The 55,660-nt window shown below is 64.1% G+C and carries 53 protein-coding genes and 1 pseudogene (1 of these 54 running past the window's edge); 22 read left to right on the top strand and 32 right to left on the bottom strand.

Going from position 1 to position 55,660, the window contains the following annotated elements; all coding sequences use genetic code 11:
- Positions 1-25 precede the first annotated feature (25 nt).
- Both NKH06_RS07045 and NKH06_RS07040 read right to left on the bottom strand, forming a co-directional pair.
- Complete coding sequence (locus NKH06_RS07045) at positions 26-325, bottom strand: TFIIB-type zinc ribbon-containing protein (RefSeq protein WP_023808853.1); 300 nt, start codon at positions 323-325, stop codon at positions 26-28.
- A gap of 194 nt (positions 326-519) precedes the next feature.
- Positions 520-1,509 carry a zinc-dependent alcohol dehydrogenase family protein gene (locus NKH06_RS07040; protein WP_023808852.1) on the bottom strand — a complete coding sequence of 330 codons (990 nt, stop codon included), beginning with the start codon at positions 1,507-1,509 and terminating at the stop codon, positions 520-522.
- A gap of 102 nt (positions 1,510-1,611) precedes the next feature.
- On the opposite strand from NKH06_RS07040, the gene NKH06_RS07035 reads away from it, so the two are divergent.
- Positions 1,612-2,514 (top strand): LysR family transcriptional regulator, encoded by a 903-nt coding sequence (locus NKH06_RS07035; RefSeq protein ID WP_023808851.1) that lies wholly within the window; start codon positions 1,612-1,614, stop codon positions 2,512-2,514.
- A gap of 19 nt (positions 2,515-2,533) precedes the next feature.
- Here the strand turns inward: NKH06_RS07035 and NKH06_RS07030 are convergent, their stop codons facing one another.
- The 7 genes from NKH06_RS07030 to NKH06_RS07000 all read right to left on the bottom strand — a co-directional run bounded on the left by NKH06_RS07030 (position 2,534) and on the right by NKH06_RS07000 (position 11,295).
- Positions 2,534-4,561, bottom strand: a complete 2,028-nt coding sequence (locus NKH06_RS07030; protein ID WP_031212303.1) for a CocE/NonD family hydrolase — start codon at positions 4,559-4,561, stop codon at positions 2,534-2,536.
- A 49-nt stretch (positions 4,562-4,610) separates the two neighbouring features.
- Entirely contained in the window at positions 4,611-5,588 is a 978-nt protein-coding gene (locus tag NKH06_RS07025) for an ABC transporter ATP-binding protein (protein WP_023808849.1), read from the bottom strand.
- Positions 5,585-6,568, bottom strand: a complete 984-nt coding sequence (locus tag NKH06_RS07020; protein ID WP_352892599.1) for an ABC transporter ATP-binding protein — start codon at positions 6,566-6,568, stop codon at positions 5,585-5,587. Before NKH06_RS07020 ends, NKH06_RS07025 begins: the two co-directional genes overlap by 4 nt.
- Positions 6,565-7,404 (bottom strand): ABC transporter permease, encoded by an 840-nt coding sequence (locus NKH06_RS07015; protein ID WP_031212293.1) that lies wholly within the window; start codon positions 7,402-7,404, stop codon positions 6,565-6,567. Before NKH06_RS07015 ends, NKH06_RS07020 begins: the two co-directional genes overlap by 4 nt.
- 28 nt (positions 7,405-7,432) lie before the next feature.
- On the bottom strand, positions 7,433-8,380 hold the full coding sequence (locus NKH06_RS07010; RefSeq protein ID WP_023808846.1) for an ABC transporter permease: 948 nt from the start codon (positions 8,378-8,380) through the stop codon (positions 7,433-7,435).
- A gap of 52 nt (positions 8,381-8,432) precedes the next feature.
- A complete protein-coding gene (locus NKH06_RS07005) occupies positions 8,433-9,992 on the bottom strand; it encodes an ABC transporter substrate-binding protein (RefSeq protein ID WP_352440075.1) in 1,560 nt (519 codons plus the stop codon).
- Between the two features lie 310 nt (positions 9,993-10,302).
- Positions 10,303-11,295 carry a dipeptidase gene (locus tag NKH06_RS07000; protein WP_023808844.1) on the bottom strand — a complete coding sequence of 331 codons (993 nt, stop codon included), beginning with the start codon at positions 11,293-11,295 and terminating at the stop codon, positions 10,303-10,305.
- Positions 11,296-11,491: 196 nt separating this feature from the next.
- Between NKH06_RS07000 and NKH06_RS06995 the strand changes: the two genes are divergently transcribed.
- The gene (locus tag NKH06_RS06995) at positions 11,492-12,763 is read left to right on the top strand and encodes an NAD(P)/FAD-dependent oxidoreductase (RefSeq protein WP_352892597.1); all 1,272 of its coding nucleotides are present in this window, start codon (positions 11,492-11,494) and stop codon (positions 12,761-12,763) included.
- Between the two features lie 2 nt (positions 12,764-12,765).
- Here the strand turns inward: NKH06_RS06995 and NKH06_RS06990 are convergent, their stop codons facing one another.
- Complete coding sequence (locus tag NKH06_RS06990; RefSeq protein ID WP_352440074.1) at positions 12,766-13,659, bottom strand: LysR family transcriptional regulator; 894 nt, start codon at positions 13,657-13,659, stop codon at positions 12,766-12,768.
- Positions 13,660-13,787: 128 nt separating this feature from the next.
- Here NKH06_RS06990 and NKH06_RS06985 point away from each other — a divergent pair, with 128 nt between their 5' ends.
- Both NKH06_RS06985 and NKH06_RS06980 read left to right on the top strand, forming a co-directional pair.
- Positions 13,788-15,125, top strand: a complete 1,338-nt coding sequence (locus NKH06_RS06985) for an aromatic ring-hydroxylating oxygenase subunit alpha (protein ID WP_023808841.1) — start codon at positions 13,788-13,790, stop codon at positions 15,123-15,125.
- Between the two features lie 86 nt (positions 15,126-15,211).
- Positions 15,212-16,858, top strand: coding sequence for an acetolactate synthase large subunit (locus NKH06_RS06980; RefSeq protein ID WP_128302363.1), 1,647 nt, complete (start codon positions 15,212-15,214; stop codon positions 16,856-16,858).
- A gap of 44 nt (positions 16,859-16,902) precedes the next feature.
- Here NKH06_RS06980 and NKH06_RS06975 read toward each other — a convergent pair whose 3' ends face one another.
- The 8 genes from NKH06_RS06975 to NKH06_RS06940 all read right to left on the bottom strand — a co-directional run bounded on the left by NKH06_RS06975 (position 16,903) and on the right by NKH06_RS06940 (position 25,988).
- Positions 16,903-18,072: a substrate-binding protein gene (locus NKH06_RS06975; protein WP_023808839.1), complete on the bottom strand. Its 1,170-nt coding sequence runs from the start codon at positions 18,070-18,072 to the stop codon at positions 16,903-16,905.
- Positions 18,073-18,114: 42 nt separating this feature from the next.
- Entirely contained in the window at positions 18,115-18,816 is a 702-nt protein-coding gene (locus NKH06_RS06970; protein ID WP_352751155.1) for an ABC transporter ATP-binding protein, read from the bottom strand.
- Between the two features lie 2 nt (positions 18,817-18,818).
- The gene (locus tag NKH06_RS06965) at positions 18,819-19,523 is read right to left on the bottom strand and encodes an ATP-binding cassette domain-containing protein (RefSeq protein ID WP_023808837.1); all 705 of its coding nucleotides are present in this window, start codon (positions 19,521-19,523) and stop codon (positions 18,819-18,821) included.
- Entirely contained in the window at positions 19,520-20,506 is a 987-nt protein-coding gene (locus NKH06_RS06960) for a branched-chain amino acid ABC transporter permease (RefSeq protein ID WP_352751157.1), read from the bottom strand. The genes NKH06_RS06965 and NKH06_RS06960 overlap by 4 nt, the downstream gene beginning before the upstream one ends.
- The gene (gene urtB / locus NKH06_RS06955; protein WP_031212284.1) at positions 20,503-21,360 is read right to left on the bottom strand and encodes an urea ABC transporter permease subunit UrtB; all 858 of its coding nucleotides are present in this window, start codon (positions 21,358-21,360) and stop codon (positions 20,503-20,505) included. Before urtB ends, NKH06_RS06960 begins: the two co-directional genes overlap by 4 nt.
- 4 nt (positions 21,361-21,364) lie before the next feature.
- Entirely contained in the window at positions 21,365-22,486 is a 1,122-nt protein-coding gene (locus NKH06_RS06950; protein WP_023808834.1) for a histone deacetylase-like amidohydrolase, read from the bottom strand.
- An 82-nt stretch (positions 22,487-22,568) separates the two neighbouring features.
- The gene (locus NKH06_RS06945) at positions 22,569-25,295 is read right to left on the bottom strand and encodes a winged helix-turn-helix domain-containing protein (RefSeq protein WP_352554887.1); all 2,727 of its coding nucleotides are present in this window, start codon (positions 25,293-25,295) and stop codon (positions 22,569-22,571) included.
- Positions 25,296-25,988 carry a GNAT family N-acetyltransferase gene (locus NKH06_RS06940; protein ID WP_352892593.1) on the bottom strand — a complete coding sequence of 231 codons (693 nt, stop codon included), beginning with the start codon at positions 25,986-25,988 and terminating at the stop codon, positions 25,296-25,298. It lies immediately after the preceding gene.
- 183 nt (positions 25,989-26,171) lie between these two features.
- On the opposite strand from NKH06_RS06940, the gene NKH06_RS06935 reads away from it, so the two are divergent.
- The 4 genes from NKH06_RS06935 to NKH06_RS06920 are packed head-to-tail and all read left to right on the top strand — an operon-like array spanning position 26,172 to position 30,515.
- Positions 26,172-27,467 carry an ArgE/DapE family deacylase gene (locus NKH06_RS06935; RefSeq protein WP_352892592.1) on the top strand — a complete coding sequence of 432 codons (1,296 nt, stop codon included), beginning with the start codon at positions 26,172-26,174 and terminating at the stop codon, positions 27,465-27,467.
- Positions 27,464-28,522, top strand: a complete 1,059-nt coding sequence (locus tag NKH06_RS06930; protein ID WP_352892590.1) for a phosphotransferase — start codon at positions 27,464-27,466, stop codon at positions 28,520-28,522. The genes NKH06_RS06935 and NKH06_RS06930 overlap by 4 nt, the downstream gene beginning before the upstream one ends.
- Entirely contained in the window at positions 28,523-29,830 is a 1,308-nt protein-coding gene (locus NKH06_RS06925; RefSeq protein WP_352892588.1) for an aspartate aminotransferase family protein, read from the top strand.
- Positions 29,831-29,846: 16 nt separating this feature from the next.
- Entirely contained in the window at positions 29,847-30,515 is a 669-nt protein-coding gene (locus NKH06_RS06920) for a GntR family transcriptional regulator (protein WP_352554771.1), read from the top strand.
- On the opposite strand, the gene NKH06_RS06915 is transcribed toward NKH06_RS06920, so the two are convergent.
- The 5 genes from NKH06_RS06915 to NKH06_RS06895 are packed head-to-tail and all read right to left on the bottom strand — an operon-like array spanning position 30,512 to position 35,241.
- Complete coding sequence (locus NKH06_RS06915) at positions 30,512-31,816, bottom strand: NAD(P)/FAD-dependent oxidoreductase (protein ID WP_352892586.1); 1,305 nt, start codon at positions 31,814-31,816, stop codon at positions 30,512-30,514. The two genes, NKH06_RS06920 and NKH06_RS06915, sit on opposite strands and share 4 nt — an antisense overlap.
- Positions 31,813-32,796, bottom strand: coding sequence for a branched-chain amino acid ABC transporter permease (locus NKH06_RS06910; RefSeq protein ID WP_023808826.1), 984 nt, complete (start codon positions 32,794-32,796; stop codon positions 31,813-31,815). Before NKH06_RS06910 ends, NKH06_RS06915 begins: the two co-directional genes overlap by 4 nt.
- Complete coding sequence (locus tag NKH06_RS06905) at positions 32,793-33,701, bottom strand: branched-chain amino acid ABC transporter permease (RefSeq protein WP_128302370.1); 909 nt, start codon at positions 33,699-33,701, stop codon at positions 32,793-32,795. Before NKH06_RS06905 ends, NKH06_RS06910 begins: the two co-directional genes overlap by 4 nt.
- Positions 33,698-34,447, bottom strand: coding sequence for a branched-chain amino acid ABC transporter ATP-binding protein (locus tag NKH06_RS06900; protein ID WP_128302371.1), 750 nt, complete (start codon positions 34,445-34,447; stop codon positions 33,698-33,700). The genes NKH06_RS06905 and NKH06_RS06900 overlap by 4 nt, the downstream gene beginning before the upstream one ends.
- The gene (locus tag NKH06_RS06895) at positions 34,444-35,241 is read right to left on the bottom strand and encodes an ABC transporter ATP-binding protein (RefSeq protein ID WP_128302372.1); all 798 of its coding nucleotides are present in this window, start codon (positions 35,239-35,241) and stop codon (positions 34,444-34,446) included. The genes NKH06_RS06900 and NKH06_RS06895 overlap by 4 nt, the downstream gene beginning before the upstream one ends.
- Positions 35,242-35,368: 127 nt before the next feature.
- Between NKH06_RS06895 and NKH06_RS06890 the strand changes: the two genes are divergently transcribed.
- The 7 genes and pseudogenes from NKH06_RS06890 (at position 35,369) to NKH06_RS06860 (ending at position 41,269) form a co-directional block, all read left to right on the top strand.
- Entirely contained in the window at positions 35,369-36,103 is a 735-nt protein-coding gene (locus tag NKH06_RS06890) for a GntR family transcriptional regulator (RefSeq protein ID WP_352892584.1), read from the top strand.
- Positions 36,100-36,582, top strand: a complete 483-nt coding sequence (locus tag NKH06_RS06885; protein WP_128302373.1) for a DUF3830 family protein — start codon at positions 36,100-36,102, stop codon at positions 36,580-36,582. The genes NKH06_RS06890 and NKH06_RS06885 overlap by 4 nt, the downstream gene beginning before the upstream one ends.
- Position 36,583: 1 nt before the next feature.
- A complete protein-coding gene (locus NKH06_RS06880; RefSeq protein ID WP_128302374.1) occupies positions 36,584-36,937 on the top strand; it encodes a TIGR04076 family protein in 354 nt (117 codons plus the stop codon).
- On the top strand, positions 36,934-37,989 hold the full coding sequence (locus NKH06_RS06875) for an aldo/keto reductase (protein WP_128302375.1): 1,056 nt from the start codon (positions 36,934-36,936) through the stop codon (positions 37,987-37,989). The genes NKH06_RS06880 and NKH06_RS06875 overlap by 4 nt, the downstream gene beginning before the upstream one ends.
- The gene (locus tag NKH06_RS06870) at positions 37,986-38,414 is read left to right on the top strand and encodes a DUF4440 domain-containing protein (RefSeq protein ID WP_023808818.1); all 429 of its coding nucleotides are present in this window, start codon (positions 37,986-37,988) and stop codon (positions 38,412-38,414) included. The genes NKH06_RS06875 and NKH06_RS06870 overlap by 4 nt, the downstream gene beginning before the upstream one ends.
- A 48-nt stretch (positions 38,415-38,462) precedes the next feature.
- The gene (locus NKH06_RS06865; RefSeq protein WP_127327037.1) at positions 38,463-39,722 is read left to right on the top strand and encodes an ABC transporter substrate-binding protein; all 1,260 of its coding nucleotides are present in this window, start codon (positions 38,463-38,465) and stop codon (positions 39,720-39,722) included.
- A 145-nt stretch (positions 39,723-39,867) separates the two neighbouring features.
- A pseudogene (locus NKH06_RS06860) lies at positions 39,868-41,269 on the top strand (FAD-binding oxidoreductase).
- Between the two features lie 15 nt (positions 41,270-41,284).
- On the opposite strand, the gene NKH06_RS06855 reads toward NKH06_RS06860, so the two are convergent.
- The 8 genes from NKH06_RS06855 to NKH06_RS06820 form a co-directional block, all read right to left on the bottom strand.
- A complete protein-coding gene (locus NKH06_RS06855; RefSeq protein ID WP_128302376.1) occupies positions 41,285-42,085 on the bottom strand; it encodes an ABC transporter permease in 801 nt (266 codons plus the stop codon).
- Positions 42,082-42,954 carry an ABC transporter permease gene (locus tag NKH06_RS06850; protein ID WP_352609326.1) on the bottom strand — a complete coding sequence of 291 codons (873 nt, stop codon included), beginning with the start codon at positions 42,952-42,954 and terminating at the stop codon, positions 42,082-42,084. Before NKH06_RS06850 ends, NKH06_RS06855 begins: the two co-directional genes overlap by 4 nt.
- Entirely contained in the window at positions 42,951-44,054 is a 1,104-nt protein-coding gene (locus NKH06_RS06845; protein WP_352609327.1) for an ABC transporter ATP-binding protein, read from the bottom strand. The genes NKH06_RS06850 and NKH06_RS06845 overlap by 4 nt, the downstream gene beginning before the upstream one ends.
- Positions 44,055-44,130: 76 nt before the next feature.
- Positions 44,131-45,156 carry an ABC transporter substrate-binding protein gene (locus tag NKH06_RS06840; RefSeq protein WP_127255164.1) on the bottom strand — a complete coding sequence of 342 codons (1,026 nt, stop codon included), beginning with the start codon at positions 45,154-45,156 and terminating at the stop codon, positions 44,131-44,133.
- Positions 45,157-45,208: 52 nt separating this feature from the next.
- On the bottom strand, positions 45,209-46,207 hold the full coding sequence (araD1, locus tag NKH06_RS06835; protein WP_352772196.1) for an AraD1 family protein: 999 nt from the start codon (positions 46,205-46,207) through the stop codon (positions 45,209-45,211).
- A gap of 34 nt (positions 46,208-46,241) precedes the next feature.
- Entirely contained in the window at positions 46,242-47,018 is a 777-nt protein-coding gene (locus NKH06_RS06830) for an SDR family NAD(P)-dependent oxidoreductase (RefSeq protein WP_352440067.1), read from the bottom strand.
- Between the two features lie 11 nt (positions 47,019-47,029).
- Positions 47,030-48,757: an IlvD/Edd family dehydratase gene (locus NKH06_RS06825; RefSeq protein WP_352892580.1), complete on the bottom strand. Its 1,728-nt coding sequence runs from the start codon at positions 48,755-48,757 to the stop codon at positions 47,030-47,032.
- Complete coding sequence (locus NKH06_RS06820) at positions 48,754-49,545, bottom strand: FadR/GntR family transcriptional regulator (protein WP_031212276.1); 792 nt, start codon at positions 49,543-49,545, stop codon at positions 48,754-48,756. The genes NKH06_RS06825 and NKH06_RS06820 overlap by 4 nt, the downstream gene beginning before the upstream one ends.
- A gap of 60 nt (positions 49,546-49,605) precedes the next feature.
- On the opposite strand from NKH06_RS06820, the gene NKH06_RS06815 reads away from it, so the two are divergent.
- Complete coding sequence (locus NKH06_RS06815; RefSeq protein WP_352440066.1) at positions 49,606-50,535, top strand: aldose 1-epimerase; 930 nt, start codon at positions 49,606-49,608, stop codon at positions 50,533-50,535.
- 18 nt (positions 50,536-50,553) lie between these two features.
- Here the strand turns inward: NKH06_RS06815 and pcaQ are convergent, their stop codons facing one another.
- Entirely contained in the window at positions 50,554-51,471 is a 918-nt protein-coding gene (gene pcaQ / locus NKH06_RS06810; RefSeq protein ID WP_023808808.1) for a pca operon transcription factor PcaQ, read from the bottom strand.
- A gap of 92 nt (positions 51,472-51,563) precedes the next feature.
- Between pcaQ and pcaD the strand changes: the two genes are divergently transcribed.
- The 6 genes in view from pcaD to pobA are tightly spaced (at most 19 nt apart) and all read left to right on the top strand, a layout consistent with a single transcriptional unit that may run on beyond the window.
- Entirely contained in the window at positions 51,564-52,373 is an 810-nt protein-coding gene (gene pcaD, locus NKH06_RS06805) for a 3-oxoadipate enol-lactonase (protein ID WP_023808807.1), read from the top strand.
- A complete protein-coding gene (pcaC, locus tag NKH06_RS06800) occupies positions 52,366-52,773 on the top strand; it encodes a 4-carboxymuconolactone decarboxylase (RefSeq protein WP_023808806.1) in 408 nt (135 codons plus the stop codon). Before pcaD ends, pcaC begins: the two co-directional genes overlap by 8 nt.
- Complete coding sequence (gene pcaH, locus NKH06_RS06795; protein WP_023808805.1) at positions 52,763-53,515, top strand: protocatechuate 3,4-dioxygenase subunit beta; 753 nt, start codon at positions 52,763-52,765, stop codon at positions 53,513-53,515. Before pcaC ends, pcaH begins: the two co-directional genes overlap by 11 nt.
- Positions 53,515-54,129, top strand: coding sequence for a protocatechuate 3,4-dioxygenase subunit alpha (pcaG, locus tag NKH06_RS06790; RefSeq protein ID WP_023808804.1), 615 nt, complete (start codon positions 53,515-53,517; stop codon positions 54,127-54,129). Before pcaH ends, pcaG begins: the two co-directional genes overlap by 1 nt.
- Positions 54,130-54,148: 19 nt before the next feature.
- Positions 54,149-55,201, top strand: a complete 1,053-nt coding sequence (locus NKH06_RS06785; RefSeq protein WP_352628508.1) for a 3-carboxy-cis,cis-muconate cycloisomerase — start codon at positions 54,149-54,151, stop codon at positions 55,199-55,201.
- Positions 55,201-55,660, top strand: partial view of a 4-hydroxybenzoate 3-monooxygenase gene (gene pobA / locus NKH06_RS06780; protein ID WP_023808802.1) — the beginning only. The gene runs 713 nt beyond the window's last position; only the first 460 of its 1,173 coding nucleotides appear in the window; it begins with the start codon at positions 55,201-55,203; its stop codon lies off the right edge, out of view. The genes NKH06_RS06785 and pobA overlap by 1 nt, the downstream gene beginning before the upstream one ends.

Genomic DNA, 55,660 nt, shown 5'->3' with positions numbered 1-55,660 from the left:
GCCGCCGGGTGCCGGCGTCATGCGGTCAATCGAACAACTCTTCGAAAAATGATTTCTTCCGCTTCGGATAGCGGTGGCCGTGGGAGCGGGAATAATCGTCGTCGCGGCCCTGGCCGTGTTGCGGCTGGGAGAATGCTGCCGGCTGTGGCTGCGGCGCGGGCGCCGCTTCCCTGCCGGAACGCTCGATGATTTTGTCGAGTTCTCCCCGATCAAGCCAGACGCCGCGGCACTGCGGACAGTAGTCGATTTCGATACCCTGGCGTTCGCTCATCACGAGCGCAACGCGGCAGGAGGGGCAAGTCATGCCAAGAAGAGAAGATGTCATACGGGGCTCCAAACCGAAAAAGATTGAGCCCGCTTGACCGAAAACATGGAAACGGGCCCGTTAAAGCGGTCCGACATCACGATCGCCAAAAGCGATAGTCAGAGGGGCCCGGCCCGCGTGAGACAGTTAGGAATGCAACTCGGCGCCTTCAAGAGCGATATCGCCCCCAGGAACGATTTGTTTGTCAACTCCGCTCAAATCATCACCACGATTTTGCCGAACTGCTCGTTTGATTCCAGATACCGATGCGCTTCGACGATCTGGTCGAACGCAAAGGTCCGGTCGATGATCGGTCTTAGTGCCCCACTCTGCAGGCCTTCGACGATGAACGCCTTGGCGGCCTCCAGCTTTACCGGGTTACCGGTGATCTGGTGCACGAGGTAGCCGCGCAGTGTCAGCGTCTTGCTCAGCACCGCTGGCAGCGGGAATGGCGTCGGCGCGTGGCTCAGTCCGCCATATTCGATGAGGATGCCGCTATGCGACATGGCCGCCGTCAGCGGCTCGAAGATCGGGCCGCCGACCGCATCAAACACGACGCGCACGCCTCGCGGCCCGGCGATCTGGTTCAATCGCGCCGCCAGATCCTCCTCCGTCGAGGCCACGACGTCGGCCGCGCCGGCCTCGAGCAGCGCCCGCATCTTCGCCGATGTCCGCGTCACCGCGATCGCGGTCGCGCCGACCTTGTTGGCGATCTGGATCGCCGCAAGCCCGACACTGCTCGATGCTGCTGTGATGACGACGGCGTCTCCGCTGTGCAGCCCGGCGATGTCGATCAGCGCGCCATAAGCGGTGAGATATTGCATCCAGACCGCCGCTGCCGTTTGCCAGTCAAGCGACTGCGGATGCTTGACGACAAGTCGGGCGGGGTAGGTGGCAAGATCGCCATAGGCCGGCCAGCGGATCATCGATTGCGGCGGGATGACACTGACGCTGTCACCTGGCGCGAAATCCTTCACGCCGTCGCCAATAGTCTCGACGACACCCGCCGCTTCAAGACCAAGCCCCGAGGGGAGCGTCGGCGTCTCGATATAGGCGCCCGCGCGCAGCAGCGCTTCGGCGCGATTGAGGCCGAGTGCCTTGACCCGGATTTGAACTTCGCCCGGCCCCGGTGGGGAAAGCGCGACATCCTCGATGCGCAGAACCTCCGGGCCACCATGCTGGTGAAAGCGAACTACGCGTGTCATTCGGGATACTCCAAATCATCTGAACCGAATGAGCTATGCAGCTAGGCTTGCCGGGGATAAATGGCTGTAAGGGAAGAACAGTAGAAACCAGGAGTTTTGAATATGGATCGGCTTGAGAGCATGTCCGTGTTCGTCAGGGCCGTCGACCTCGGCTCGTTCGCAGCCGCCGCAGTCGCACTCGATCTGTCCGGACCAATGGTTGGCAAGCATGTGCGGTTCCTCGAGGAGCGGCTGGGCGTGCGGCTGCTCAACCGGACCACGCGGCGGCAGAGCCTGACCGACTTCGGGCGCGCCTACTATGAACGCTGCCGGGTGGTGCTGGCCGAGGCCGAAGCCGCCGATGCGCTCGCCGCCGACCAGTTCTCCGAACCACGTGGAAAACTGCGGGTCACCATGCCGGCGCATTTCGGCCGCCATTGCGTTGCACCCGTGCTGCTGCGGCTGGCGCGGCAATATCCGATGCTGGAGCTCGACCTGTCGCTCACCGACCGCTTCGCCGATCTTGCCGAAGACGGATACGATCTCGCCATTCGGACCGGTGCTCTGGGCGACAAGGCGGGGTTGATCGCACGCCGCGTCGCGCGCCAGGACATGGTCGTCTGCGCCGCACCCTCCTATCTCAGAATTCATGACGAGCCGCAGCGTATCGAGGATCTCGCTGATCATCAGGCGATTGTCTACCGCCGGCTCGGCCAGGTCGTTCAGCCGTGGCTGTTTGCGCGCGAGGGGCAATCCGTACAGGAGATTACGCCAACCGGGCGGCTGCGGCTCGACGATCTCGATGCCATCGCCGATGCGGCTGTTGAGAGCATGGGGCTTGCCTGGCTGCCCTGGTGGCTGGTGCGCGAGCGCATTGAAGCCGGTGCGCTGGTGGCGCTGTTGCCGGACCAGCCGCGATATCTCTACGACTGCTACGCCCTTTGGCTGCAGACACCGCATCTGCCGCTGAAGGTGCGGCTGGCCGTCGATGCGCTGGCTGCCGCCTTGCCGAGATCGATGGCCTGATTGCCAATCGCAGCCGCTTTCAGTTGAGGTCGCGCGGATACTCCTTGACCTCGCTGCGATCGACGACCACTTCATCTCCGTCATGGGCAGTGATGTGGGTCTCGATCCGCCAGACATCGCGCAGCGCGCGCACGGTCGCCTTCACCGAAAGGCGCGCCTGCCAGTCGCCGCGGCCATAGGACTTTTCCCAGGTGCAGGTGCCGACCGCCGAGTTCGGATCGTCGGGGTGGATGGTGAACCGGTCGACATGCCTCGCCGCAACGGTCATCTGCGTATGTGGATGCCGCACCGTGCCGCCATCATTGACGACCTGATAGACGGTCTCGCCGGTGACCTGGTCCGCCGACACCGAGCGCTGAAAGCCGTCGCCCTTGGCCAGAACCTCCTGCTCCATCGGCTTGGCGCTTTCAGGTCCCAGGAAGGCCCCTAGCGTGTCGTCCAGCTTCTGCGGTGGGCGTACCGGCAGGATCAGCCGGCTGTCGCCGCAATGGATCGACAGCGTCGCCTGTTCGGCGGTCGGGAAGACGATCGGCCAATGCGATGTCGCCAGTGCCAGCCGGATACGCTCGCCAACCTCGAAACGCTGCCCGCAGCAGCGCAGCTTGATGCGCACCGTTTCCGCCTGGCCCGGCACCATGGGTGCGATGTCCAGATCATCGTTGCGATGGCTCAGGTTGAGGATGCCGTAGCTGATGCGCGAGGCAGCACCTTCAGGGAACACTTGCGACAGCGTGGCGGACAGAAGGGCGACGGGCTTGTCAGAGGAGAGCCTGACCTCGAATTCGGGGAAACCAAGGATCTCGATGGCTTCGGTCAACGGCGCGGTCTCGAAGATCAGGGCATTGCCTTCCTCCGTGCGCTGGTCGACCGGCAAAGTCGGCATGACGCCATAACCGCACCAGGCGCCGGACGACAGGCCGGCCGTCTGCGGCGACGAAATCTCCAGGATCGTATCTTCGCCCCTGGCCTCGCTCAGCACATGCGGCGCAAGGTTCAGCACCTTTTCGCCAACGCCTGGTCCCGGCCACGCCGGCTCCGCCACCCAGCGGCCGGGCCGCTCGTCATAGATCGCCGCCGGCCGTGCGGGGTCCTGAATCCAGGCGCGCAGCATCGGCTCGTCGGCAATGCCGGTGTCGATGCCCTTGAGATATTGATCCCACCAGCGCAGGCACTCCTGCAGGAAGCCGATACGCGGGCCGGGCATGGCGAAGTGCGGATATTTGTGGCCCCAGGGTCCGATCAGGCCCTTGCGAGGACCGCTCAGTTTTTCCAGCATCCGGAAGATCGGATTGGGATAGCCGTCGGCCCAGCCGCCGACGGCATAGACCGGGATTTCGACATCGGAATAGTCCTCGCAGATCGAGCCGTGCTTGTAGAAATCGTCGCGGCGCTGGTGTTCGAACCAGTCCTGCATCCAGATGCCGTTGCCGTTCAGCCGTTGCTCCCAAAGATCGCGCCAGCGATCGCCGACAATGAACGGGTCGGGCGGGGTCATGGCGATGGCCCAGGCGGTGGTTCCCCACATCAGATTGTCGCACATCATGGCGCCGCCGAGATAATGCACGTCATCATTGTAGCGATCATCCGTGGAGCACAGCGAGACAACCGCTTTCAGTGCTGGCGGTCGCCGCGCGGCGACCTGAAGCCCGTTGAAGCCGCCCCAGCTGATGCCGATCATGCCGACACTACCCGAGCACCAGGATTGCCGGGCCAGCCATTCGATGACCGCCAGACAGTCATCCTGCTCCTGCTTCAGATACTCACCCTTGCACAATCCCTCGCTGTCGCCTGAGCCGCGCATGTCGACCCGCACGCCGGCATAGCCGTGACCGGCAAAATAGGGATGCGTCAGCGCATCGCGCTCCACCGTTCCGTCGCGCTTGCGGTAGGGCAAATATTCGAGGATCGCCGGCACCGGATCGGCCTCCGCGTCTTCCGGCAGCCAGACACGCGCCGCCAGCTTGACGCCGTCAGGCATCGGAATCCACAAATTCTCGATCTCGCGGATTTTGCGCGGGAAATCGGTGACGACGCGGATATCTTGCATGGCGGCTCCTCTCGACGCCCCGGCCGACAACTTGCGCCGGTGGCGATCCTTATGTGTTCAGCGGGAAATGGCAGGTCAGGCGGCCGTTTCCGACCGCGACCGGGATGGGGACATCCACCGCGCAGCAGCGCTGGGCCTGCGGACAGCGTGTGTGAAATTCGCAGCCTGAAGGGCGCGCCAGCAGGGAGGGAACGTCGGCCGGCAGCGTGATGCGCTGGTGCACCCGATCTGGGTCCGGCTCGGGATTGGCGGACAGAAGGGCCGCCGTATAGGGATGATGCGGCGCGCGGAAGATCGCTTCGGTTTCACCCTGCTCGACGAAGCGCCCGAGATACATCACCGCCATGCGGTCGGCGATCTGGCGCACGACATGCAGATTGTGGGTGATGATCAGCATCGACAGGCCCATTCGGTCGCGCAGGTCGTTGAGCAGGTTCAGCACCTCTCCCTGCACGGAGACGTCGAGGCCGGCGGTCGGCTCGTCGGCGACGACCAGCACCGGGTCCAGAGCGATCGCCCGCGCCACACCGACGCGGCGCGCTTGGCCGCCGGAAAGCTGGTGCGGGTAGCGGTCGGCGAAATCGCGCGGCAGCCCGACCAGCGCAAGAAGCCGTGTGACTTCGGCGTTGAGATCGCGATCGGACAAGCCGTGAATGACGAAAGGCTCAGACAGCAGCGAGCGCACGCTGAGCCGTGGTGACAGCGATCCCACAGGATCCTGGAACATCATCGGCATGCGCCGCCGCACCGGTTTCATGGCGGTGTTAGACAGGCCTTGCAGTTCCTGCCCTTCAAACAGGATCGTGCCCGCCTTCACCGGCTGAAGACCGTTGAGCGTGCGCGCCAGCGTCGTCTTGCCCGAGCCGGATTCGCCGACCAGCGCGAAGGTGCTGCCTCGTTGAAGCGTGAAGCTGACGCCGGAGACCGCTTCGATCTCGGTGGCCCGCCCCGCGAGCCTGGCGGACAGGCCGCCAGCGCGGAACGCGACGCGCAAATCATTGACGCTGAGCAGGTCTTCGGAGCTCATGCGTTCATCGCTCCCAAGGGAATGTCCGCATGCCAGCAATGGGCGATGTGAGACCCACCGAGGACTGCGCTGGGAGGCGTCGTCAGGCATTGGGCGTCGGCGCGATCGCAGCGCGGCTGGAAGACGCAGCCGCTCGGCCGGCGGCGCAAATCCGGCAAGGTCCCGGCAATGGTCGGCAGGCGAGCAACCCGCTGCGACAGCCGGGCGGGATCGCAAGCCAAAAGCTTCTGCGTGTAGGGATGACGCGCATCGTCGAATATCTCGCGGGTCGTGCCGCTCTCCACTACTTCGCCGGCATACATCACGATCATCTCGTCGCAGAGTTCGGCAATCACGCCCAGATGATGCGAGATGAACAGCACCGAGCAGCCGATGTCGCGCTGCAGATCCTTGAGCAGTTCGATGGTGGCCACCTCCAGCGTCGCATCGAGTGCCGTCGTCGGCTCGTCGGCGATCAGCAGCGCCGGCTCCATCATCAGCGCCATCGCAATGGCGATGCGCTGCTTCATGCCGCCGGAGAACTCGTGTGGAAACTGCGTCAGCCGGCTTCCCGGATCGGGAATGCGAACCTTGCGCAGCATGGCGACGGAGCGTGCATCCTTGTCCCGCTTCGACAGACCCGAGCGATACTGAATGTCGCGCATCTGCCGCCCCACCGACAGCACCGGGTTGAGCGCGCCCATCGGATCCTGGAACACAGTGGCGATCCTGAGGCCACGCAGGCCGCGCATCGCGGTCGGGTCGAGCCGGGCAAGGTCCTTGTCGCCCTCGAAGATGATCTCGCCCGATGTGATTTCACCATTGTCGGCGAGCAGGCCGAGAATGGCGTTGATGAGCGTCGATTTCCCGCAGCCGGATTCGCCGACCACGCCGACGCTGCGGTTGGCCGGCACGCAAAAACTCACCTGCTTCAGCGCCTCCAGTCGCCCGGCCTCGGTGTGGAAGGCGACGCTCAGATCCTTGACCTCGAGAACCGTCATGAGCGTCCCTTCAGCCTGGGATCGAAGAGGTCGCGTAGCGTCTCGCCGAAGAAGGTGAAGCCGAGCGTGGTCAGCACGATCGGCAGGCCGCCGGCAATCACGATCCAGTAGGAATCGCGGATGTTGGCGAAGCCGTCATTGAGGATCGCACCCCAGCTCGGCGTCGGCGGCCGCACGCCGAGCCCGAGGAAGCTCATGCCCGCCTCGATCGCCACCACCACGGGAATGTCCATCGAGATCAGGATCAGGATCGGGCCGATGATGTTGGGCAGGATATGGACACGCAGGATGCGGCCGGCGCTTGCCCCCATCGAGCGCGCCGCCATGACGTGTTCGGCCGATTTGAGCACCAGCGTCTGGGTTCGGATGATGCGCGCATAACCCGGCACATTGACCAGCATCACCACCAGCACCACCGCGTAGAGCGAGGGGCCGAACAGGGTGACCAGCGTCAGCGCCAGCATAACGGTGGGAAAGCTCTTCACGGCGTCGAAGATCAGCAGCAGCACATTGTCGAGCCAGCGCGGCCCATAGCCTGCGATCAGCCCTAGCACGACGCCGACAACCAGCGACACCGCTGTCGCGCCCAGCGCGATCAAAAGCGCGACGCGTCCGCCATAGAGCACCCGGGTGAGAAGATCGCGGCCGAGATGGTCGGTGCCGAGCAGATGCAGGAGGCTCGGCGAAGCGAAGCGTTCGGCCGGCGATATCTTGCTCGGCGCATAGCTGGTCAGGAGGCTGGCGAAGACCGCCGACAGCACCACGACCGTCACCAGCGTCAGGCCGATCGCGCCGAGCGGCTCGCGCATGATGCGGCGCAAGGTGCGCCATATCATGCCGAGACGGAAGCTGCGGGATGGCAGCTCAGTTGAAACTTGATCTGACACGGGGATCCAAGATACCGACGAGGATGTCGGCTGCTACGTTGACGAGAACGAAGAAGACCGTGGTGACCAGCACGGCTCCGGAGACGATGGGATAGTTGCGCACCGAGATCGCCTCATAGACCAGCTTGCCGATGCCGGGACGGGCAAAGACGATTTCGGCGAAGACGGAAGACGACAGCATGTGGCCGATGCCGACGCCGAGCAAGGTGATCGTCGGCAGCACGGCGATGCGGAGGGCGTAGGTGTAGACGATCCTGTGCTCGGTCAGGCCGAAGGCGCGCGCCGTGCGGATATGGCTGGCTTCCAGCGTCTCCAGCATCGAGGCGCGCACCATGCGCGAGATATAGCCGATCCAGCCAAGGCCAACCGCCAGCGACGGCAAGATGAGGTGCTGGAGCCGGCTGGCGAGGTCGCCCGGTTCGCCGGCGCCGATCGCCGGCAGCCATTGCAGGGCGACCGCAAACACCAGCAGCGAATAGATGGCGACGACGAAGGACGGCACGGCGATCATCGCCACCGACAGCACCCCGATCACCTGATCGACAAAGCCGCCGCGCCGCACCGCCGCGATGCAGCCAAGCGGAATGCCGAGCGCCACCGACCACGTGATGCCGCCGACCACCAGCGCCAGCGTGAACGGAAGCTGTTCCATCACCACGTCCAGAACTGGCCGATCTGACAGCACCTCTGTGCCGAGATCGCCGCGCAGGACCGATCCGTAGAAATGTAGGAACTGCCGCCACACCGGCTGATCGAGGCCCATGCGTACGCGCAGCGCCTCCATCATCTCCGGCGTCGCGCGCGGCCCCAGCGCAACGGAGGCCGGGTCGCCGGGAATGAGGTAAACCATGGCGAACATCATCATCATGGCCACGCTGATGATGATGGCGCCAAGCCACAGACGCTTGAGGGCGTAGCGGATCATTTCCAGTACCTGTCGGACGGTCTTTGGCGGGGACGAGCCCCGCCCGCCGATATCATGCGGGTTTGAAGTCGGTGAACACGGGTTCGCCGTTCGGCTTCAGGCCGGCCACAAGCGTATATCGATTCATGATGCCGGTGACCTCATGCGTCAGGAAAACGTAGTTGCCGTTCTCCTCCATCAGGTCCTGCAGCTTCTTGTAGATGACATCGCGTTTTGCCGGGTCGAGCTCGACCATGCCTTCGGCATTGAGCTTGTCGAATTCCTCGCTGGAAAACCGCTCCCAGTTCCAGACACCGATCTGGTCGCGGGTAAACCAGGCAGTGGCCCAGCTCGGATCCGGCTGCATGGAGAAGCGGCTGATGATCATCTGCAGCTTTTTGTAGTAGTCGCCTTCCTTGGCGCCCAGCGTCCAGAAGGTGCCGCTGTCGTTCTGCTTGATCTCCACAGTGAGGCCGACATCCTGCAGGTTCGACTGCACGACCTGCGCCGCGGTCAGGCGCTCGGTCTTGTTGAGGATGTCGAGCGTGATCGTCGCGCCGGCCAGTCCTTCCTTGGCGATCATGTCGCGGGCGCGGTCCGGATCGAAATCGAACAGGTTCTTCTCGCGATGGCCGGGCAGGCCGGGCGCGATGATGCCGGTGGCGGTGGCGGCGGCGCCGAAATAGGCGGCATCGACCACCGCCTTGCGGTCCACGGCGTACTGAACCGCGCGGCGCATGTTCGGATTGTTGAAAGGCGCGACATCCTGGTTCATGCCAAGCCAGACAAAGGCCAGCGACGGCTTCTCGACCACGGTCGTCTTTGGCGGCGGTGTCTGCTTCAGGCGCGAGATCGAGGAGACCGCGGTCCAGGTGTAATCCAGGTCGCCGGCCTCATAGCCGAGTTCGGCGGTCTTCTCATCCTCGATCGGATGGATGTGGATCTCCGCGAAGGCACCTTGCTCGTACTTCCAGTCGGGATTGCGCACCAGCACCGTGCGCTGCTTGGGCAGCCATTCCTTCAGGATGTAGGGCCCCGACTGGGCCACCGGCTTGACACCCATCTTGCCACCGAGCTCGGTGATGGCGCGCTTCGACAGGATGGTGCCGGAAGGCGTCGGCAAGGTCGACGTCCACAGCGGCGCGAAGGCCTGCTTCAGGTGGATCAGCCCCGACAGCTTGTCCTTGACTTCGACCTCTTTGAGCGTCGCCCAGTCGCCGGAGTAGGGGCTCTTGTTGGCGGGATCGGCGATGCGTTCGATCGAAAACTTGACGTCTTCGGCCGTCATCTGGCCGTAGCCATCGGTGAAGCCGATATTGTCGCGCAGCTGGAAGGCGACGGTCAGCGGATCGAGCTGCTTGATCGTCTCCGCCGCCATCGGCCGCCAGCCCCAGCTGTCGCCCGGCGTGGTGACGACGAGGCCGGCGAAGATGACGCTGGTGATGTCGCCTTCGGGTGCCGCCAGCCGGAAGCAAGGGTCGAGCGTCTGGATGTCGGCGTAGGAGCGCACCTTGAGGATCGGCCCGTCGCTCGACCAGGAAACTTTTGGATTGACCATTGAGGCGAGGCCGAAAGCGCCGGCTCCGGCGAGCAGGCTGCGGCGCGAAACCCTGGTGTCGGCTAGAATGGACATGCTCTACCCCTCTGCTGTTTTCGTTGTCTTGTTTCCGGCCGTTGGCCATTCTCCAAGCCGGGCCGAATGTGTCTGTCAGCTAAAACTGCTAATAATAGACATGTATGTCTAGCGAAAATTTTGCCGGCATGTCCGAATCTTGAATACGGACGATCTTGCGGGAAATATCGACATCTGTTCCGACCGCGCCAGCGCGTCGGCTTGGGCCCTACGCGGGCTAAATGTGATCGCCCACACGGCGCGGCTTGGCCCGCCATTCGGTGGGGCCTGGATCAAGAGCTGTAGCGGACATGCGCCTCTCCGCGGCCGATCACTTCCAGATTTCGGCCGCCAGGCGCACGAAATTGCCGCCCAGGACGTTGCGCACGGTCTGCTCGGACTGGCCGCGGCGCAGAAGCACATCGGTCAGTTCGCTCATCTGGCCGGGAGCCGCGTAGGTCGTCGCCCCTTCCGGATACTCGCTCCTGGGCCAGAATTGCGGGTTGTCGGAAATGATACGGTCGATGCCTTTGATGTCGACGGGGAAGGCGTAGTCCAGCCCGATGCCGACATGATCTGGGCCAGCCAGATCGACAAGATATTCGATGTGGTCGGCCAACCTGTCCGAGTCCGTGCGTCCCTCTCCCAGGAAACGATTGAGCCCGACGATCGCGACGATGCCGCCGGTGCGCGCGCAGGCCTTTATCTGCTCGTCGGTGATGTTGCGGCCATGGCCGCACAAGGCCTTGGCGTTGGAGTGCGAGAAGATCACCGGCCGGTTGGAATATTCCATCACCTCCATCGAGGTGCGATAGCCGGTGTGGGTGACGTCGACGAACATGCCGAGACGGTTCATCTCGTCGATGACCTGGCGGCCGAACGCCGTCAGGCTGGTCTCGACATCGTGGCAACCGCCGCCGGCGAGGTTGTTCCTGTTGTAGGCAAACAAGATCTGGCGCACACCCAGATGGTGATAGAACTCCACCATTTCGATGCGGCCGTCGAGCGCGTTCATGCCCTCGACGTCGAAGGTGATTGCCAGTTTGCCCTCAAGCTTTGCCTTGCGGATTTCCTCTACCGAGGAGACCAGCGTGTAGTGCTCGGGATTGGCAAGGATCCAGTGGCGGAAATTTGCGAGCGTCCGCACTGTCTGCTCCCAGGGCAACAGGTCGAAGCCGACATCAATCGACAGATAGTCGATGCCGGCGTCGCGCCAGATCTGCAGATTGTTCAGGTCCGCAGCCGGGTCCGGCATGAAGCCGGAATGCGCGTCCCATATGATTTCACTGTCGAAAATGGCCTTGGCGGCAGTCGAAACGCTCACTTTTTTCTCACTCTCTTGGCAACGCCAACACGACGGAAGGCCGGATCAAGCGGCGTTCCGGACGTGTGATCCAGATGCAGTACGCATCAAGTATCAGGCCACAGACACATGTGTCTATACAGCTCCGAACGGGCCTGTATGGTCGCCGTCGCTGCATGTCGCTCCGATCGGACCATCGGCAAAAGGGAGAACAAAGATGAGTTCAAACGGAAGCCATGGCGGGAGCGATAGCAGGCACATCGCGGTAATCGGCGGCGGCATCATCGGCTGCAGCGCGGCTTTCCATCTGCTGCGGTCCGGCGTGCGCCGGGTGACGGTCATCGATGCGGGTCAGCCGGGTGCCGCGACCACCAGCGCCGGCGCGGGATTTGTCTCGCATTGGTCCGCCGGCATGATTCCGCTTGGCGAAGAGGGTCTTCAGCTGCAGCAATATGGCCTCGATTTCTATCGCCGGCTGCACGAGGTCGGCGTCGAGATCGGCTATCGGCCGAACGGCACCTTGATCATGGCGCTGACCGAGGACGGGCGCGAGCGTTTTGTCCGCCCGGTGCTGGACTCTTCCTATGCCCCGGCGGAAATGCAGGATCTGAACGCCGCGCAGATCGGCCAGAAGATGCAAGGTCTCATCGATCCGGCGCGGGTCCATTCGGCGGCCTACAATCCGCATGGCATCCAGCTCGACACCAAGCTGGCAATGGGTGTGCTGACCGGCCAGATCAGCGAGCTGGGCGGCGTATTCCGCAGCAACACACGCGTGACGGCCGTCCATGATGCCGACGACCGGGTGGCGATCGAGACCGATCAGGGCAGCCTTGAGGCTGACGGCGTGATCGTTGCCGCTGGCGCATGGGACAACCAGATCATATCGGGCCTCGGCTGGAAGTTGCCGCTGCTGCGGGTCGTCGCGACACGCATCGTCACCGATGATCGCGGGCTGCCGTCGACCATCCCCACCGTCCAGTGCCGCGAATTGCGGCTGTGGCTGCGCGAGACATTCGGGGCCGTCATGTGGGGAACCGGCCGGCACTACAAACCCCTGTACAAAACAAATGACAGCGAAATCGAACCCGGCCAACCGCACAATCTCGAACTGATGCAGGAGACATTCGAGCAGGAGCTTGCCGAGCTGCAGACGGTGTTCCCGCCGCTGCGCGGTTCGACGATCGCGAGTTGGGCGCAAGGTGTGCCGTGCTACACGCCCGACAACGGTCTTATCGTCGGCAAGGTCCCCGGCAGCGACAATATCGTGGTCGTCGGCGGCGATAATGAGAGCGGCGTCACCCATGGGCCGGGTCTTGGCCGGCTCTCCTGCGAACTGGTCCTCGGGCAGACCCCATTCGTTTCCGCGGAGCGGTTCCGTGTCGATCGCTACGCCTCCGATGCCTTCAAGTCGGAAGCAGAGATCGAGGCCGCCATGCCGGCCTGGGGCGCGCGTCATGAGGCGTCGCGATTTGGCCGCGAGGCTTGATGTCAGCAGTCGTCGACGCTGCCGAGCAGCGCCTGCGCCACCGCCCTGACCACCGGGCCGGCATTCTTCCTCGTGACGATGTGGAAGGAGCCGGCGTGACGACGCGAGGTCTTCGTCAGCCGGACGAGCTGGCCGCGGCGCAGATGCTCGTCGGCAAACCCGGCCCAGGCGAGCGCGGCGCCGCGCCCGGCGATGGTTTCGTGGATCATCGACATGTAGCCCGTGAACCGAGGTCCATCGAGTTTCCGGTCGGTTCCGATCCACGATTGCCAGCTGTCGATCGCGCCCGGCGGCGTCACCTGATGCAGCAGCGGCACTGCTATGAAAGCCTCTGGGTCTTCCGAGGCGAGCGCCGGATAACGCGCCAGGAACGCCGGTGCGCAGACCGGGAACCATTCACCGTCGAGCAGTTTTTCGGTCACGAATTCGGACCATTGCCCGGCTTCGCCGAAGCGGATCGACAGCGCCACTTCAGGCTGGTCGAAATCCCTGTAGTCGGTGGATGTCTGCAGCAGCACCCGGCCATCGGCAACCTGCGATGTGATGAGGCCGAAGCGCGGCATCAGCCATGCCTGCGCGAAGTCGTGGCTGCAGCCGACCACGAATGTATCGCTGTCGTGCGCGGTCAAATCCTCGACCGCTTGCCTGATGGTGCCGAGACCCTCGCGGATCGCTTCGGCTAGCGTGTTGCCGGCCCCGGTGACGGCGACGCGGTTGCCTTTGCGCGCGAACAGCTCGACCGACAGCTGGCGCTCGAGATTGGCGACGTGCCTGCTGACCGCCGATTGGGCGATGTTCAGCTCCTGAGCGGCCAACGTCAGCCCGCCATGCCTGGCGGCAGCCTCGAAGACGACCATGGCGTTCAGCAGGGGAAGCGATGTCTTGAGGGTTTTCACAATCCAAACCTGCCTTCATGCCTTTTCGATATGAAGGTCTATCATTTCTGTGTTTGCCGCAAGCCTTTCCGCATCGCACATTCCTATCGAAACGTCATCCTAACGCCAGCGAGCAGAAAGGTGTTGCAGTGCAGGCCTATACACCGAACAGCCAGCCTATCGACAGAAGCGAGACCGTCAGGCTGATCGACCGGCAACGTCCGGACTGGTCGCTGGAACAGGCCTTTTATGCCGACCCTACGATCTTCGCGCTGGAACGTGACTTGTGGTTTCCGCGCCAATGGATGCTTGTCGCCCATGCCAGCGAGGTCCCTGAAAAGGGCCGCTACATCGTGCGCCAGCTGTTCGACGAAGAGATCATCGTCGTGCGCTTCGGCGATGGCGAGGAGGACATCGCGGCCTACTACAATGTCTGCACCCATCGCGGCTCGCGGCTCTGCGCCAAGGATGGTCGCGGCAAGCTTCTGGTCTGCCCATATCATGCCTGGTCGTTCAGGCTGACCGGCAAATTGCAGTCGCGGCAGGACCTTCCTACAAGCGCCGATCCGGAAACGCTCGGCCTGCACCGGGTGCCCTGCAAGAGTTTCGGCGGCCTGGTATTCTGCGGCCTCGATGCCAAGTCGTTGCCCGACATCCAGCCTGTCGCGGACGGGCTGACCGGTGGCTTGCGCGAGAACGGCCTCGACCGCGCACGCATCGTTGCGCGCAGGAATTACCTGACCAAGGCGAACTGGAAGCTGGTGCTCGAGAACTTCCTTGAATGCTATCACTGCCGTCCGGCTCACCCCGAATATTACCGCGTCAACGGTCATGTCAAAGTGACCGCGACCCGCGATGCCGACAAGGCGGTCGAGTGGCAGAACGAAATCGAGGCCTGGCACAGCGTCATCGGCGATGCCGAGTTCCACAAGGGCGCGTGGCAGGCTGGCGACCTGGACACGATGCCGTTCGCCATGCACCGCAAGCCGATCGGCTCCGGCCGTAACACGCTGTCCAATACGGGCGAGGGGGTCTCGTGCCTGATGGGTGGTCGTCGTGCCTATGATGGCGGCGAAAGCGGCTTTCGCCTCGGACGCCTGTCGTTTGCAAGTGCTGCCAATGACTATGTCACGCTGTTCCAGATGATACCGCGCAACGCCATGGAAACAGACGTCATCCTGACTTGGCTCGTCGACAAGGATGCCGATAACGACGTCGACGCCGATGCGATCAGCTGGATGTGGGACATCACCACGGTGCAGGACAAGAAGATCACCGAAGACAATGCCGACGGCATCATGTCGCGCGCCTACCGGCCGGGGCCCTATACGCCGCTGGAAAGCCAGACCTCGTTCTTCGTGCAGACCTATCTGTCGGAACTGCGCTCGCTGATCACCGGCACGCGCGGCGCGACCGTCAGCCAATGGTCTGCGCCGAAGGAACTTTTCGCTTCGCCGAAAGCGGCGAGTTGCAACACGCGCCTCTGACCCGCGGCCGAAGATGCCTCTTTGAGGCGTCGCATTCCGATGCCATATGAAGGGGGGCCGACGGAATGTTGCGGGAGAGACAGTTTATGACCAAAGGTTCGGATCTGTTCGTCGCGGCCCTCGAGAACGAAGGGGTCGAACGGATTTTCGGCATTCCGGGCGAAGAAAATCTCGATATCGTCGAATCCATCCGCCGCTCCTCGATCCAGTTGATCCTGACCCGTCACGAGCAGGCAGCCGCTTTCATGGCCGCCACCTATGGCAGGCTTACCGGCAAGCCGGGTGTGTGTATCACCACGCTTGGCCCAGGCGCGCTCAACCTTTCGACCGGTTCGGCCTATGCGCTGCTCGGCGCGATGCCGATGATCATGATCACCGGCCAGAAGGGCATCCTGTCATCCCGGCAGGCGCGCTTTCAGATCGTCGACATCGTCGCGGCGATGAAGCCGCTGACCAAGCTGTCGCGCCAGATCGTCTCGCCGAAGATGATCCCCTCGCTGGTGCGCGAAGCTTTCCGTGTCGCCCAGGAAGAGCGTCCCGGTCCCGTACATCTGGAACTGCCGGAAGACATTGCGGCGGCCGAGTGCGAACCGATCGCGCTGGTGCCGACGCACCCGGTCGAACTGCCGCTGGCCAGTCCAGGCGCGCTTGATCGCGCCGCCCGTATGATCCTGGAAGCCAGGCGCCCGCTGCTGATGTTCGGCGCGGCGGCGTCGCGACCGCGCGTGACCCCCGACGTCGCGCAGTTCGTGCTGCGGACGCAAATTCCCTATTTCACCACGCAGATGGGCAAGGGCACCGTGCCCGGCGGCACGGAGCTCTATATGGGAACGGCAGCCCTTTCGGAGCGCGACTACGTGCACGAGGCCATCGAGCAGGCCGATCTGATCATCACCATCGGTCACGACACCGTGGAGAAGCCGCCCTTCATCATGGGGGCGAAGGGGCCGAAGGTCATTCATGTCGGCTACCAATCAGCCGATGTCGAGCAGGTCTATTTCCCGCAAGCCGAAATCGTCGGCGACCTCGGCCCTTCGCTGGCGCTGCTGGCCGACCGCATCGAGGGCAAGATCCCCAACGCGCAGGTCCTGCTGCCGCTGCGGGAAGGCATTCTGAGCCGGATCGCCGCGCGGGCCACCGAAGATCGCTTCACGCCGCAGCGCATCGTGCACGACGTGCGCGCCGTGATGCCGGCCGACGGGATCCTCGCCCTCGACAACGGCATGTACAAGATCTGGTTCGCGCGCAACTACCGGACGCGCATGGCAAACACGATCCTGCTCGACAATGCGCTGGCCACCATGGGCGCGGGCTTGCCGTCGGCGATGATGGCGGCACTGCTCTATCCGCAGCGCCGTGTCATGGCCATCTGCGGCGATGGCGGCTTCATGATGAACAGCCAGGAATTGGAGACCGCCGTCAGGCTCAAGCTCAACCTCGTCGTCCTGCTGCTCGAGGACCATGCCTATGGCATGATCCGCTGGAAGCAGGCGGTTGACGAATTTCCGGATTTCGGCATGACCTTCGGAAATCCCGATTTCGTCAAGTATGCCGAGGCTTATGGCGCCAAGGGAACCAGGGTTGCAGAGATCGCCGACTTGCGGCCGGCGCTGGAACAGGCCTTCACCGGCGGCGGCGTGCATCTCGTCGTTGTGCCTATCGACTATTCCGAAAACACCAGGGTGCTCGTCGACGAATTGCGCGAGCGTCTGCCTGCGCCGCAGACGCCCTGACGGCAGCGACAAAGCCGCCGTCAGGATTGCTTGGGCGGAAGACCCTACACCTTGCAGTAAGGCGTTACCGGCGCGATGGTGCCGAAATCCTTAGCGATCTCGTAGCCGATGCCGTCGGCCGCCGCCTTGCCTACATAGGAATGGCAGAGTGTGTGGTTGTTGGTGGCGTCGACGCGGATCTTGCCTTGCGGTGCGTCGAACTCGATCGACGGCAGCGCGGCCAATACATCGTCGTCCTTCAGCGATCCCGCCTTCTCCGCGGCCAGCGCGTAGAGATGCAGGCCGTTGTAGCCGGCCTCCCCGATGCCGTTGACCATCTTCTCCTGGCCGAATTTCTCACGGAAGCTGGAGATGAACTTTTTGTTGACCGGATTGTCCAGCGCCATCCAGTAGGGCTGCGGCGCATAGGTGCCGGCCGCAACGCCGGGCGGCAGCGCGTCCTTGTTGAAGACCTCGTCGAGCGGGGCGATCAGCGGCTGCTTGATGTCGAAGCTGCGATACTGCTTGAGCTGGGTGACGGCGTCGTTGCCGACCACCATCGACCAGACGACATCGGGCTTCAGCGACTTGATCTTCTGGAAGGCCGGGCCGAAATCTGTGGTCCCGAACGGATAGTAATCGGCGCCGATGATCTTGCCGCCGGCCTTCTCATAGGCCGCCGTGATCGCCTCGGTCATCTTCTGCGGCCAGGCATAGTCCGAAGCCATGACATAGATCGTCTTGCCGAGGTTCTCTGCCACCCATGGCATCATCGGGTCGACCTGCTGCATCGGGATCGGGCCGGTGGCGACGAAGTAGCGGTTGCATTCGCCGCCTTCGAAATTGGTCGGGTAGAAGAACAGCTTCTTGGCCTTCGAGGTGACCGACAGCGTGGCGCTGCGCTCAGGCGAAATGATCGTGCCCATGATCACGTCGACCTTGTCTTCGTTGATGAGCTTGCGCGCCTTGTCGATGGAGCCCTTGGTCGTGGTCTGGTTGTCCTCGATGATGAGTTCGACCTGGCGCCCGCCAATGCCGTTGGCGGCGTTGAGTTCGGCGGCGGCGAGCTTGTAGCAATTGAGCAACGTCTCGCCGAGGATCGCCTGCAGTCCGGTGATCGGGATCGACAGGCCGACCTTGACGGTGTCGGCGGCGCGCAGGATCGACGGCGCGCCGACTATGGCGAAGGCGGCGGCAGCGCCGCCCGATTTCAAGACAGTTCTTCTGCTTATCATTGTTGTGTTCCCTTCCAGTCCCAGGCGCGCCCCATGCACGCCTTACAAAGCCAACAGGTCCTTCAGCAGGGTCTCGTCGGCGAAGGTCTCAGGCGCACCTTCGTGGACGATCCTGCCCTTCTCCATCACCAGGCAGCGGTCCGATGCCTTGAGAACGAGATCGAGATTCTGCTCGACAAGAATGATCGCGATGCCGCGCTCGCGGGCGATGCGCGGCACCAGTTCGGCGATCGACTGCACGATGTTCGGCTGGATGCCTTCCGAGGGCTCGTCGAGCAGCAGCACCGAGGGCAGGCCGCAGAGCGCGCGGCCGATCGCCAGCATTTGCTGCTGGCCGCCCGAAAGCGTGCCGGCGACCTGCGCTTCGCGTTCGCGCAGGATTGGAAAATAGCCGAAGATGTCGGCCGGAATGCCGCCGTCGCCACGGTCCTTGGCAGCGCGGGTGCCGACCTCCAGGTTTTGCCGCACCGTCAGCTGGTTAAAGATCCCGCGCCCCTGCGGCACATGCGCGATGCCTGCGCGCGCACGGCGGAAAGCCGGCGCGTTGGTGAGATCCTTGTCTCCGAGAACCACCACCCCGCCGCTTGCCCGCAAGCCGCCGGAGATGACGCGCAGCAGCGTTGTCTTGCCTGCGCCGTTACGGCCGAGCAAGCCCACGACTTCGCCCAGCGCGACGCTGAGGTCGATGCCGTTCAGCACGGGGAGCAGACCGTAGCCGGCCGACACCGCCATTGTTCGCAGCATGATCAGCGCCTCCCCAGATAGACATCGCGGACCATCTCGTCGGTCTCGATGTCATGGAAAGGACCGCTGCGCAGCCGGCGTCCCTGATGCAGCACCAACGTCTCGCAGTTCAGCGCCCGCACGAAGCGGATGTCGTGCTCGACGGCAACGATCGAGAATTCACCTTTGAGTCGCAGCAGCATCTGCGCCGTCGCCAGCGTCTCCTGCGGCGTCATGCCGGCAGTGGGTTCATCGAGCAACAGCAGGCGCGGCTCTATCGCCAACGCCATGCCGATCTCCAGCCATTGCTTCTGGCCATGCGCGAGTTCGCCGGCCAACGTGGCGGCGCGGTTGGTCAGCGCGACCAGCTCCAAGAGTTCGCCAACCGGGCGCGCAGGCGAAGGCGCCCCCCAGCGCGCGACCTTGAGATTATCCTCCACCGAGAGGCTCGGGAAGACAGAGGGGATCTGGAACTTGCGGGCAATGCCGAGCCGGGCGATGCGATGCAGCGGCAAGCCGGCTATGTCGTGGCCGAGGAAGCGCACGCTGCCGCTGGTCGGACGCAGCGTGCCGGTCAGCACGTTGAGGAAGGTGCTCTTGCCAGCGCCGTTCGGCCCGATGATGCAGCAGAGTTCCTTGTCGCGCACCGTGAGGTTCAGAGCCTCCAGCGCCTGCAGCCCGCCAAAGCGGATACCGACGTTCTCGGCCTGCAGCAGGATGTCGCTCATTGCGCGCGCCTCCCGCCCTTGAACAGGCCTTTCAGCCGCGCGTAGATCGACAGGATGCCATCCGGCAGGACGAAGACGATGATGACGAAGACACAGCCGAGCAGAAGGGGCCACAGGCTCGGGTTGAAGCTGCTGATCGTCTGCTGCGCGCGCTGAATGAAGATGGCGCCCAGTACTGGCCCAAGCAGCGTGCCGCGCCCGCCGACCGCCACCCAGACGATCACCTCCGTCGACAGGAGCAGTCCGGACAGGTCGGGCGCCACCAGTCCTGCCATGCAGACATAGAGCGCGCCGGCAAGTCCGGCGATCGCCGCCGACAAGACGAAAGTAACGAGCAGCCGCAACGGCGCATTGTGGCCGAGCGCGGCCGCCCGGACTTCATTGTCCTGGATTGCGGTCAGCACCGTGCCCCAGCGGCCGCGGCTGATCGACCACAGCGCCACCACCGTCACGGCGACGATAGCCGAGACGAAGATATAGGAGGGCAGATCCTGGCTCAGATCGACATGCAGGCCGCCAAGATCGAACTCGATCGGCGGAATGCCGATCAGGCCGCTGTCGCCGCCGGTGACCGAACTCCAGGAAACCGCGGCCTGCTGGCAGATGACGCCCATGGCCAGCGTGACGATGGTGAAATAGCTGCCACGAATGCCGCCGAAGAACAGGAAGTAGCCGATGATGGCGGCGACGAAGGCCGCACCCGCCACCGCACCGATGATGCCAAGCAGGCTTCCGAAGGGGATGGCATCATTGAGCGTAACCAGCGCCATGATGTAGCCGCCGATGCCGAAGAAGGCGGCGTGGCCGAAACACAGGATTCCGGTGCGGCCCCAGAAGAAGTCGAGGCTCGCCGCGAACAGGCCGAAGATCAGCGCGTCGCGGATCACCGTCAACTGATAGCCGCCGGCAAAGAACGGATAGATGATCGCGAGCGCCACGCAGACGGCAAAGATCATCAGCCAGTTGCGGTCGCGGGCGATCATCGCGACGCTCCGTTGAACAGGCCGTTGGGCCGCAGACGGACAGCGACGATGGCAGCCAGCAGCACGATCGCCTGCGCCAGCGACGGCGAAATCTGATAGTTGAGGATGCTGGTCAGTCCGCCGACGAAGACGCTGCCGGCGACAAGGCCGCCGATCGAGCCGACACCACCGACGATGACGACGAAGAAGGCGTTGGCGAGATAGTTCACCCCCATCTGCGGCAGCACGATTGCCAGCGGTGCGACCAGTCCGCCGGCAAGGCCGGCGATTGCCGCGCCGAAGGTGAAGGCGATGGCGTAGGTGCGCCGGGTATTGATGCCGACGCCTTCGGCCATCTCGCGGTTCTGGATGACGGTGCGGATGTCGAGACCGAAGGGCGTCCGGCTGATCAACAGGATGACGCCGAGCAAGGTCAGCATGGCAATGCCGATCAGGATCAGCCGGTAGGCCGGATAGACGGTAAAGAAAAGATCGAGCGTGCCCTCGATCGGCGGCGTCACCGGCTTGGCGCCGAGCCCGAAGATCAGTTCCAGCCCTTGCTGCAGGATCAGGCTGACGCCCCAGGTGGCAAGCACGGTCGAGACCGGCCTGGAATAGAGATGGCGGATGATGGCGAACTCGAGGATACAGCCGACCACCGCGCCGGCAACGGGCGCCGCCGCCAGGCCCAGCCAGAACGAGCCGCCCACGCTCTGGACGAAATAAACCGCGAAAGCGCCGACGGTGACGAACTCGCCATGCGCCAAATTGGTCACGTTCATCAGCCCGAAGCTGATCGCCAGCCCGAGCCCGACCAGCATCAGGATACTGATCAGCGTCAGCGCATTGAGCAGCGTGGTGATGAGAAAATCCATCGCGTCAGGCCGCACTGGCGAGACGTTGGCGCAGGCCGGCGAGCAGGCCTTCGGCGGCATCGATCGCCGCGGCCTGATGCGACTGCAGATCCTGCCCCGCCCATTCGTCGATATGCTCCGACAACGGGTCGACCACTTCGGTGCGATGGTTGGCCAGAGTCTCGATGACGGCATGGCCGCAGAACGGCACATAGCCCTCGGAGTAGCCGCCCTCATGGGTCATCATCAGGCGCCCTTGCGAAGTTTCGGCGGCCAGCGCCACCATGCGCGCGGCGAGCCGCCTGAAGCATTCGCTGTTGAGCATCATGCGGCCGAGCGGATCAAAGCCGGACGCATCGAAGCCGGACGCGACGATGACGAGGTCCGGTCTGTAGGCACGCAGCGCCGGCGCGACGACACGGTCGAAAGTCGCTTCATAGGCGCCGGTGCCGCTGCCCGCCGGCAGCGGTATGTTTATGTTGTAGCCTTCGCCGGCATCTTTGCCGTTGTCGGCCAGCGCACCGCGCCCGGTCGGGTAGAGATTGTCCTGATGCAAGGAAATGGTCAGCACCGACGGGTCGGAATAGAACACCGTCTCGGTGCCGTTGCCGTGGTGCACATCCCAGTCGACCACTGCGGCGCGGCCAAGCAGGCCTTCATGCTGCAGCCGGCGGACAGCGACGCCGATGTTGGAGAACAGGCAGTTGCCCATCGCCTGATCAGGCTCGGCATGGTGCCCCGGCGGCCGCGCCAGCGCATAGGCATTGTCGACGCGTCCGGTCAGCACGGCGCGCATCGCGGCATAGGTGGTGCCGGCAGACAGCAGCGCGATGTCGAAGCTGTTGAGGCCGATTGGCGCCTGCGGCCCGGCGAAACCGGAGCCGCGCTCGCTGAGCATCCTGATGTCGTCAACGTGACGTTGCGTGTGGACGCGCAACAGGTCCTCGACCGAGACCGGCTCGGGGATAATCGGGACGAGATGGCGCGACAGGCCGCTGACCTGGATGAGGTTGTTCAGCCGCCGCTTCGAGCCAGGGGATTCCAGATGGCGGCCGGGTTCCACGAAACGGCCGGGAGGCATCATGTCGGCGCTGGAGCCGGTGTCATGCCACATCAGCTGTTCGTGAAAAACGTAGCCTGTCGCCATTCGCAGCGTCCTCTAAAAACCAGGTGACGCTAGCAGGCTAACGATCATGTGGCCCGACCCGAAAGAGGGGCTGCGCCTGTATCTATGCCCCTCCTTTCGGAGGGGTATAGGCGCCTGCTGACCCTTGCGCGGCGCGCACCGCCTGCACCCGGTTGGATACCGCAAGCTTGCCGAAAATGTTCTTCAGGTGCCATTTCACCGTGGTTTCGCTCACCGACAGCGCCAAGGCGATATCGCGATTGGACATGCCCTCAGTGAGATAGCGCAGCAGTTCGGCCTCGCGCTGGGTGAGCTGTTCCTTCTCAGCGGCTGGTGCGGCCAGCTTGCGCGCCGCCACGGGCATCGCCTGCGCTGCATCGATGATGCGCGTGGCATAGGCTGACAGCGCGGGGTCGGTCTTCGCCTGGGCAGCACGCAGCCGCATCAACCCTTCGACGACAGACCTTCCCTCGTCGACGAAGGAACGGATGAAGCCGGAAGGTTGGGCGAGACGCAACGCATCGAGGAGATTGCGGTCTGCCTCGCGTTGGTCGTGGGCAGCGCTGGCCGCTTTGGCTCGCAGGATCAGCGCCAATATATGGCGACGCATGCGCCCGCTAGTTCTCGTGCGCTCCAGAAGCGCGTCGAAAACCCCCGCTGCATCGGCATAGGATTTTTCCGCCGTCAGCAAACGGCCCTCGGCAAAGAACTCGAACTCGTTTGCGGTGGTGATGACCGTCGAAGTCTCGGTCTCTTCGCCGCGATGCTCGGCCAGCAGCGCGCGCGCCTCGGCATTGCGGTTCTGGTCGAGCAGCACACGTACGCGGTCATGCATGATCATCGATGCCAGGCGGCGATACACCGTGCCGCGCACGCGTTGATAGACGCGCTCCAGCATGTCCAGTGCGGCTTCGGTGCGACCGGTCAGCTGCAGCACACGGGCATAGGTCGGCACGCTGGCAAGGGGATAGACGATGACCGCCGCGCCCTCGATCTGCGGGCCGAGATTCTCGACCAGGGTCAGCGCTTCGCCCGACGCATTGGTCTCGTAGGCGAGCTCGGCTAGCAGCGTTCCGGCCAAGGCCTCGGCATAGGAATTAGCACCGATCCGCGCCCTGGCCTCGATGATGGCGTTGCGCAGCAGCCGCTCGGCGGCGGGCAAGCGGCCCGCCGAACGCTCGACAACGGCCATGTAGCAATTGGCAATGGTGACGCCGAGCAGGCTGCCGCTTCGCTCATGCGCCCGTCGCGCCGCATCGATCGCGGCGCGGGCACCTTCGAGGTCACCCAGCGCATAGAGGTTGTAGCCGATGACATTGGCGGTCGCGCCTTCCATGAACCAGGCATCGGGTGAGATGACGCGCAGGGCCGCAAGTGCTGTGTCGCGCGCCTGATCGAACTGCTCCAGCGTGCTGTGGACGGCAGCGGCGAGAACCACCAGTTCGGCCTCGATCGTTGTGCCGGTCATGGTGCCTGGGTCATTGCTGTCAGTCGGTCCGGTCTCGACCAGCTTGCGCGCATTGCTCAGCGTCTGCTGGGCAATCTCGGGTTGGCTGCTGTGCACCGCCAGCCAAAGCACCACCAGTTGCAGCCGGATGCGCTGGTCGATCAGTTTCCTAGGCAGCAGCGCGAGCAGCTGGCGCACGTAGAGAAGCTGGCACTGGGCGATGAGGTCGAGCGCGTTGTTTTCGACGAATACCGCCGCGCGTGCCTGGTCGCCGGCGGCCAGCGCGTACCCGATCGCCTCGGTCAGCATCTTGCGTTCGCCGAACCATTCGGCGGCCGCCAGATGCAGCGGCGCGATCATCTCCGGTTCGCGCCGTTCCATTTCGCGGCTGAGGAAATCGCGGAACAGATGATGGTAGCGGAACCAGCGTCGCTCTTCATCGAGCGGCACCAGGAACAGGTTGCGCGTCTCGATCTCGGTAATCGCCGCCTCGGCATCCGCCGCGCGCATCACCGCCCGGCAGGCTTCGGCGCTGAAGCGTTCGAAGATCGAACTGTAGAGCAGGAATTTTGCGATTGCCGGCGGCAGCTCCAGAAACACTTCGCCCATCAGGAAGTCGGCGACGTTGCGGTTGGCGCCTGTAAAATTGCCGATGACGGTTTCGGGTGCGTGTGCGGCACTCAGCGAGAGCGAGGCGAGCTGCAGGCCGGCGGCCCATCCTTCGGTACGCGAGCACAAGGTCTCCACTGTGCCGCTGCTGACGCTCAGGCCCAGCTTCTCGTTGAAGAAAGCCTCGGCCTCGGACGAGGCGAAACGCAGATCGTCGGGGCCGATTTCGAAGATGTCGCCCAGCACCCTGAGCTTGCCGAGTTGCAGATCGGGCAGGCTGCGCGAGCCGATGACGAAGGCGACGTTTGCCGGCGCCTGCCGGGTCAGGCGCTCCATGAACCGCTTCACCGCCGTCGCCTCGACAGCGTGGTAGTCGTCGAAGAACAGCGTGATGTCAGCTTCGCGCGCTGCAAGGCCCGTGACCAGTGCCGCGAGCATGACATCGAGCTGGGGGATCGGGCTGGACTGGAAGGCAAGGTCGAGTTCCGCTGGGCTCTGGACGAGATGGCGGAGCGCGCCCACCAGATGCGACAGGAAGGCGCCCTCGTCATTGTCGGTTGCCTCGCAGGATAGCCATGCGGTCAGCCGGCCGTGGCGCGCGACCTCCGTGGCCCATTGCGCCATTGTCGTCGATTTGCCGAAGCCGGCGGGCGCGGCGAACAGCACGATCCGCGTGTCGATGTGGCGCTCCAGCGTCGACAGGATGGTCTCGCGGCGCACCCATCGGCGATGGTGCGGCGACGCTTGGCTGACGGATTGCGGAGCTGTTCTCATCTAGGTCCGTGCAACCTGCCGGTTCTCCGGGGAGGACGGGACTCCCTTGCTACTGCTGCAGTCGCTCCACTCCGCTTCGATCAGCGGAATCTGCGGTGCGGCATCGCGCGGCAAGGTTCCCTTGATCCGGGGATCGTCGACAATCTCAAACCCGGTCGCGAAGGGCACGAACCCGCAGGCACTGTAGAACCCGATGACGCTGTGATGATCGAAGCTGCTTGTGTGCAGCCAGATGCGGCTCGGATCGAGACGCCATGCGAGATCCAGCGCACCGGCCATCAGCCGCTTACCGAAACCTCTGCCGGTCAGGGACGGGAATAGGCCGAAATAGGTGATCTCGATTTCTCTGCTGTCGGCGACGAAGAATTCGACCATGCCGAGATGAGCGCCGCTTTCATCGTAGCCGTAGTAGAGATGCTGGCGCGGGTCGGCGAAATGCTCGGTGATTTCGGCATCGGACATTTCGGAAACACGGTCCCAAAGCCAGGGCGCGCCGATCTCTAGGAAAATCGCCCGGTAGGAAGCGCAGTCGGGGGGCGTGATCCGTGTCATGGCCAAGGGGTGCGCGAGATCGGGCTGCGGCGAGCGCGCCTCCATCCACGTCACCGCATTGGCAAGCTTGCCCGCCGGCAGGCGATGGTAGCCAATGGCGAGATCGGTGATTTCGGCCGGCATCGTGTCTTCGGTGATCAACGCATTCCTCGTCATGTCTTCCAGAGATAGCAGTATCGGCTTGCTGCATCCGATGCCAACTCCCCAGACCATGGCAGCATTGAACGGCAAGTCCTGGACTGAAAGTTTGGCGCGTATGCCTCTTGCATTTCACAGAAATGGCATATGAGATATGATACACCATTCAGATGAAAGTGAAACATAATGCCTGAGCGGATTGCGGACGAGGCCATTCTCAGCGCGGTCGATGGCGGCTTCGCGCGGCAGGTAGCGTTTCTGCAAGACCTCGTGCGTTTTCCTTCGCAGCGTGGTGAGGAACATGCCGCACAATCGTTCATGGCGGCTGCCTACGAGGCTGACGGCTATGCCGTCGACATGTGGCGCGTCGATGTCGATGCGATTCGCGACCTGCCGGGTTTTTCACCCGTGGCAGTTTCTTATGACGACGCCTTCAATGTCGTTGCCACGCATACGCCGCGAAACGCGACCGGCCGCTCGCTGATCCTCAACGGCCATATAGATGTCGTTCCGACCGGACCGCTCGACCGCTGGGTGCGCGATCCCTACGATCCGGTGGTCCAGGACGGCTGGATGCATGGCCGCGGCGCCGGCGACATGAAGGCCGGCCTGTCCGCCTGCCTCCATGCGCTGGCCGCATTGCGCAGCCTTGGCTATCAGCCTGCCGCGAACGTGTATCTCCAGTCGGTGGTCGAGGAAGAATGCACCGGCAATGGCGCGCTCGCCTGCCTGCAGCGTGGCTACCGCGCCGACGCCGCTTTCATTCCCGAACCGCTGGAGCCGAGACTGATGCGGGCGCAGGTCGGGCCGATCTGGTTCCGGGTCGAGGTTGACGGCGATCCGCAGCATGCGTCGGGTGCATTCTCGGCCGGGGCCAATGCCATCGAAAAGGCGTTCGTCATCATCCAGGCGCTGAAGCAGCTCGAAATCGTCTGGAACGCGCGCAAGGTCGACGACAGGCATTTTCACGATCACCCGCACCCGATCCGCTTCAATCTCGGCAAGATCGAAGGCGGCGAATGGACATCGAGCGTTCCGGCGCGATGTGTCTTCGAGATGCGGGTCGCTACCTATCCCGGCCAGAAGCTCGAGGACGCCAGGGCCGAGCTTGAGGCCTGTATCGCCGAAGCGGCGCGTGCCGATCCGTTCCTGGCCAATCGCCCACCGATGATGACCTACAACGGCTTCATGGCCGAGGGCTATGTGCTGGAAGGCGCCGACGAGATGGAAGCGGTGCTGCGTCGCAGCCACACCGCCGTGTGGGGCGAGCCGCTGACGGAGCACGTCACCTCGGCGACCACTGATGCGCGCTTCTTCGGCCTCTATGCTGACACGCCGGCGATCGTCTACGGCCCGATCTGCCGCATGCCGCATGGCTATGACGAGGCCGTCGATCTCGACTCGGTGCGCAAGGTCACCCAGACGATCGCGCTGTTCATCGCCGACTGGTGCGGCCTCGAACCTATCGAGGCCAAGCCATGAATGCAGCCGTCCCCGATGCTTTCGGCGAAACGCTCGCCGAGGACGCGCCCCATGTCTCGACGACCGACGCGCTTGCCATCCTGCGCCGGCACTACGGGCTGACCGGCACCGCGCGTCCGCTGCCTGGCGAACGCGACCACAATTTCCACATCCAGGCCGACGGCGAGCGTGAGTTCGTTCTAAAGATCTCCCATCCGGCGGAAGAGGCCGGCTTCACCGATTTCCAGAACAAGGCGCTCGACCACATCCTTGCAGTCGACCCCACCTTGCCGGTTCCCTCGGTGCGCAAAAGCCTTGAGGGCGAAGCGCAATTTACGGCCAGTGTTGGTGGATCGGCACCGCGCATCGTCCGGCTGGTGACTTATCTGCCCGGTCAGCTGCTGTCGCGCTCGCCGACTTCCGATGCGCAGGATCGCAATCTCGGCGTCTTCCTCGCCCGCCTTGGCCGGGCGCTGCGCGGTTTCTTCCACCCGGCCGCCGGCAGCGACCTGCTCTGGGATATCCGCAAGGTCGCCAAGACGCGGCCGATGCTGGCGCACATCACTGATCCGGACCGGAGGGCGATGGTCGAGCGCGCGATCGACTCCTTCGAGCAGCATGCGGCGCCGGTCATCCCGACCCTGCGCGCGCAGATCGTCCATAACGACATGAACTCCTACAATGTGATGATGGACGCGTCGCGGCCGGAGGTCGTCAGCGGCATCCTCGATTTCGGCGACATGATCCATTCGCCGCTGATCTGCGACCTCGCCATCGGCGCCGTCTACCGCTGGCCGGCGGAAGGCCATCCGCTGGCGCCGGCAGCACGTTTTGTCGCCGGCTATCAATCGGTCCAGCCACTGGAGGAGGAAGAGATCGGCATTCTCTTCGATCTGATCCGTGCCCGCCTTGCGCTCATCGTCAACATCGCCAGCTGGCAGGCCGAGCGCTTCCCGGCCAAGCGCGACTATGTGCTGCGCCTCGCCACCGAAGTCTGGGCCTCACTCGAACGGCTGGACGGCCTGTCGTCCGCTGATGCCCGCCGCTATTTTCTCGACCATTCCAATCCGGAGTAGATGCTCGTGTCCCAATCCTCGCTATACCCTGCAAATGCCGACGCGGCATCGGAGCGCGCGCTGCTCGAACGCCGCGCCAGGCTGCTCGGGCCGACCTACCGCGCCTTCTATCGCAACCCCATCCATCTTGTGCATGGCAGCGGTGTGTGGCTCTACGATGCGCAGGGCCGCAAGTTCCTCGACGCCTACAACAACGTCGCCTCGGTCGGCCACTGCCATCCGCGTGTCGTCGAGGCGCTGTCGGGGCAGGCCGCCACGCTCAACACCCACACACGCTATCTCAGCGAAATCATCCTCGATTACGCGGAAAAACTCCTCGGCACCGTCCCGGCCCATCTCGGTCACGCCATGTTCACCTGTACCGGCAGCGAGGCCAACGACCTCGCCATCCGCATCGCCCAGCATTCCAGCGGCGGCACCGGGGTGATCATCACCGACTTCGCCTATCACGGCGCCACGATCGCAACGGCGCAGCTGTCGCCGGCGGCGGTCGGGGCAAAGGGCGTGCCCGCGCAGCACCGCACCGTGACAGCGCCGGACACGTTCCGCGACCATGGCCGGGCCGCGAATGATTTTGCGAAAAATGTCGCAGCAGCCATTGAGGACATGGGCGCAAGAAATGTCCGGCCGGCGGCGCTGCTCCTCGATTCGGCCTTTTCCAGCGACGGCATCTTCTTTCCGGATGCGGCGGTAATGCGCGAGGCGGCCGACAATGTAAAAAAGGCCGGCGGCATCGTCATTGCCGATGAGGTCCAGTCTGGCTTCGGCCGGCTCGGCCAGGGCATGTGGGGCTTCGCCAATTATGGCATCGAGCCGGACATCGTCACGATGGGCAAGCCGATCGGCGACGGGCATCCGATGGGTGCGGTGCTGGTGCGGCCGCAGCTTGTCGCCTCGTTCGGCTCGAACACCGGTTATTTCAACACTTTCGGCGGCAATCCCGTCGCGGCCGCCGTCGGCCTCGCCGTGCTTGAGGTGATCGAGGGCGAAGGTTTGATCGAGAATGCACGCAACGTCGGCGCCTATACGAGTGAACTGCTGCGCGCCCTGCAGAGCCGGCATGGCGCGGTCGCCGATATCAGGCACAACGGCCTCTATTTCGGCGTCGAGCTGACGGCGGACGGTGACGAGGCGCTGGCCGCCACCAAGACATCGGCGGTCGTCGAAACCATGCGCGAGGACGGCGTGCTGATCTCGTCCTGCGGCCCGCGCGGCAATGTGCTGAAGATCAGGCCACCACTGCCCTTTGCCAGGGACAATGCCGAGCAACTGGCCGAGACGCTCGATCGCGCCCTGTCGAACTGGTGATCGGGGCGGGCCGCGCATGCTGAAGCTCGAACATCAAACCCTGAATGACCGCGCCTATGGCTCGCTCAAGCAGGAATTGATTTCCGGTGGCTTCAGCCCCGGGCAGACGCTGGTCATCCGCAAACTCGCCGAGACCTTCGGCATCTCGACGACACCGATCCGCGAGGCGCTGCAGAGGCTTGTCGCCGAGCGGCTGCTCGAGATGCAGAACAACCGCTCGGTCATCGTGCCGTTGCTGTCCGCGCCTGCCTTCGAGGAGCTGACGCGCATCCGCATCGCCGTCGAGGGACTGGCGGGCGAGATGGCAGCGACCAGGATGACGGAGAGCGCGCTCGCTGACATCCAGGCCACGCTCGCCGGCATGCAGCGTGCCATCGAGGCCGGTGACGCTCGGGCCTATCTGACGCTGAACGAAGCGTTCCACTTTGCCATCTACCAGCAGGCCGGCGCGCCGATCCTGTTGAACATGATCCGCGACCTCTGGGGGCGGGTTGGACCCTATCTCAAGCTGCTGATGCAGGCCGATCGCTACATCCCGCACTCCAACGACGCGCATCGCAAGATCGTCGCCGCACTGGAGCAACGCAGCGGCCCCACTGTGCGGGTCTTCATAGAAGAGGACATCGCGATGGCGGCCGCCGTGCTGTCGGCAAACCTTGACGCTGCCAAGCTACTGTCGGCCTAGCTCGTCCTGTCCAGCCGATCGCGCAGCATGCTCCAGCCGAGCAGCATGTTGGGCGCGTGCCGCAGCAAGGCATGGAACGGGATTGGCGCCGGCGGCGCAAAGGGCAGCGACAGGTCGCGGGCCTCGGTTCCAGCGGCCCAGTCCGCCAGAACCTTGCCCATCGCCGTGGTCATGGCGATGCCGCGGCCGTTGCAGGCGCGCCCGGCGATCAGGCCTGGGCCGAGGTCGATTAGGTGCGGCAGGAAATCCGGTTCGACCGCGGCCATTCCCGACCAGCTATAGGCGAGTGGCGGCAGGTCGGGCAGATTGAGATGTCGGCCAAGCCTTCGCCAGATCGTCTGCGGTACGCGCGTGTCGGCACCGGTGCCAAGGATGTGCATGCCGCCGCTGATCAGCCGGTTATCGGCGTCGAAGCGGAAGGTGAAGAGATTGCGCCTGGTGTCGCCGACACCTTGCCCACCGGGCAAGAGGCGCGCGCGGATTTCGGGCGGCAGCGGCGCCGTGGCGATCTGGAAAACCTTGAGCGGGAAATAGGTTCGCTGCAATGACGGATTGAGGGACCAGCCATAGGCGTTGGTGGCGATCAACACCTTTGCGGCGCGTACCGATCCCGCCGGCGTTTTCAGCACCCAGCCATCGGCTATGCGATCAACCGAGGTGACGCGCGTCAGCTCGAAGATGCGCGCGCCGGCCTTCTCCGCCGCATCGGCGAGCCCGCGTGCATAGGCGACCGGATTGAGCACGCCGCCAGAACGATCCATCCAGCCACCGACATAGCCTGGCACACCCGTCAGTGCTTCGACTTCCTGCCGATCCAGTGTGACTGCCGGCCGGCCAAGCTGTGCCCATTGCCCGGCACGTGACTTGACCTTCTCGAAGGCGGCTGGCGAATGCGCCGGCTGGATCCACCCGTTCTGCACCGCGTCGCAGTCGATGCCGTGCTGCCGGATCAGGCGGAAGACCAGGTCGGCGCTGCCGGCGGCGAAATCGATCAGTCTTTCGCCGCGCGAAGGTCCGAGATGGGCCAGTATGTCGACCGGGTCCATCTTGGCGAAGTTTGGTACGACGAAGCCCGCATTCCTGCCGGTCGCGCCCCAGGCGATGAATTCGGCTTCGAGAACGGCGACGGAAAGGCCTTTCCCGGCGGCGTGCAGCGCGGTTGAAAGGCCGGAAAAGCCGCCGCCGACAATGGCCAGGTCGACATTGAGCCCACCTTGCAGCGCCGGCCGCTCGCGGCGGCTACCGCTGACGGCATGCCAGAGCGAAGCGCCTTGTGCCTCCTGCCGGATCACGGCATTCATGAGCCGGAACTGCTCTCGCCCGCAGCGATCTTCGCCCGCTTGCTGAAGCGGCGCCGCCGCGGCCTGTCGCCGAACAGGCCGTTCGGCCGGATCAGCAGGATGACGCAGAGCATGACGCCGATGGCGGCGATCTGCAGCGCGGCGGCGCGAGCCTGCTGTTCCGGCGGGAACAGGATGCTGGTCAGCGTGCCCGATCCGGCCCATATCGCCCACACCAGGATGCTGCCGATGACGGCGCCAAGATTACTGCCCGAGCCGCCGACGATCAGCATCACCCAGACCTGGAAGGTCAGGATCGGCAAATAATTGTCCGGCGCGATGAAGCCGGTGAAGTGCGCCTGCAGCGCGCCGGCCAGCGCCATGATGGCGCCGCCGACGGCAAAGGCCTGGACGCGGTAGAAACGCGCGCTCTTGCCAAGCGAGATCGCCGCCCGCTCATCCTCGCGCAACGCCTTCAAAACCCGCCCCCATGGGCTGCGCGACAGGTGCTCCAAAGCGAGATAGGCGATCAGCGTCACCACCGATACGACCGCGAGGTTGGACAGGTTGAACAGCAGCGGCGTCTCGGCAAGGCTGCCGAAGGGGCGCGGGATGAAACCGATGCCGAACGGGCCGCCGGTCAGCTTCTGCGCGTTGAGCGCGACCAGTTGCACCACCACGGCGACGCCGAAGGTGGTGATCGCAAGATAGTCGGATCTCAGCCGCAGCGTCGCCATGCCGGTAAGCGCCGCGGCGATGCCGCCGACAACCATGGCGCCGAGCCAGCCGACAAGGATCGGCAGGCCGAAGCCGCCCAGCCGCGCGGCATCGTCCGGTGTGGTCAGCAGCGCCGATGTATAGGCGCCGATGGCGACGAAGCCGGCGAGGCCGACATTGAACAGGCCGGTCAGCCCCCATTGCAGATTGAGCCCCAGCGTGACCAGCGAAAAGATCAGCGCGGTGGTCAGGAAGAAGGCGCCGTAGCCGAGCAGGTCCATCAGCGTTCCCTCACACCAAACAGGCCGATAGGCCGCACGAACAGCACCGCCATCAGGATGATGAAGGAGACGGCGGCGCGCCACTCGGCTCCGATCAGCTGTACTGCACCGGCTTCGGCGAACCCGATGATCAAGCCACCGAGCACCGCGCCAGGAATGCTGCCGATGCCGCCGAGAATGGCGGCAGCGAACATCGGCAGCAGCATGTCGAAACCCATGAACGGGCGGATCTGCACCAGAATGCCGATCATCACGCCGGCCACGCAGGCCAGCGCCCCGCCGATGACCCAGGTGACGCGCACCACGCTGGCGACATCGATGCCGACGATGCGGGCCAGTGCCGCGTTCTGGCTCAGGGCCTGCATCGAGCGGCCGGTTTGCGTGCGCGTCATCAACAGATGCACGCCGAGCACCAGCACCGCGGTCAGTAGCAGCAGGGCGATCTGGTCGGGCGTGATGCGGATGCCGAAGCCGACCGGCATGGCGATCTGGATTGCCCGGCTGAAATAGGTCGGCCGCGAGGTGAAAGTGAATTCGAGCAAGCTTCTCAGCGCCATCGAGGCGCCGAAGCTCGCCATCACCACGATGATCGCCTGGCCTTGCGAGCGAAGCCGCGAAAACAGCACCTTGTCGAGCAGCAGCGCCAAGAGCGCGGTGAAGGCCATGCCGATAGCGAGCGCAACAATGAGCGGCCAGCCGAAGGACAACGGTGCGATCGGCGCCACCTTGCCGACTGTCGCGCCGATGGCGCTGACGACGGCCAGCGTCGCATAGGTTCCCCAGGCCATGAAGTCGCCATGGGCAAAGTTCGAGAAGCGCAGGATCGAATAGGTGAGCGTCACGCCGATGGCGCCGAGGCCGATCATCGAACCCGTCAGCAATCCGTCGACGACAAATTGCAGGCTCATGCCGCACCTCCCGTGTCGGCCTTACGGGGGCGCTGGCCAAGATAGAGTTCGGCGACCACCGGATCGTTCCATAGTTCGGAGGCGATGCCCTCGTGCCGGTCCTTGCCTTCGACCAGCACATAGGCGCGGTCGCCGATGGCGAGTGCCGCCTTGGCATTCTGCTCGACCAAAAGGATGGTGACGCCGGACTTGCGGATGCCGGCCAGCATCTCGAACACCATCGAGACGAATTTCGGCGACAGGCCGGCCGACGGCTCGTCCAGAACCAGCACTTTGGGGTGGACGATCAGCGCGCGCGCGACGGCCAGCATCTGCCGCTGCCCGCCCGACAAATTGCCGGCGGCGGTGCGACGCTGGCGCACGAGATCGGGGAAGGCCGAATACATCTCCTCGATGCGGCCAGGGATCTCGCGCCGTTCGAGGATGCCGCAGGCGACTTTGAGATTGTCCTCGACCGACATCAGCGGAAAGATGTTTTCGGTCTGCGGCACGAAGGCAAGCCCGAGCCGAACCATGGTGTGGGCAGGCGCGGCCGTGATGTCCTTGCCGTCCAGAAACACCGTGCCGCCGGTGATCGGGACGAGGCCGGCGATTGCCTTGATGAAGCTCGACTTGCCGGCGCCGTTGGGGCCCAGCACGACGACGATCTCACCCTTGGCGACGATGATCGAGGCGCCGCGCACGATCGGCACGCCGGGCTCGTAGCCGGCCTCGAGGTCGCGGACATCGAGGACGATCTCGCTCATGCCGCGCCTCCGAGATAGGCCTCGATGACACGTGGGTCGCGGGCGACTTCCTCTGCCGTGCCTTCGCTGAGCAGCTGGCCGCTCGCCATGACGAGGACGCGATGGCAAAGCCGCGTCACCATGTCGATATTGTGCTCGATGAGCAGGAAGGTGATGCCGCGCGCGTTGATATCGCGGATGCGGTCTATGATGACTTCGAGCAGCGTCGCGTTGACTCCGGCGGCCGGTTCGTCGAGCAGGATGATCGCCGGGTCGGCCATCATGACGCGGGCGAGTTCGAGGAGCTTGCGCTGGCCGCCGGAAAGCACGCGCGCCGGCTCGTGTGCGAGGCGGGTGAGGGTGACCAGTTCCAGCAGTTCGAGCGCCTTTGTCCTGGCGGCTCTTTCCTGCGCGGCGACGCGCCATGGCGTGACGAAATTGGCGAGCAGCTTTTCGCCGGCCTGACGTTGTGCCGCCAGCATGATGTTTTCGATCAGCGTCAGATTGGGCAGCGGGCGCGGTATCTGGAAGGTGCGGCCGAGACCGCGTCCGATGCGCAGATGTGCGGCTTCGCCCGAGACTGGCGTACCGTTGAGAAGGATTTCACCGCTGGTCGGCAGGATGCTTCCGGCAAGCAGGTCGAACATCGTCGTCTTGCCGGCGCCGTTGGGGCCGATCAGGCCGAGGATTTCTCCCGCTTTGACTTCAAACGAGACATCGTTGACCGCGACAAGGCCGCCGAACCGCCTGACGACATTTCTTGCCGTCAGAACCGGCGCGCGGGTTTCCCCTTGCCGTTTGGTTGCCTCGCTCATCAAACCCTCTGGCCGAAGACGATCGTTGCCGCCTTCTGATTATTGATTTGTGATCACACTTGCTTTGATCACGCTATTCGGCTTTAATTTGATCCGCAAGCCGAAAACCGGCCAAGAACGGAATTCCATGCAAAAGGCTGCCATCGAAAAGAACAACGAGGCGATCGCGGCCCAACTTGCGCCGGTCGGCCGCGGAACGGTACAGGACCGCGTCTACTCCGAACTGCGCCGTGCCCTGATCGGCGGGCTGTTCGAACCAAGCCAGGTGCTGACCATCCGTGGCTTGGCCGATGCGCTGGTCACCTCGACTATGCCGGTGCGCGAGGCGCTGGGCCGGCTGATCACCGAAAAGGCGCTGGAGGCGTTGCCCAACCGTTCGGTGCGCGTGCCGCCGATCACGCTGGAACGCCTCGACGATCTCTTGCGGGCCCGCATCCTGATCGAGGGCGAGGCGATCGCGCTTGCCGCCGCCCGCATGGGTCCGCGCCAGATCGCCACCATAGAGACCATTCTCGGCGAATGGGACGAGATGCGGGCGCTGAAACACAAGAAGGACGTCGATCGCGAAGTGACGCTCAACCAGAGCTTTCACTTCGAGATCTACCGCTCCTGCGGTTCGGCCGTGCTGATCCCGATGATCGAGAGCCTGTGGCTGCAATCGGGCCCCTGCATCCGTGTCGCCATCTACGCCTTCTCGGAAGCCGGCGAGGTCGACACCGCCCAGTATCACCGCCGCATCGTCACGGCGCTGTCCACGCAGGATGCGCAGGCGGCGCGCGAGTCGCTGGTCGCCGACATCAGCCGCCCCTTCACCTTTCTGCGCAGCAAGCTGCAGGCTGCCGCCGCGAAAGACCAGACATGACCGCCATCAGGATCACCGAGCCGCGCTCGCAGCTTTCCGTCACGGCATTGTTGCTGCCCGAAAAGGCACCGGAAAACGCTGCCTTCCTCTTGGCCTATCTCGGCACGCCACGCGTTGTTCCGGGCATCCACGCGATGTGGACGGGGCCGGAGATTTCCTGTCCGGTTCCACCAGCCGACCTCGAGGGCCAGGCCTATGCAAAACCGCTGCCGGCCGAGAACGCAACGCTGAACCCGCAGCCGGGCGACATCGTGCTGTCCTATGTGCCGCCACGCATGTGGGGCGGCAATCCCAATGCGATCTTCGACATCGGCCTCTATTACGGCCAGGGTGCGCGGCTCCTGTTCCCGATCGGCTGGCTGGCCGGCAGCGTGGTGGCGCAGGTGCGTGCCGGGGAGCGCGATCAGTTCGCCGCCGCTTGCGGCGGCATCCGGCGCAACGGCGCCTGCGATGTCACCTTCAGTCTGGTGGAGGCTTGACATGGCCGACGACAGTTTCGAGCTGTTCGATCTTCGCGTCGAGGTGGTCATCCCGGAGGGCAAGCCGATCTATTGCGGCGCCAGGGCCGGTGACTATTTCGAGCTCAAGGGCGAGATGCTGTCGATGCCGGCAGGGCAGGGCTTTTCGATTTATTCGCTCGCCGCCGTCTTGCCGCTGCTGGCGGCCAAGCAGCGCCCGACCCACCCGAACGACTGGATGACATCGGACGCCGAGATCGCTTGTCCCGATCCCAATTGCGCCAGCCGCCTCCGGATTGTCAGGGTGGCCAAGCGACGGTTCAGCCACGCCGAGACCACAGCGGTGCCGCTGCCGAAGGAGGATGACCTGACATGACCGCCAAGACCTTCGAACTCGGCCCCGGCTACACCATCTCGCGCGTCATTCGCGGCGGCTGGCAGCTGGCCGGCGGCCACGGCGCCATCGACCGCAGCCAAGCGGTTGCCGATCTGATCGCCACCTTCGATGCCGGCATCTGGACCTATGATTGCGCCGACATCTACACCGGTGTCGAGGAGCTCATCGGCGCGGCGCGCCTGCGGCTGGCCAGCGAGCGCGGCCTCGACGTCGCCGCCCGGATGAAGGTGCACACCAAGCTGGTGCCCGACCTGGAACGGCTGGCCAGCATCAGCCGCGACTACATCAGGGGCATCGTCGACCAGTCATTGCGGCGGCTGAAGGCCGAGCGGCTCGATCTCGTCCAGTTCCACTGGTGGGACTATGCGCAGCCTCGCTATGTCGAGGCGATGGGCTGGCTCAACGAGCTTCGGCTGGAAGGCAAGGTGCGCAATCTCGGCACCACCAATTTCGATACGCCGCGGCTCACCGAAATCCTCGCCGCCGGCATCCCGCTTGTCAGTCAACAGCTGCAGTATTCCGTGCTCGACCAGCGGCCGGGCAACAGCCTGGCGGCACTCGCAAAACAGAACGGCGTCGGCTTCCTCTGTTACGGCTCGGTTGCCGGCGGCTTCCTCAGCGACAAATGGCTCGGTGCGGCCGAACCCGCCACGCCGCTCGAAAACCGCTCGCTGGTCAAATACAAGCTGATCATCGATGATTTCGGCGGCTGGGATCTGTTCCAGCACCTGCTTCAGGCACTGAAAGCCATTGGCGACCGCCACGGCGTCGACATTGCCACCATCGCCAGCGCCTGGGTGCTGGAACAGCCGCAAGTGGCGGCTGTCATCGTCGGTGCCCGCAACCAGGCGCACGCCATTGCCAATGCGAAAATCATGGACGTGGCGCTTGACGCCGAGGACCGGGCGCGGATTGCGGCCGTCATCGCGCAAGGCACGGGCCTGGAGGGCGACGTCTACACGCTGGAGCGCGACCGCCACGGACGCCACGGTTCGATCATGCACTACAACCTCAATGCGGGGAAGAAATGAGCGGCGAACCCTCCCTGTTTTCACGCGCCAGCGCCGAAATCATCGACCTGCACCGCTTCTTCGTCGACTGGTTCGTCGCCGCGCGCGCCAACACGGTGGACTTCGGCCGCTTCGAACGCGCCATGGGTAAAGACCTCAGCATGGTGGCGCCGGACGGGCAGGTCCTCGATCGCGAAGCGGTCGTCGACCATGTCCGCTCAAGCCGCGCCTCTTGCGACGACGGTTTTGCCATTTCGATCGAGGACATCCGGCCCGGCTGGCAGGACGCCGATACCATCGTCGTCCTTTATGTCGAAGCGCAGCTGCGCGCAGGCAAGCACAGCCGCCGCCAGTCGAGCGCCGTCTTCACCACCAGTTCATCGGCGCCCAACGGCGTCGAATGGCGACATCTGCATGAGACCTGGCTGCAGGTGCCGGAACGCTGAACAGGCTCCAGAATTCAAATACAGTCGAGTAACGAAAGGGGAACAACAATGACAAAGACGATACTCCAACTCACCACCGCGCTCGCCCTCGTCACGATGGCGGGTGCCGCGCAGGCAGCCGATTGCAAGATCACCGTCGGCCTCGTCATGGAACTGACCGGCCCGGCCGGCGAATACGGTCAGGCCGGGGCCAAGTCGGTCGAGATGGCCTTCCGCGACATCAACGGAGCCGGCGGTGTGCGCGGCTGCGATCTCGTCACCGATACGCGCGACAGCCAGAGCCAGGGCAACATAGCGGTCGACGCAGCCACCCAGCTGGTTCAGGTCAAGAAGGTGCCGGTCATCATCGGCGGCATCATCTCGTCTGTGTCGATCCCGATCCTGACCTCCGTCACCGCGCCAGCCAAGATCGTCCAGGTCTCGCCGGCTTCGTCCTCGCCGACGCTGACCGCGCTCGGCCGCGACGGCAAGACCAACGGCATCTTCTTCCGCACCATCACCTCGGATGCGCTGCAGGGCGTCGCCGCCGCCAAATACGCCGTCGACAAGGGTTTCAAGAAACTGTCGATCATCCACGTCAACAACGATTTCGGCGTCAACATGGTGGCCGAATTCTCGCGTGCCTATAAAGCGCTCGGCGGCACCATCGTCTCCGACACGCCCTATAACGAGAAGCAGTCGAGCTATGCCTCCGAAGTCACGGCGGCGATGGCCGGCGAACCGGACGGGCTCTATCTCGTCAGCACGCCGGTCGACGGTGCAACGGTCGCCCGTACCTGGATCTCGCAGGGCGGCGTGCAGAAATTCCTCCTCAATGACGGCATGAACAGCCCTGATTTCATCGAGTCCGTCGGCGCCGACTATCTGAAGGAAGCCTACGGCACCTCGTCCGGCACCAGCCCGACCGCTTCGACAGAGTACTTCACCAAGAACTACAAGGAATTCTCCGGCATCGAACCGACCAATCCGGCAGCCGACCGTTCCTATGACGCCGGCGCGATTGTTGGCCTCGCCATCGCCATTGCCGGTTCGGAGGATCCGGCCAAGATCAAGGACGCGATGTACAAGGCGGTCGATCCGGCCGGCACGCCGATCTTTGCCGGCAAGGAAGAGTTCGCCAAGGCGCTTGGCCTGATCAAGGACGGCAAGCCGATCCGCTATGAAGGCGTCATCGGCCCTGTCGCCTTCGACAAATATGGCGACATCACCGGCCCGTTCCGGCTGTGGAAGATCGTCGATGGCAAGGTGGCGACCGACGGTGAAATGACCACCGACGACGTCAACGCCCTGCAAGCGAAACTTCAGTAAGACTACCTATTCTCCGGTATCGATCACGATCCCATCGTGGTCGATACCGGACGATTGTCCTGTTTTGCATTACCACGGGCACGGACGACGTCGCTTTGCGTGGACGAGCGTTTGACCGGCAGGCGATCATGGATAGGATCGGCCGATGTCGCCTGAAATCCAACAGCTCCTCTCTGCGCTCGGCGACCGGCTGGGCGCGGGCGGCGTGCTCGCCGGTCCGGAGGTGGATCAGCGCTATCGTGACGATCCCGACGGCAAGCTGGGGGCGCTTCCCGAAGCGGTGCTGCGCCCGCGCGACACACAAGGTGTCGCGGCAGCGCTGGCGGTTTGCAACGATCTCAGCCAGCCGGTTGTCGTCCAGGGAGGACGCACCAGCCTGGCAGGCGCCGCCCGTGTGCAGCCGGGCGAGGTGGTGCTGTCGTTGGAGCGCATGACCGACCTCGCCGTTCCGGATCGCCAGGCTGCTAGCATCGTCGCCGAAGCGGGCGCGACGCTGCAGGCGGTGCAGGAGGCGGCCGACAGCGCCGGGCTGATGTTCGGCGTCGATATCGGCGCACGCGGCTCCGCGACGGTCGGCGGCAACATCGCCACCAATGCCGGCGGCATCCGCGTGCTGCGTTACGGCATGTACCGCTCAGGTTCTGGGACTGGAAGCCGTGCTTGCCGATGGCAGCGTGATGACCTCGCTCAAGGGCTTGCCCAAGGACAATTCCGGCTACGACCTCAGTCAGCTCTTTATCGGCACGGAAGGAACGCTCGGCGTGGTCACCCGCGCCGCGCTCAGGCTGCATCCCAAGCCGGCGTCCGAGGTGAACGCTTTCTGCGCGCTCTCTTCGCTCGATGCGGCAATCGCCCTGCTTGGGCTGCTGCGGCAAAAGCTCGGCCCGCTCCTGTCCGCCTATGAGGTCAACTTCGCACCGCTCTATGACCTCATGGTCGCCAGCATGGCTATGCCGGCGCCGCTGCCGGCAGGCTCGCCCGTCTATCTGCTGGCCGAGATCCAGGGCAGTCAGCCGGAACGCGACGGCGAGCGCTTCGCCGAGGTGTTGATGCAGTTGGTCGAAGACGGTGTCATCGACGATGTGGTGGTCTCGCAATCGCCGCGCGAGTTTCGCGCTCTGTGGGACGTGCGGGAGGACGCCAATCGCGTCCTGTTTTCGATCAAGGGTTTGATCGGCGTCGACATCAGCATCCCGTTGGCCCGCATGGGAGCGTTCCTGCAAGAGGCGGACGCAGCCATCCACGCCGTCGATCCCGGCGCCGACATCTATTTCTTCGGCCATCTCGGCGACGGCAATCTGCATTACCAGGTCCGCACGGTCGATGCGGCGGCGGCATATGACATCGTCTATCGCGGCGTGGCGGCGGCCGGCGGCGGCGTTTCGGCCGAACACGGCATCGGCCTCGACAAGAAGAAGTGGCTGCATCTGGTCCGCAGCGACGCCGAGATCGCCACGATGCGGCGGCTGAAGACAGCCCTTGACCCCAGAAACATCCTCAATCGGGGACGGGTCTTCGACCTCAACCCGACCGCCTTCTCCCGATGACGATTGCCCGCTATCTCAAGTCCGTTCCGTTGCGAGCTGTCTGGGGATGAGAAAGCGGGCGGCAAGCACGCAGAGCAGCACGGTGAACATCAGGATCAGCGCCACCAGCGCATTGATGTCGGGTGAGAAGCCAAGCCGCATCATCGCCCACAACCTGACCGGCAGCGTGCTTTGCGTGCCGGTGACCAGGATGGTGATCATGGTCTCGTCGAACGACAGGGCGAAGGCCAGGATGGCGCCGCCGACCATGGCGCTCGACAGGTTCGGCAGGATGATGCGCCAAAAGGTCTGCCAGCCCGTGGCACCGAGATCGTAGGACGCTTCGACCAGCGTGCGGCTCATCGACTGCAGCCGCATCAGCACCGTGCGGTAGACGATCGCCAGCACGAAAACCGTATGGCCGATGACGACCGTCAGCAGCGAGCGTTCGAGACCGATTTCGCGAAAGAAGATCAGCAGCGCCAGGCCGCTGATGATCGGAGGCATCAGGAACGGCAGGAAGATGATGAACTGCAGCAGCGAGCGTCCGGAGCGGCGCCCATGATAATAGAGCGCCAGCAGCGTTCCGCTGACCACCGACAGGATGACGGTGCAGACGCCGACGATCAGCGTGGTGCGCAAGGCGACCAGTATGTCGTGGTTTTCAGCCAGCGCCACATAGGTCGACAGGGTCGGCGCCGACCAGTCGACGGAGCCATGCGAAATGGTGAAGAACGACGACACGATCGGCACGAACAGCGGGCTGTAGAGCAGCACCGCAACCAGTGTCGTGATCGCGGCCAGAAAGATCGTGGACAGTCGGGGCAGGGCGCTCATACCGAAGTCCCCCGGTTGCGGCCAAAGCGTTCGCCGACGAGGATTGCGGCGATCACCACGACGGCCAGCGCCACCGACAGCGCCGCGCCGAACGGCCAGTTATAGGCCGTGCCGAACTGGCTGTAGAGGATGCGGCCGAAGGTGAAGCCGCTGATGCCGCCGACCATTTGCGGCGTCAGGAAATCGCCGATCGCCAGCACGAAGACGAAGCTCGCCGCCGAAGCGACGCCGGGCAGGCTGAGCGGCAAGGTGATGCGCAGGAAGGTCTGCAAGCTGCTGGCCCCCAGATCGTCCGAGGCACGCAGCAGCACCTGCGGAATCCGCTCCAGCGACAGGAAGATCGGCAGGATGGCGAAGGGAATCAAAAGTAGCGTCAGCGTCAGCAGGATGGCGTTCATGTTGAACACGAAAAGCGTCGACGGTTCCTGCAGGATGCCGAGCGCCACCAGCGCCTTGTTGAGGAAGCCGTTGAGGCCGAGGATGCTGCGGATCGCATAGATCTTGATGACGTAGCTCATCAGCAGCGGCACCAGCAGCAGCATCAGCAAGGCATAGCGCCAACGGCCTTTCAGCGTCGTCAGGAAGTAGGCGGCGGGATAGGCAAGTAGGATGCAGATGATGGCCACCGACACGCACAGCACGATGGTGTTCCAGAACACCGGCAGAAAGACCGGATCGGTGAAGAACCTGATATAGTTGCCCAGGGACAACCCGTAGACGATGGTGCCCTGGTCGACACTGAAGAAGCTGTAGCCGAGGAAGATCGCCAGCGGCACCAGGACGAAGACAACCGGCAAGGCAAACGCCAGCACCGTGACCAGCAGCGACAGTCGTCTTTCCGCAGTGAGTGTCGAGCCGGCTTCGCTCATGCCAGCACCAGATGGCCTTCATGCGGCGCAAACGAAAGCGATACAGCCTCGCCGGATTTGAGCGCGCTGCCGTCGATGCGGCTCGGCACGCGCAGCCGCAAGCGTTGCGCAGCATTGTCTGGGCCTGCCGCGATGGTGGCGACGCTCGATGAGCCGGCAAAGGCCATGTCGGAGATCGTGCCGGAAAAACGGTTGTCGGTGTCCTTTGCGTCTGCAAGATGCAAGGCCTCGGGACGGAACGCAGCGTAGGCGCTGGCGCCATCTGCTGCGGCCTTCAAATGCGGCTGGTCACTGATCGAGCAGACCAGGCGGCCGAGCGCCGTCTCGATCGATCGCAGCTCGCCCTGCACCGGCCCAAGTTTTCCGGACATCAGATTGTTCTCGCCGAAGAAGCGCGCGACGAACTCGCAATTCGGCCTGTAGTAAAGGTCGTGCGGCGTGCCGTGCTGGCGGATATGGCCGGCCTCCATGACGCAGATCCGATCGGCCATGCCGATGGCTTCCTCCTGGTCATGGGTGACGAACAGGAAGGTGGTCTTGATTTCGCGCTGGATGGATTTCAGGAAGACCTGCATCTGCCTGCGCAGTTCGAGGTCGAGCGCCGCCAGCGGCTCATCGAGCAGGATCAGGCGCGGCTGGCAGATCAGTGCACGGGCGAGCGCGACACGCTGGCGCTGGCCGCCGGAGAGCTGCGCCGGAAAGCGGTCGGCGAAACGTCCGAGCTGGACCAGGTCCAGCGCCTCCGCGACACGGCGCGCGATTTCCTTGCGCTGGATATGGCGAACCGAAAGCCCGTAGCCAACATTGCCGGAAACGGTCAGGTGCGGAAACAGCGCATAGTCCTGGAATACCGTGTTGAACGGCCGTCGGTTGATCGGCATGCGGCTGATGTCTTGCCCATCCAGGCGGATCTCGCCTGACGTCAGCGGTTCCAGTCCGCCGATCAGCCGCAGCACCGTGGTCTTGCCGGAGCCCGAAGGCCCGAGCACGGTGAGGAACTCACCATCCCGGATCGACAGGTCGATGTCGTGCAGCACGGGGACCGTGCCGTAGGATTTCGAGACGGACCGCAGCGTCAAGAGGTCGGTGTTCTGGTTCATGAAATACTCTCGCATACGCTTCGGCGGTCCGGAACCTCCGGACCGCCGGGTCCTTCGAAGGCATAGAGCGGAAAGATCAGGGCGTAGCCTTGACCTCGTTCCACATGTCCGAACGCTTGAGCGGGTCCTCGACATTGTTGAGCCAGACCAGCTTGTCGTTGCCGCCGGCGCTGCCGGTTTCCGTCACCGTGTTGCCGAAGCCGGTGCGCTCGGAAAGCTCGCCGCCGACCTTCTTGCTCAGCATGAAGTCGATCCATTTCTCGGCTGCCGCATTGTCACGGACACCCTTGGAAATGACCCAGTTGTCGAGCCAGGCGAGCGCGCCCTCGCTTGGGTTGACGTAGGCGACATGGGCGCCGATCTTCTGCAGCGCCTTGACCTGCTGCTGGCCGTAATTGGCCCAGATCAGGGCCACGTCATTGTTCTGGTAGATCTGCTGCGCCTCGTCGGCGGTGGTGTAGAAGCTCAGCACGTTGCGCTTGAGTTCGACCAGCTTGGCCTTGACCGCCGCCATCTGCTCTTCGTTGAGGTTGAACGGATCCTTGTAGCCGAGCGTCAGTGCGGTGAACGAGAAATTGTGCTCGCCATTGTCATAGGCCAGAACCTTGCCCTTGTAGGCCGGGTCCCACAGAACCGACATCGAGGTCGGCGCCGGCTTGACCTTGTCCGTGTCGTAGATCAGGCCGATGGAGTCGAAGCAGAACGGAATGCCGTAGACCTTGCCGTCCTTGGTCACGCCGCTGACCGCCGTCAGGTCGCGGAAGCGCGGCAGCACTTCTTTCTGGTTGGCGAGCTTCGTGACGTCGATCGGCGACACCAGGTCGGCCTTGATGTAGCGCTGCAACTGGGCGGTGTTGACGGCGAAGACGTCGAAGTCCTGGCCTTCGCTTCCCTTGATCTTGGCCCAGATCTCGTCGTCGCTGCCGATGAAGACGACATCGACGCCGATGCCGGTCGCGGCGGTGAAGTCCTTGACCCAGTCGGCATCGGCGTAGCCGTCCCAGGCCAGTACCCGCAGGTTCGCGGCGAGCGCCGCCGATGTCATCAGGCCGATGCCGAGCCCGATTGTCGCTAGTCTTAGAAACGCTTTCTTCAGTCCCATTTTTAATCTCCCATTGTCGTTCTGGTGGACCGTAATTTCCGGGCCTGCGCCGTCACAGCTGGGTAACAGCGACCAGTCCCTCGTCCGGCACCGACACCATCCGGTTGCGCAGTGGCTTGCCGAATGTCTGTGCCTGGATTTCATACTCGTCGCCGGAAGCCGTCTTGACGCCGGAGGCGTAGCTCATCACCGCCGCGCCGAAGAAATGGGCATGCAGGTCGCCCGCCTTGCGGTGCATCGGGTAGCGGAAATGGAAGTGTTCGAGATTGGCGATCGAGTGCGACATGTGCGCTTCGCCCGACAGGAACTCCTGCTCCCAGATGACAGTGCCGTCGCGCAGGATGCGCGAATGGCCGCGCACTTCTTCGGGCAGGTCACCGATCAGCAGCTCGGGTCCGATGGAGCAGGAGCGAAGCTTGGAGTGGGCGAGGTAGAGGTAGTTCTCGCCCTCCGTCACATGGTCGGAATATTCGTTGCCGAGCGCATAGCCGATCCGATAGGGGCGGCCGTCCGGACCGTTGAGATAGAGGCCGACGATCTCGGCCTCTTCGGCGCCGGCGCGCGCGAAGGCCGGCATCGGTAGCGGCGCGCCGGGCGGCACGACACAGGTGCCGACGCCCTTGAAGAACCATTCGGGCTGGATGCCGATCTGCCCGGCGGCAGGCTTGCCGCCTTCCAGGCCCATACGGAAAATCTTCAGCGAATCCGATTCCTCGGTACCTTCGCCATGGGTCAGAACATGCATCTGGTTGCGCGCGGCGGCGCTTCCCGTGTGGGTCAGGCCGGTCCCGGTGACCAGGAAGCGCGCCGGTTCCGGATGGTCGACCGGAGCGAGCACCTGGCCATCGCGTAACAGTTGGTCGTAGTCGATTTTCGCTGTGCCCGTCTGCTTCTCGACCAGCGCTGCGATCGACGTGCCCTGGGCAATTGCCGCTTCGGCCAGCTCCAGCACGCTGCCGGTCTTTTCGAGCGGGTGCAGATGATTGCCGTCATCCGAGACACGGCCAACCCCTCTGCTGCCGTCGGCCATTCTGAACTGAACAAGACGCATGAATACTAACCTTCTTCCCTTGGAGCCGTACGGGTCACACCCAGCCCGCATCGACGATGAACTGCTGGCTCGTGCACATGCGGCTGTCGTCTGCGGCGAGAAACAGCGCCATGCGCGCGATATCGGAGGGTTGCAGCCGGTCGGGCAGGCACTGCCTTTCCGCGATCTGGCGTTCGCCGGCCGAGTTCAGCCACAGCCGCATCTGGCGCTCTGTCATGACCCATCCCGGCACCATGCAGTTGACGCGGATGCGTTCGGGGCCGAGTTCGCGAGCCAGCGCCCGCGTCATGCCGTAAACAGCCGCTTTCGCGGTGACATAGGCTGGGCAATCCGGATCGCCGACCATCCAGGTGATGGAGCCGAAATTGATGATCGAGCCGCCGCCCAGCGCATTCATCTGTGGACGCACCGCCTGCGCCGCGAAGAACTGATGGCGCAAATTGACCGCCATGCGGTCGTCCCAGTAGGCAACCGTCACGTCCTTGGTCTGGTGGCGGTCGTCATTGCCGGCATTGTTGCACAGCGCCTGGATAGGGCCGTTGTGCTGCATCGCCTGAACGGTTGCCGCCTGCAACTCTTCGACGTTGCGCAGGTCGCAGGAAATGAACAGCGGCGCGGCATGTCCCTCGGCCGAGATCGCGTCGACCAGACGCCGGGAAGGCTCCTCGGCCATGTCGACGAAGGCGACGCGGCTGCCTTGCGCGCAGAAATGGCGCACCAGGCTTTCGCCGATGCCACTGCCGCCGCCGGTTATGAAGACGCTGCGGCCCTTGAGGCTTGGATAGATCGCATAGCCGATTTCATCCGTCATCGCGCGCCTCTCTAGTGCGAATGCCGAGGAATGCCGGCATCGCGCCGACCGACGAGAAAGTCGAAATCGCAGCCCTTGTCGGCCTGCAGCACGCGCTCGACATAAAGGCTCTGATAGCCGCCTTCCGGCGGCGCCGGCGGCTTCCAGTCACGCCGGCGGATTGCGAGCTCTTCGTCCGATACCAAAAGCTCCAGCCGGCGGCCGGCGACATCGAGCTCGATAAGATCGCCGTCGCGCACCAGCGCCAGCGCGCCGCCTGCGGCTGCTTCGGGTGCCACGTGCAGAACCACGGTGCCGTAGGCGGTGCCGCTCATGCGCGCGTCCGAAATGCGCACCATGTCGGAGACGCCTTGCTTCAGCAGTTTCGCCGGCAGCGGCATGTTGCCGACCTCGGCCATTCCGGGATAACCGCGCGGTCCGCAATTCTTTAGTACCATCACCGAGGAGGCGTCGATGTCCAGCTCCGGATCGTCGATGCGGGCGTAGTAGTGCTCGATGTTCTCGAACACCACCGCCTTGCCGCGATGTTGCATCAGCGCGGGCGTTGCCGCGGACGGTTTGATGACTGCCCCGTCAGGCGCCAGATTGCCGCGCAGGATGGAGATGCCGCCTTCCTTGGTCAGCGGCTGGCTCAGCGGCCGGATCACCTCGCTGTTGTAGTTGGGCGCGCCGTCGATCAGTTCACCGATGGTCTTGGCGCTGACGGTCATGGCGTCGCGATGAAGAAGCCCCACTTCATCAAGCGACGCCATGACCGCAGCTAGCCCCCCGGCGTAGTAGAAATCTTCCATCAGGAACCGGCCCGACGGCATCAAATCGACAATAGTTGGAATGTCCCGGCCAAGGCGGTCCCAGTCATCGAGGCTGAGATCGACACCGATCCGGTTGGCGATGGCGATCAGATGCAGCACCGCATTGGTCGAGCCACCGATCGCGCCATTGACTCGAATGGCGTTCTCGAATGCTTCCCGGGTGAGGATCTGCGCGATTGTCACGTCCCTGCGGACGAGGTCGACGATCTGGCGTCCGGCCATCTGGGCGAGCACGCCACGGCGCGAATCCACCGCGGGGATCGCGGCGTTGTCCGGAAGGCCGATCCCGAGCGCCTCTACCATGCTGGCCATGGTCGAGGCCGTGCCCATTGTCATGCAGCTGCCCGCAGATCGGCTTTGGCCCTGCTCGGCGGCGAGAAAGTCGGCGACCGGCATCCGGCCGGCCTTAACTTCCTCGGCGAATTTCCAGACATGGGTGCCCGAGCCGATATCCTGTCCGCGGAACTTGCCGTTGAGCATCGGCCCGCCGGAAACGGCGATGGTCGGCAGGTTGCACGACGCGGCACCCATCAAGAGTGCCGGCGTGGTCTTGTCGCAGCCGACCAGCAGGATGACGCCATCGATGGGGTTGCCGCGGATGGACTCTTCGACATCCATGCTGACCAGATTGCGAAACAGCATGGCGGTCGGGCGCATGTTGCTCTCGCCGAGCGACATCACCGGGAATTCGAGCGGCAGGCCGCCCGCTTCATAGACGCCGCGTTTGACGTGATCGGCCAGCGCCCGCAGATGGGCATTGCATGGGGTCAGTTCCGACCAGGTGTTGCAGATGCCGATCACCGGGCGGCCATCGAAAGCGTCGGCGGGGATGCCCTGGTTCTTCATCCAACTGCGGTGCATGAAGGCGTTCTTGCCCTCACCGCCGAACCAGGCCTCGGACCGCAGCTTGCGTTTGGTGTCGGTCACGATGTCTGTTCCCGATCCTGGCGGCGCTTGTTGCGGCTTTCGACGCTGCGGCGCACGTCTTCCTCGGCATTGTCGATGAGCACCAGCAGCGCGTTTTGCGCACCAGTGGCGTCGCCGGATGCGATCTTTTCGGCCACTTCCCGATGCAGCGGCAAAGAATGACGCTGCCCGTCCGGATTGTCGTTGGAGAGGCGAAAGCTCATCACCAATGCGGTTTCGACCAGTGCCGCCAGCGAGCCGATCAGCTCATTGCCGGTCATGCGCAGGATGGTCTGATGGAACAAAAGATCGGGCTTGGCGAAGCGGTCGCCGTCGTCAACCACCGCTTCCATTTCGGCCAGCGCGGCATTGATCTCGGCAATCTGCGCCGGCGTGGCGCGTTGCGCGGCAAGTGCGGCCGACATCGGCTCGATGGCTCGGCGCAGCTCGAACAGCGCCCGGACATCGTCGGCGCTGACGCCGCCTGCGTAGCGCCATGACAGGACGTCCGGGTCGAGGAAATTCCAGTCGGCACGGGGACGCACCCTTGTGCCGGTCTTCGGCCGCGATTCGACCAGTCCCTTGCCGGCCAGCACCTTGATCGCCTCGCGCAGCACCGTGCGGCTGACCCCCAGCATCTCGCTGGAATCGTCGGCATTGGGCAGTGCCTCGCCGGGCAGGAAATCGCCTTGCACGATGCGCAATCCGATCTGCTCGACGACAGTCGCATGCAGCGCCGTCGAGCCGCTGGAGACCGCGACCGCAACCCTCGACGTGCGCGCCGTGCTGAAAGATTTCTTATTCTTCATACTATTCATATGATATGTCTTATCGGCATTGCGACTGGAGTCAAGGGAGGGGGAATGCCGGTGACAAAGAATTCCGCTGCCGTTGCCGAGCGGCATCAAGAGCTGGTCTCGATCAGCGATGGCATTGCGACTGTAGAGATTGCCCCGGCCGCCGGCGGCGCGCTGGCGTCGTATCGCTGGCGGCAAAACGGATCCGTCGTGGATTGGCTGCGTCCTGCGGATCAGGCGGCGATCGACAGCCGCGATGCCGGCGCCATGGCCTGCTTCCCGCTGGTTCCCTATTCCAATCGCATAAGGGGCGGGCGCTTCGCATTCGCGGGCCGCACCGTCGAACTGCCGACCAGCCCGGAAGATCCGCATCATGAGCATGGCCATGGCTGGCGTCGGCCATGGACAGTCGTCCGGCACGAAGCCAGCACCACCCTCCTATCTTATCGCCATGCCGCCGATTCCTGGCCGTGGAGCTATGAGGCAAGGCAAGCGATCTCGCTGGTCGATGGCGGGCTGATCATTGCCCTTTCGCTGCGCAATCTCTCGGACATGCCGATGCCGGCAGGCTTCGGCCTCCATCCCTATTTCCCGTCGACACCGTGGACACATGTCCAGGCGCAGGTATCCGGCATGTGGGAGACCGATGCGGAAATCCTGCCCACCCGGCACGTCCTGCCGCCCGCTGGCTCCAATCCTACCACCGGCTTCGACGTGTCGGAGACGGACTTCGACACGGTCTTCACCGGATGGACGCGCCGTGCCCGGATCTCCTGGCCGGAGCGTGGGCGGCAACTGGACATCGAGGCCGAGGCGCCGCTCGATTTCCTCGTCCTCTACACGCCGCCCGGCGAGCCATTCTTTTGCGCCGAGCCGGTCAGCAACATCACCGACGCCTTCAACCGCACGGGTGAAGCAGGCATCGACACCGGTTGCATCGTGCTGGCGCCTGGGCAGATGCGATCCGCAAGCGTTCGCTTCACGCCTTCGCAGGCGGCCTGATCGCCAATCTGAGCCGCATCAACTGCTTTGCTTTGCTGCTTCGCGGATGGTCTGCAGCAGGATGGAGAAGGCCGGCGAGGGCGCCGTGTCGGTGCGCATGGTCAGACCGACCGGTCCCTTGGTTTCCTCGGTGTTGACCGGCAAGGCGACGAAGGCGCCGCTGCCGAGTTCGTTGGCAACGACGCCAGCCGAAATGATCCAGACGGCATTGCTCTGCCGCAGGAAGGCTCGGCCGAAGGAGTCCGAGACGGTTTCGATCTCGGTTGCCGGCGCCGTCATGCCGTTGGTGATGAACAGGCGGTCGACGAAGGGGCGGATGACCGATTCCCGCGTCGGCATCAGCATCGGGAATTCGTCGAGCCGTGCGAACACATCCTGTCCTGGATCGAGCAGCGGATGTCCCGCCCGCACCACGAACAGCACCGGTTCGGAATAGAGGTGCTCGAAGAAGAAGCCGGTCATGTTCTCCGGCGCCGCCAGCCGTCCGACGACGAGATCCAGTGCGCCGGTTCGCAACTGTTCGAGCAGCACCGCATTCTCGCCGGTGACGATCTTGATCGCCGCACCGGCGCTCTCCTTGAGGAACAAGGTCATGGCGAGCGGCATCACCCGCGCCGAGACCGTCGGCAGCGCGCCGATGCGGATCGGGTGCCGGTTGACCGCTCCGTCCTGCCGGACGGAATCGACGCCTTGCTTGAGCGCCGTGATCGCCGTGCCGGCATGGCGAAGGAAGATTTCGCCGATGCGCGTCAGTCGGATGCCGCGGCCGTCGCGCTCCACCACCGCCACCCCCAGCGCCTCTTCCAGTTCGCGCAATGTCTTGGTCACCGCCGGCGGGCTGACATGCAGCAAGTCGGCCGCTCGCGCCACGCTTCCTTGCCGCGCAACTTCCAGGAATGCCTGCAGGTGACGGAACCGGATGCGGCTATGGGACATGGATTGATAACCCATGAGTTAATGAAACGACGCAAAATATCATTTTACCGAACCAAACGCCTTGTGCAATGTGGAGGCGGAGGACCAAAACCGTGCCATTCGTCACCATCGGCGGCATCACGCTGCACCATCGCCACACCAAGGCGGCCGGCAATGCACGCCCGATCATATTCATCAATTCGCTGGGCACCGACTTCCGGGTCTGGGACGAAATTGTCTCGGCGCTCGATGGTGAAATGCCGCTGCTGGTCTATGACAAGCGCGGCCATGGGCTGTCCGATATCGGCGACATCAGATCGATCGACGATCATGTCGACGATCTCTCGGCGCTCGTCGATCATTTCGGGTTGAGCAAGGTCGTGCTGTGCGGCCTGTCGGTCGGCGGCCTGATCGCACAAGGCTTCTATCGCCGGCGCCCAGAAATGGTCGAAGGCCTGATCCTTTGCGACACGGCCCACAAGATCGGCACGACAGACAGCTGGAACACACGCATCGCGACGGTCGAAAGCAAGGGCATCCAGGCCGTTGCGGATGGCGTGCTCAAAGTGTGGTTCACCCCCGCCTTCCACGCGGCGCGTCTGGCCGAGCTGGACGGTTATTGGAACATGATGACCAGGCAAGCGCTTGCCGGTTACGTCGGGACTTGCATGGCCGTTCGCGATGCGGATTTCACCGATGCCGCACGCCACATAGCGGTGCCGACGCTCTGCGTCGCCGGCGATCAGGATGGCTCGACGCCTCCCGATCTTGTCCGCTCCCTGGCCGAGCTGATCCCCGGCGCGCGCTTCGAAATCATCCGCGACGCCGGGCACATTCCTTGCGTCGAACAGCCAGAGGCGCTGGTCGCCCTGATCCGCGATTTTATCGCATCGCTTGCCCCTGGAGCCGAAACCCATGGATGAAGTCCCCGGCAACGAAGCCAGATATCGCACCGGCCTCGCGGTGCGGCGCTCCGTGCTTGGCGACCGGCATGTCGACCGGGCCGAGGTCGCCGCCACCGATTTCGACCAGCCTTTCCAGGAACTGATCACCGAGGCCGCCTGGGGTACCGTGTGGGCGCGGCCGGGCTTCACCAAGCGCGAGCGTTCGATCGTCACGCTGGCGCTGCTCGCCGCACTCGGCCATGATGAGGAGGTCGCCATGCATGTGCGCGCCACCGTCAACACCGGTGCTTCGCGCGACGACGTCTGCGAGGCGTTCCTGCATGTCGCCATCTATGCCGGCGTGCCGGCCGCCAACCGTGCCTTCAGAATAGCCAAGGACGTGTTTTCGGAAATGGACGGAGCCAGGAATGCCCGCTGAGTCCGGCTCGACGAGGCCCGAGACCGGCGCCTTCTTCCGGCGCGATCGGACCTGGCATCCGCCGGCTCTGACGCCGAATTATAAGACCTCGATGCTGCGCTCGCCGCAAAAAGCCCCCCTCGTCTTCGACAACACGCTGTCGGAGATTGCAGGCCCCGTTTTCGGCCACGCAATATTGGGCGAACTTGACGCCGACCTGATCCACAATTTCGCCAGGCCCGGCGAGAGCGCGCTCGGCGAGCGGATTATCGTCCATGGCCGAGTGCTCGACGAGCGAGGCGTTGGCGTGCCCGGCGCGCTGCTCGAATTCTGGCAGGCCAATGCCGGCGGCCGCTATCGCCACAAGAAGGATGGCTATCTGGCGCCGCTCGACCCGAATTTTGGCGGCTGCGGCCGAGCCCTCACCACCGAGGACGGCGGCTATGCGTTTCGCACCGTCAAGCCTGGACCCTATCCCTGGCCGAATGGGCCGAACGACTGGCGCCCCTCGCACATTCATTTCTCGGTGTTCGGCCACGGCTTTGCCCAGCGGCTGATCACGCAGATGTATTTCGAGGGCGACCCGCTGATCTGGCAGTGCCCGATCGCGCGCGGCATTCCCGACAAGGCAGCCGTTGAGACGCTGATCGCCGCGCTCGACATGCAAGCGACGATCCCCTTCGACGCGCGCGCCTACAAGTTCGACATCGTGCTGCGCGGGCGCCGCGCGTCGCTGTTCGAAAACAGGCTGGAGGGCAATTGATGGCCCAGTCGCTCGACCGGCTCAGGGAAAGCCCTTCGCAGACCGCCGGACCCTACGTTCATATCGGGCTGACACCCAATTTCTGCGGCATCGGCGGCGTCTATCCCAGTGATCTCGGCGCCACCATGGTCAACGACAAGACCAAGGGCGAGCGCATCGGCCTGCGCATCCGGGTGCTCGATGGCACCGGCACGCCGCTCAAGGACGCGCTGATCGAGATCTGGCAAGCGGATGCGGATGGGCTCTACAATTCGCCGGCCGAACTGCGTGGTGCTGCCGATCCGAATTTCTTCGGCTGGGGCCGTTGCCCGACCGATATGGACACCGGCCTCTGCACGTTCGAGACGGTCAAGCCTGGCCGCGTCCCGTTCAACGATGGTCGCCTGATGGCGCCGCATATCACGCTCTGGATCGTCGCCCGCGGCATCAATCTCGGCCTGCACACAAGGCTGTATTTTTCCGACGAGGAAAAGGCCAATGCCGGGGATGCGATCCTGGCACGCATCGAGCACCGCGTCCGCGTGCCGACGCTAATCGCCGAGCGCAAGGGCGATACCTACATCTTCGATGTCCATCTCCAGGGGGAGAAGGAAACGGTCTTCTTCGATAGCTGATGCTCAGGAGGCCTGTGACATGACTGTATCGCCTTTCGACCATCCGCTGCTCTCCGCTCTTCTCGGCGACGAAGAAGCGGCGAGGCATTTTTCCGTTGAGGCGGAAATCGAGGCCATGCTGGCCTTTGAACAGGCGCTGTCGCAAGCGGAGGCCGATAACGGGATAATCCCCAAGGATGCCGGGGCAGCGATCGTGGCGGCGCTTGGCACCTTCCGGCCGGACACGGCTCTGCTGCGAGCCGGGGTCGCCAAGGACGGCGTCATGGTGCCGGAGCTGGTGCGCCAGATCAGGGCTGCGGTCGGCGAACCGCATGGCCGGAAAGTGCATTTCGGTGCGACCAGCCAGGATGTGATCGACACCGGCCTGATGCTTCGGCTGAAATCCGTCGTCGAGCATCTCGATCTGCTGTTGACCGAAACCGTCATACGCCTCGCTTCGCTCAAAGAGCGTTTTGGCGGCAGGGCGCTGACCGGGATGACGCGCATGCAGAAGGCGCTTCCGATCAAAGTGGCCGATCGCGTCAGGGTGTGGCGGGCGCCGCTGCAACGGCATCAGGAGAGGCTATCCGAGCAGTCCAGGCGTCTGCTGGTGGTGCAATTCGGCGGTGCCGCCGGCACGCTGGAAAAGCTTGATGACAAGGGGCCGGCGGTGCGCGCGGCACTTGCCGCCAGGCTTGGTCTTGGCGACGCACCGCAGTGGCACAGCCAGCGTGACGCGCTCGCCGACTTTGCCGGCCTGATGTCATTGGTATCAGGCAGCCTCGGCAAGTTCGGCCAGGACATCGCGCTGCTGGCGCAAGGTGGAACCGAGATCGAGCTTTCCAGTGGCGGCGGCTCGTCGGCCATGCCGCACAAGAAGAACCCGGTGAAGGCCGAAGCGCTGGTGGCGCTTGCCCGCTTCAACGCCACGCAGCTTGCCGGCATGCATCACGCGCTCGTGCATGAGCAGGAGCGGTCGGGTGCTGCCTGGACGCTGGAGTGGCTATTGCTGCCGCAGATGGTCGTCGCAACGGCCGCGTCGCTGCGCCTTGCCGCCGAACTGGCCGCACAGGTCGAAAGTCTCGGCCACTGATGCGCACGCAAATCGTCGTCATCGGGTCCGGGCCGTCCGGGCTGCTGCTTGGGCAACTGCTGGCCGGCATCGGCGTAGAGACGGTCATTCTGGAACGTGCGAGCCGCGAGCACGTGCTTGGCCGCGTGCGGGCAGGGGTGCTCGAACAGGGCACCGTCGAATTGCTGGAACAGGCCGGCGCGGCGGCAAGGCTGCATGCCGAAGGGCTGCCGCACACTGGCATCTCGCTCGCCTTCGACGGACGCTTGCATCGCATCGACCTCGAGGCGCTGACCGGCGGCAGGCATGTCACCGTCTATGGCCAGACCGAGGTGACGCACGATTTGATGGACAAGCGCGACGCGGCAGGGCTGACCACGATCTACGAGGCGGCAAATGTCGCTCTGCACGATTTCGACGGCACCGCGCCTTTCGCCACCTATGACAAGGACGGCGTCACGCATCGCATCGACTGCGACT

This window comes from Mesorhizobium sp. M1342 (assembly GCF_040317955.1).
GTDB lineage: Bacteria > Pseudomonadota > Alphaproteobacteria > Rhizobiales > Rhizobiaceae > Mesorhizobium.
This window is presented reverse-complemented; position numbering and strand designations above follow the sequence as displayed.

What these genes read in the sequence shown, in the direction of transcription:
- pcaQ (WP_023808808.1), bottom strand. Translation starts at nt 51,471, where the DNA reads ATGTCCCATAGCCGCATCCGGTTCCGTCACCTGCAGGCATTCCTGGAA.
- NKH06_RS07045 (WP_023808853.1), bottom strand. Translation starts at nt 325, where the DNA reads ATGACATCTTCTCTTCTTGGCATGACTTGCCCCTCCTGCCGCGTTGCG.
- NKH06_RS07035 (WP_023808851.1), top strand. Translation starts at nt 1,612, where the DNA reads ATGGATCGGCTTGAGAGCATGTCCGTGTTCGTCAGGGCCGTCGACCTC.
- pcaG (WP_023808804.1), top strand. Translation starts at nt 53,515, where the DNA reads ATGGCCCAGTCGCTCGACCGGCTCAGGGAAAGCCCTTCGCAGACCGCC.
- NKH06_RS06890 (WP_352892584.1), top strand. Translation starts at nt 35,369, where the DNA reads ATGCAAAAGGCTGCCATCGAAAAGAACAACGAGGCGATCGCGGCCCAA.
- NKH06_RS06870 (WP_023808818.1), top strand. Translation starts at nt 37,986, where the DNA reads ATGAGCGGCGAACCCTCCCTGTTTTCACGCGCCAGCGCCGAAATCATC.
- NKH06_RS06995 (WP_352892597.1), top strand. Translation starts at nt 11,492, where the DNA reads ATGAGTTCAAACGGAAGCCATGGCGGGAGCGATAGCAGGCACATCGCG.
- NKH06_RS06925 (WP_352892588.1), top strand. Translation starts at nt 28,523, where the DNA reads ATGCTCGTGTCCCAATCCTCGCTATACCCTGCAAATGCCGACGCGGCA.
- NKH06_RS06880 (WP_128302374.1), top strand. Translation starts at nt 36,584, where the DNA reads ATGGCCGACGACAGTTTCGAGCTGTTCGATCTTCGCGTCGAGGTGGTC.
- urtB (WP_031212284.1), bottom strand. Translation starts at nt 21,360, where the DNA reads ATGGATTTTCTCATCACCACGCTGCTCAATGCGCTGACGCTGATCAGT.
- NKH06_RS06850 (WP_352609326.1), bottom strand. Translation starts at nt 42,954, where the DNA reads ATGAGCGAAGCCGGCTCGACACTCACTGCGGAAAGACGACTGTCGCTG.
- NKH06_RS06785 (WP_352628508.1), top strand. Translation starts at nt 54,149, where the DNA reads ATGACTGTATCGCCTTTCGACCATCCGCTGCTCTCCGCTCTTCTCGGC.
- pcaC (WP_023808806.1), top strand. Translation starts at nt 52,366, where the DNA reads ATGGATGAAGTCCCCGGCAACGAAGCCAGATATCGCACCGGCCTCGCG.
- NKH06_RS06900 (WP_128302371.1), bottom strand. Translation starts at nt 34,447, where the DNA reads ATGAGCGAGATCGTCCTCGATGTCCGCGACCTCGAGGCCGGCTACGAG.
- NKH06_RS06820 (WP_031212276.1), bottom strand. Translation starts at nt 49,545, where the DNA reads ATGAAGAATAAGAAATCTTTCAGCACGGCGCGCACGTCGAGGGTTGCG.
- NKH06_RS07030 (WP_031212303.1), bottom strand. Translation starts at nt 4,561, where the DNA reads ATGCAAGATATCCGCGTCGTCACCGATTTCCCGCGCAAAATCCGCGAG.
- NKH06_RS06905 (WP_128302370.1), bottom strand. Translation starts at nt 33,701, where the DNA reads ATGAGCCTGCAATTTGTCGTCGACGGATTGCTGACGGGTTCGATGATC.
- NKH06_RS06855 (WP_128302376.1), bottom strand. Translation starts at nt 42,085, where the DNA reads ATGAGCGCCCTGCCCCGACTGTCCACGATCTTTCTGGCCGCGATCACG.
- NKH06_RS06965 (WP_023808837.1), bottom strand. Translation starts at nt 19,523, where the DNA reads ATGAGCGACATCCTGCTGCAGGCCGAGAACGTCGGTATCCGCTTTGGC.
- NKH06_RS07040 (WP_023808852.1), bottom strand. Translation starts at nt 1,509, where the DNA reads ATGACACGCGTAGTTCGCTTTCACCAGCATGGTGGCCCGGAGGTTCTG.
- NKH06_RS07015 (WP_031212293.1), bottom strand. Translation starts at nt 7,404, where the DNA reads ATGATATGGCGCACCTTGCGCCGCATCATGCGCGAGCCGCTCGGCGCG.
- NKH06_RS06830 (WP_352440067.1), bottom strand. Translation starts at nt 47,018, where the DNA reads ATGACGGATGAAATCGGCTATGCGATCTATCCAAGCCTCAAGGGCCGC.
- NKH06_RS06840 (WP_127255164.1), bottom strand. Translation starts at nt 45,156, where the DNA reads ATGGGACTGAAGAAAGCGTTTCTAAGACTAGCGACAATCGGGCTCGGC.
- NKH06_RS06945 (WP_352554887.1), bottom strand. Translation starts at nt 25,295, where the DNA reads ATGAGAACAGCTCCGCAATCCGTCAGCCAAGCGTCGCCGCACCATCGC.
- NKH06_RS06895 (WP_128302372.1), bottom strand. Translation starts at nt 35,241, where the DNA reads ATGAGCGAGGCAACCAAACGGCAAGGGGAAACCCGCGCGCCGGTTCTG.
- NKH06_RS06845 (WP_352609327.1), bottom strand. Translation starts at nt 44,054, where the DNA reads ATGAACCAGAACACCGACCTCTTGACGCTGCGGTCCGTCTCGAAATCC.
- NKH06_RS06875 (WP_128302375.1), top strand. Translation starts at nt 36,934, where the DNA reads ATGACCGCCAAGACCTTCGAACTCGGCCCCGGCTACACCATCTCGCGC.
- NKH06_RS06975 (WP_023808839.1), bottom strand. Translation starts at nt 18,072, where the DNA reads ATGATAAGCAGAAGAACTGTCTTGAAATCGGGCGGCGCTGCCGCCGCC.
- NKH06_RS07005 (WP_352440075.1), bottom strand. Translation starts at nt 9,992, where the DNA reads ATGTCCATTCTAGCCGACACCAGGGTTTCGCGCCGCAGCCTGCTCGCC.
- NKH06_RS06920 (WP_352554771.1), top strand. Translation starts at nt 29,847, where the DNA reads ATGCTGAAGCTCGAACATCAAACCCTGAATGACCGCGCCTATGGCTCG.
- NKH06_RS06970 (WP_352751155.1), bottom strand. Translation starts at nt 18,816, where the DNA reads ATGCTGCGAACAATGGCGGTGTCGGCCGGCTACGGTCTGCTCCCCGTG.
- pcaH (WP_023808805.1), top strand. Translation starts at nt 52,763, where the DNA reads ATGCCCGCTGAGTCCGGCTCGACGAGGCCCGAGACCGGCGCCTTCTTC.
- NKH06_RS06930 (WP_352892590.1), top strand. Translation starts at nt 27,464, where the DNA reads ATGAATGCAGCCGTCCCCGATGCTTTCGGCGAAACGCTCGCCGAGGAC.
- NKH06_RS07025 (WP_023808849.1), bottom strand. Translation starts at nt 5,588, where the DNA reads ATGAGCTCCGAAGACCTGCTCAGCGTCAATGATTTGCGCGTCGCGTTC.
- NKH06_RS07020 (WP_352892599.1), bottom strand. Translation starts at nt 6,568, where the DNA reads ATGACGGTTCTCGAGGTCAAGGATCTGAGCGTCGCCTTCCACACCGAG.
- NKH06_RS06935 (WP_352892592.1), top strand. Translation starts at nt 26,172, where the DNA reads ATGCCTGAGCGGATTGCGGACGAGGCCATTCTCAGCGCGGTCGATGGC.
- NKH06_RS06960 (WP_352751157.1), bottom strand. Translation starts at nt 20,506, where the DNA reads ATGATCGCCCGCGACCGCAACTGGCTGATGATCTTTGCCGTCTGCGTG.
- NKH06_RS06915 (WP_352892586.1), bottom strand. Translation starts at nt 31,816, where the DNA reads ATGAATGCCGTGATCCGGCAGGAGGCACAAGGCGCTTCGCTCTGGCAT.
- NKH06_RS06865 (WP_127327037.1), top strand. Translation starts at nt 38,463, where the DNA reads ATGACAAAGACGATACTCCAACTCACCACCGCGCTCGCCCTCGTCACG.
- NKH06_RS06885 (WP_128302373.1), top strand. Translation starts at nt 36,100, where the DNA reads ATGACCGCCATCAGGATCACCGAGCCGCGCTCGCAGCTTTCCGTCACG.
- NKH06_RS07010 (WP_023808846.1), bottom strand. Translation starts at nt 8,380, where the DNA reads ATGATCCGCTACGCCCTCAAGCGTCTGTGGCTTGGCGCCATCATCATC.
- araD1 (WP_352772196.1), bottom strand. Translation starts at nt 46,207, where the DNA reads ATGCGTCTTGTTCAGTTCAGAATGGCCGACGGCAGCAGAGGGGTTGGC.
- NKH06_RS06980 (WP_128302363.1), top strand. Translation starts at nt 15,212, where the DNA reads ATGACCAAAGGTTCGGATCTGTTCGTCGCGGCCCTCGAGAACGAAGGG.
- NKH06_RS06950 (WP_023808834.1), bottom strand. Translation starts at nt 22,486, where the DNA reads ATGGCGACAGGCTACGTTTTTCACGAACAGCTGATGTGGCATGACACC.